The sequence below is a fragment of the Allobosea sp. Root483D1 genome, assembly GCF_001429505.1.
GTDB lineage: Bacteria > Pseudomonadota > Alphaproteobacteria > Rhizobiales > Beijerinckiaceae > Allobosea.
In genome coordinates, this window is the sequence record NZ_LMJW01000022.1 from 418,420 (window position 1) to 473,942 (window position 55,523).

At 67.1% G+C, this 55,523-nt stretch carries 53 protein-coding genes, 2 tRNA genes and 1 pseudogene (1 of these 56 running past the window's edge); 32 read left to right on the plus strand and 24 right to left on the minus strand.

From position 1 onward, the window contains the following. The 3 genes and pseudogenes from ASE66_RS24875 to ASE66_RS24885 form a co-directional block, all read right to left on the minus strand. Nucleotides 1-1,959 (minus strand): annotated as a pseudogene (locus ASE66_RS24875) (hypothetical protein); the annotation flags it as partial. A 200-nt stretch (nt 1,960-2,159) separates the two neighbouring features. Then, the gene (gene sseA, locus ASE66_RS24880) at nt 2,160-3,017 is read right to left on the minus strand and encodes a 3-mercaptopyruvate sulfurtransferase (RefSeq protein ID WP_057192421.1); all 858 of its coding nucleotides are present in this window, start codon (nt 3,015-3,017) and stop codon (nt 2,160-2,162) included. A gap of 52 nt (nt 3,018-3,069) precedes the next feature. Further along, nucleotides 3,070-3,786 carry an alanyl-tRNA editing protein gene (locus ASE66_RS24885; RefSeq protein ID WP_057192422.1) on the minus strand — a complete coding sequence of 239 codons (717 nt, stop codon included), beginning with the start codon at nt 3,784-3,786 and terminating at the stop codon, nt 3,070-3,072. Between the two features lie 159 nt (nt 3,787-3,945). Between ASE66_RS24885 and ASE66_RS24890 the strand changes: the two genes are divergently transcribed. Further along, entirely contained in the window at nt 3,946-4,755 is an 810-nt protein-coding gene (locus tag ASE66_RS24890; protein ID WP_057192423.1) for an SDR family NAD(P)-dependent oxidoreductase, read from the plus strand. Nucleotides 4,756-4,801: 46 nt separating this feature from the next. Here ASE66_RS24890 and aac(3) read toward each other — a convergent pair whose 3' ends face one another. Both aac(3) and ASE66_RS24900 read right to left on the minus strand, forming a co-directional pair. Further along, a complete protein-coding gene (gene aac(3) / locus ASE66_RS24895; protein ID WP_057192424.1) occupies nt 4,802-5,626 on the minus strand; it encodes an aminoglycoside 3-N-acetyltransferase in 825 nt (274 codons plus the stop codon). Between the two features lie 9 nt (nt 5,627-5,635). Next, nucleotides 5,636-7,093 carry a cryptochrome/photolyase family protein gene (locus ASE66_RS24900; RefSeq protein WP_082613716.1) on the minus strand — a complete coding sequence of 486 codons (1,458 nt, stop codon included), beginning with the start codon at nt 7,091-7,093 and terminating at the stop codon, nt 5,636-5,638. A 143-nt stretch (nt 7,094-7,236) separates the two neighbouring features. On the opposite strand from ASE66_RS24900, the gene ASE66_RS24905 reads away from it, so the two are divergent. Beyond that, a complete protein-coding gene (locus tag ASE66_RS24905) occupies nt 7,237-7,827 on the plus strand; it encodes a DUF2345 domain-containing protein (protein ID WP_057192425.1) in 591 nt (196 codons plus the stop codon). Nucleotides 7,828-7,918: 91 nt separating this feature from the next. Here the strand turns inward: ASE66_RS24905 and ASE66_RS24910 are convergent, their stop codons facing one another. Further along, nucleotides 7,919-11,107, minus strand: a complete 3,189-nt coding sequence (locus ASE66_RS24910; RefSeq protein ID WP_057192426.1) for an efflux RND transporter permease subunit — start codon at nt 11,105-11,107, stop codon at nt 7,919-7,921. A 73-nt stretch (nt 11,108-11,180) separates the two neighbouring features. After that, nucleotides 11,181-12,314, minus strand: a complete 1,134-nt coding sequence (locus tag ASE66_RS24915; protein WP_057192427.1) for an efflux RND transporter periplasmic adaptor subunit — start codon at nt 12,312-12,314, stop codon at nt 11,181-11,183. Nucleotides 12,315-12,565: 251 nt separating this feature from the next. On the opposite strand from ASE66_RS24915, the gene gatB reads away from it, so the two are divergent. The 4 genes from gatB to ASE66_RS24935 all read left to right on the plus strand — a co-directional run bounded on the left by gatB (nt 12,566) and on the right by ASE66_RS24935 (nt 15,890). Next, nucleotides 12,566-14,047, plus strand: a complete 1,482-nt coding sequence (gene gatB, locus ASE66_RS24920; protein ID WP_057192428.1) for an Asp-tRNA(Asn)/Glu-tRNA(Gln) amidotransferase subunit GatB — start codon at nt 12,566-12,568, stop codon at nt 14,045-14,047. Further along, entirely contained in the window at nt 14,044-14,550 is a 507-nt protein-coding gene (locus ASE66_RS24925; RefSeq protein WP_057192429.1) for a GNAT family N-acetyltransferase, read from the plus strand. The genes gatB and ASE66_RS24925 overlap by 4 nt, the downstream gene beginning before the upstream one ends. 34 nt (nt 14,551-14,584) lie before the next feature. Beyond that, nucleotides 14,585-15,070 carry a GNAT family N-acetyltransferase gene (locus ASE66_RS24930; protein WP_057192430.1) on the plus strand — a complete coding sequence of 162 codons (486 nt, stop codon included), beginning with the start codon at nt 14,585-14,587 and terminating at the stop codon, nt 15,068-15,070. A gap of 112 nt (nt 15,071-15,182) precedes the next feature. After that, a complete protein-coding gene (locus ASE66_RS24935; protein ID WP_057192431.1) occupies nt 15,183-15,890 on the plus strand; it encodes a glutathione S-transferase N-terminal domain-containing protein in 708 nt (235 codons plus the stop codon). 95 nt (nt 15,891-15,985) lie between these two features. On the opposite strand, the gene ASE66_RS24940 is transcribed toward ASE66_RS24935, so the two are convergent. Beyond that, nucleotides 15,986-16,360: a DUF2147 domain-containing protein gene (locus tag ASE66_RS24940; protein ID WP_057193369.1), complete on the minus strand. Its 375-nt coding sequence runs from the start codon at nt 16,358-16,360 to the stop codon at nt 15,986-15,988. Between the two features lie 361 nt (nt 16,361-16,721). Between ASE66_RS24940 and ASE66_RS24945 the strand changes: the two genes are divergently transcribed. Further along, complete coding sequence (locus ASE66_RS24945; protein WP_082613718.1) at nt 16,722-16,991, plus strand: hypothetical protein; 270 nt, start codon at nt 16,722-16,724, stop codon at nt 16,989-16,991. 3 nt (nt 16,992-16,994) lie between these two features. On the opposite strand, the gene ASE66_RS24950 is transcribed toward ASE66_RS24945, so the two are convergent. After that, nucleotides 16,995-17,537 carry a GNAT family N-acetyltransferase gene (locus ASE66_RS24950; protein ID WP_057192433.1) on the minus strand — a complete coding sequence of 181 codons (543 nt, stop codon included), beginning with the start codon at nt 17,535-17,537 and terminating at the stop codon, nt 16,995-16,997. 277 nt (nt 17,538-17,814) lie between these two features. Between ASE66_RS24950 and ndk the strand changes: the two genes are divergently transcribed. Further along, a complete protein-coding gene (gene ndk / locus ASE66_RS24955; RefSeq protein WP_057192434.1) occupies nt 17,815-18,237 on the plus strand; it encodes a nucleoside-diphosphate kinase in 423 nt (140 codons plus the stop codon). An 86-nt stretch (nt 18,238-18,323) separates the two neighbouring features. Here ndk and ASE66_RS24960 read toward each other — a convergent pair whose 3' ends face one another. Next, entirely contained in the window at nt 18,324-19,148 is an 825-nt protein-coding gene (locus ASE66_RS24960; protein WP_057192435.1) for a MipA/OmpV family protein, read from the minus strand. Nucleotides 19,149-19,373: 225 nt separating this feature from the next. Between ASE66_RS24960 and ASE66_RS24965 the strand changes: the two genes are divergently transcribed. Beyond that, nucleotides 19,374-21,464, plus strand: coding sequence for a molybdopterin-dependent oxidoreductase (locus ASE66_RS24965; RefSeq protein ID WP_057192436.1), 2,091 nt, complete (start codon nt 19,374-19,376; stop codon nt 21,462-21,464). A 111-nt stretch (nt 21,465-21,575) separates the two neighbouring features. After that, a complete protein-coding gene (locus tag ASE66_RS24970; RefSeq protein WP_156412319.1) occupies nt 21,576-21,947 on the plus strand; it encodes a hypothetical protein in 372 nt (123 codons plus the stop codon). A gap of 12 nt (nt 21,948-21,959) precedes the next feature. On the opposite strand, the gene ASE66_RS24975 is transcribed toward ASE66_RS24970, so the two are convergent. Beyond that, nucleotides 21,960-22,676, minus strand: coding sequence for a glutathione S-transferase family protein (locus ASE66_RS24975; RefSeq protein WP_057192438.1), 717 nt, complete (start codon nt 22,674-22,676; stop codon nt 21,960-21,962). A 119-nt stretch (nt 22,677-22,795) separates the two neighbouring features. Here ASE66_RS24975 and ASE66_RS24980 point away from each other — a divergent pair, with 119 nt between their 5' ends. Beyond that, a complete protein-coding gene (locus tag ASE66_RS24980) occupies nt 22,796-23,542 on the plus strand; it encodes a helix-turn-helix transcriptional regulator (RefSeq protein ID WP_057192439.1) in 747 nt (248 codons plus the stop codon). Between the two features lie 126 nt (nt 23,543-23,668). On the opposite strand, the gene purN is transcribed toward ASE66_RS24980, so the two are convergent. Both purN and purM read right to left on the minus strand, forming a co-directional pair. Then, complete coding sequence (purN, locus tag ASE66_RS24985) at nt 23,669-24,271, minus strand: phosphoribosylglycinamide formyltransferase (RefSeq protein WP_413814292.1); 603 nt, start codon at nt 24,269-24,271, stop codon at nt 23,669-23,671. Between the two features lie 14 nt (nt 24,272-24,285). After that, the gene (gene purM / locus ASE66_RS24990; RefSeq protein WP_057192440.1) at nt 24,286-25,356 is read right to left on the minus strand and encodes a phosphoribosylformylglycinamidine cyclo-ligase; all 1,071 of its coding nucleotides are present in this window, start codon (nt 25,354-25,356) and stop codon (nt 24,286-24,288) included. Nucleotides 25,357-25,490: 134 nt separating this feature from the next. Between purM and ASE66_RS24995 the strand changes: the two genes are divergently transcribed. The 3 genes from ASE66_RS24995 to ASE66_RS25005 all read left to right on the plus strand — a co-directional run bounded on the left by ASE66_RS24995 (nt 25,491) and on the right by ASE66_RS25005 (nt 27,869). Then, a complete protein-coding gene (locus ASE66_RS24995; RefSeq protein WP_057192441.1) occupies nt 25,491-26,021 on the plus strand; it encodes a CDP-alcohol phosphatidyltransferase family protein in 531 nt (176 codons plus the stop codon). A gap of 68 nt (nt 26,022-26,089) precedes the next feature. Next, nucleotides 26,090-27,184 carry an AI-2E family transporter gene (locus ASE66_RS25000; RefSeq protein ID WP_057192442.1) on the plus strand — a complete coding sequence of 365 codons (1,095 nt, stop codon included), beginning with the start codon at nt 26,090-26,092 and terminating at the stop codon, nt 27,182-27,184. Further along, nucleotides 27,171-27,869, plus strand: a complete 699-nt coding sequence (locus ASE66_RS25005; RefSeq protein ID WP_057192443.1) for a hypothetical protein — start codon at nt 27,171-27,173, stop codon at nt 27,867-27,869. Before ASE66_RS25000 ends, ASE66_RS25005 begins: the two co-directional genes overlap by 14 nt. A gap of 4 nt (nt 27,870-27,873) precedes the next feature. Here ASE66_RS25005 and ASE66_RS25010 read toward each other — a convergent pair whose 3' ends face one another. Then, nucleotides 27,874-29,106, minus strand: a complete 1,233-nt coding sequence (locus ASE66_RS25010; RefSeq protein WP_244495057.1) for an acyl-CoA desaturase — start codon at nt 29,104-29,106, stop codon at nt 27,874-27,876. 246 nt (nt 29,107-29,352) lie between these two features. Between ASE66_RS25010 and ASE66_RS25015 the strand changes: the two genes are divergently transcribed. Together ASE66_RS25015 and ppx are read left to right on the plus strand one after the other, a co-directional pair. Continuing rightward, nucleotides 29,353-31,569 carry an RNA degradosome polyphosphate kinase gene (locus ASE66_RS25015; protein ID WP_057192445.1) on the plus strand — a complete coding sequence of 739 codons (2,217 nt, stop codon included), beginning with the start codon at nt 29,353-29,355 and terminating at the stop codon, nt 31,567-31,569. After that, nucleotides 31,505-33,067, plus strand: a complete 1,563-nt coding sequence (gene ppx / locus ASE66_RS25020) for an exopolyphosphatase (protein WP_082613720.1) — start codon at nt 31,505-31,507, stop codon at nt 33,065-33,067. The genes ASE66_RS25015 and ppx overlap by 65 nt, the downstream gene beginning before the upstream one ends. A gap of 182 nt (nt 33,068-33,249) precedes the next feature. On the opposite strand, the gene ASE66_RS25025 is transcribed toward ppx, so the two are convergent. Further along, complete coding sequence (locus ASE66_RS25025) at nt 33,250-34,026, minus strand: DUF4239 domain-containing protein (RefSeq protein WP_057192446.1); 777 nt, start codon at nt 34,024-34,026, stop codon at nt 33,250-33,252. 116 nt (nt 34,027-34,142) lie between these two features. After that, the gene (gene rnd / locus ASE66_RS25030) at nt 34,143-35,282 is read right to left on the minus strand and encodes a ribonuclease D (RefSeq protein ID WP_057192447.1); all 1,140 of its coding nucleotides are present in this window, start codon (nt 35,280-35,282) and stop codon (nt 34,143-34,145) included. A gap of 141 nt (nt 35,283-35,423) precedes the next feature. On the opposite strand from rnd, the gene aspS reads away from it, so the two are divergent. The 4 genes from aspS to ASE66_RS25050 are packed head-to-tail and all read left to right on the plus strand — an operon-like array spanning nt 35,424 to nt 38,853. Continuing rightward, entirely contained in the window at nt 35,424-37,202 is a 1,779-nt protein-coding gene (gene aspS / locus ASE66_RS25035; RefSeq protein ID WP_057193375.1) for an aspartate--tRNA ligase, read from the plus strand. A gap of 6 nt (nt 37,203-37,208) precedes the next feature. Continuing rightward, on the plus strand, nt 37,209-37,580 hold the full coding sequence (locus ASE66_RS25040) for a hypothetical protein (RefSeq protein ID WP_057192448.1): 372 nt from the start codon (nt 37,209-37,211) through the stop codon (nt 37,578-37,580). Nucleotides 37,581-37,586: 6 nt separating this feature from the next. Further along, nucleotides 37,587-37,886, plus strand: coding sequence for a hypothetical protein (locus ASE66_RS25045; RefSeq protein ID WP_057192449.1), 300 nt, complete (start codon nt 37,587-37,589; stop codon nt 37,884-37,886). 43 nt (nt 37,887-37,929) lie between these two features. Continuing rightward, on the plus strand, nt 37,930-38,853 hold the full coding sequence (locus tag ASE66_RS25050; protein WP_057193377.1) for a glycosyltransferase family 2 protein: 924 nt from the start codon (nt 37,930-37,932) through the stop codon (nt 38,851-38,853). On the opposite strand, the gene ASE66_RS25055 is transcribed toward ASE66_RS25050, so the two are convergent. The 3 genes from ASE66_RS25055 to ASE66_RS25065 form a co-directional block, all read right to left on the minus strand. Beyond that, nucleotides 38,819-39,637 (minus strand): class I SAM-dependent methyltransferase, encoded by an 819-nt coding sequence (locus ASE66_RS25055; protein ID WP_057192450.1) that lies wholly within the window; start codon nt 39,635-39,637, stop codon nt 38,819-38,821. The genes ASE66_RS25050 and ASE66_RS25055 overlap by 35 nt on opposite strands. An 82-nt stretch (nt 39,638-39,719) precedes the next feature. Then, entirely contained in the window at nt 39,720-40,307 is a 588-nt protein-coding gene (locus ASE66_RS25060; protein ID WP_057193378.1) for a CatB-related O-acetyltransferase, read from the minus strand. 106 nt (nt 40,308-40,413) lie between these two features. Continuing rightward, a complete protein-coding gene (locus tag ASE66_RS25065; RefSeq protein WP_156412320.1) occupies nt 40,414-42,318 on the minus strand; it encodes a hypothetical protein in 1,905 nt (634 codons plus the stop codon). A 282-nt stretch (nt 42,319-42,600) separates the two neighbouring features. On the opposite strand from ASE66_RS25065, the gene ASE66_RS25070 reads away from it, so the two are divergent. Beyond that, nucleotides 42,601-43,086, plus strand: a complete 486-nt coding sequence (locus ASE66_RS25070) for a DUF192 domain-containing protein (RefSeq protein ID WP_057193380.1) — start codon at nt 42,601-42,603, stop codon at nt 43,084-43,086. A gap of 28 nt (nt 43,087-43,114) precedes the next feature. On the opposite strand, the gene ASE66_RS25075 is transcribed toward ASE66_RS25070, so the two are convergent. After that, nucleotides 43,115-43,831 (minus strand): IclR family transcriptional regulator, encoded by a 717-nt coding sequence (locus ASE66_RS25075; protein ID WP_057192452.1) that lies wholly within the window; start codon nt 43,829-43,831, stop codon nt 43,115-43,117. 160 nt (nt 43,832-43,991) lie between these two features. On the opposite strand from ASE66_RS25075, the gene ASE66_RS25080 reads away from it, so the two are divergent. From ASE66_RS25080 to ASE66_RS25100, 5 genes are all read left to right on the plus strand, one after another. Next, complete coding sequence (locus ASE66_RS25080; RefSeq protein WP_057192453.1) at nt 43,992-44,786, plus strand: transporter substrate-binding domain-containing protein; 795 nt, start codon at nt 43,992-43,994, stop codon at nt 44,784-44,786. A 12-nt stretch (nt 44,787-44,798) separates the two neighbouring features. Continuing rightward, nucleotides 44,799-45,950: a M24 family metallopeptidase gene (locus ASE66_RS25085; protein WP_057192454.1), complete on the plus strand. Its 1,152-nt coding sequence runs from the start codon at nt 44,799-44,801 to the stop codon at nt 45,948-45,950. 122 nt (nt 45,951-46,072) lie between these two features. Continuing rightward, a tRNA-Pro gene (locus ASE66_RS25090) sits at nt 46,073-46,149 on the plus strand. Between the two features lie 31 nt (nt 46,150-46,180). Beyond that, nucleotides 46,181-46,486: an ETC complex I subunit gene (locus ASE66_RS25095; RefSeq protein WP_057192455.1), complete on the plus strand. Its 306-nt coding sequence runs from the start codon at nt 46,181-46,183 to the stop codon at nt 46,484-46,486. 42 nt (nt 46,487-46,528) lie between these two features. Beyond that, nucleotides 46,529-46,605 (plus strand) — tRNA-Arg (locus tag ASE66_RS25100). 8 nt (nt 46,606-46,613) lie between these two features. Here ASE66_RS25100 and ASE66_RS32250 read toward each other — a convergent pair. Both ASE66_RS32250 and ASE66_RS25105 read right to left on the minus strand, forming a co-directional pair. After that, on the minus strand, nt 46,614-46,781 hold the full coding sequence (locus ASE66_RS32250; RefSeq protein WP_156412321.1) for a hypothetical protein: 168 nt from the start codon (nt 46,779-46,781) through the stop codon (nt 46,614-46,616). 106 nt (nt 46,782-46,887) lie between these two features. Beyond that, the gene (locus tag ASE66_RS25105; protein ID WP_057192456.1) at nt 46,888-47,169 is read right to left on the minus strand and encodes a hypothetical protein; all 282 of its coding nucleotides are present in this window, start codon (nt 47,167-47,169) and stop codon (nt 46,888-46,890) included. Between the two features lie 223 nt (nt 47,170-47,392). On the opposite strand from ASE66_RS25105, the gene ASE66_RS25110 reads away from it, so the two are divergent. From ASE66_RS25110 to ASE66_RS25120, 3 genes are all read left to right on the plus strand, one after another. After that, nucleotides 47,393-49,081: an ArnT family glycosyltransferase gene (locus ASE66_RS25110; RefSeq protein WP_156412322.1), complete on the plus strand. Its 1,689-nt coding sequence runs from the start codon at nt 47,393-47,395 to the stop codon at nt 49,079-49,081. A gap of 66 nt (nt 49,082-49,147) precedes the next feature. Next, nucleotides 49,148-49,900 carry a glycosyltransferase family 2 protein gene (locus tag ASE66_RS25115; protein ID WP_057192457.1) on the plus strand — a complete coding sequence of 251 codons (753 nt, stop codon included), beginning with the start codon at nt 49,148-49,150 and terminating at the stop codon, nt 49,898-49,900. Beyond that, entirely contained in the window at nt 49,900-50,244 is a 345-nt protein-coding gene (locus tag ASE66_RS25120) for a lipid-A-disaccharide synthase N-terminal domain-containing protein (protein ID WP_057192458.1), read from the plus strand. The genes ASE66_RS25115 and ASE66_RS25120 overlap by 1 nt, the downstream gene beginning before the upstream one ends. 9 nt (nt 50,245-50,253) lie before the next feature. Here ASE66_RS25120 and ASE66_RS25125 read toward each other — a convergent pair whose 3' ends face one another. After that, nucleotides 50,254-51,000: a transporter substrate-binding domain-containing protein gene (locus ASE66_RS25125; protein WP_320409792.1), complete on the minus strand. Its 747-nt coding sequence runs from the start codon at nt 50,998-51,000 to the stop codon at nt 50,254-50,256. Next, nucleotides 50,973-52,163 carry a cystathionine beta-lyase gene (gene metC, locus ASE66_RS25130; RefSeq protein WP_057192460.1) on the minus strand — a complete coding sequence of 397 codons (1,191 nt, stop codon included), beginning with the start codon at nt 52,161-52,163 and terminating at the stop codon, nt 50,973-50,975. The genes ASE66_RS25125 and metC overlap by 28 nt, the downstream gene beginning before the upstream one ends. Nucleotides 52,164-52,436: 273 nt before the next feature. On the opposite strand from metC, the gene ASE66_RS25135 reads away from it, so the two are divergent. From ASE66_RS25135 to ASE66_RS25145, 3 genes are all read left to right on the plus strand, one after another. After that, nucleotides 52,437-53,462 carry an amino acid ABC transporter substrate-binding protein gene (locus ASE66_RS25135; RefSeq protein ID WP_057192461.1) on the plus strand — a complete coding sequence of 342 codons (1,026 nt, stop codon included), beginning with the start codon at nt 52,437-52,439 and terminating at the stop codon, nt 53,460-53,462. Nucleotides 53,463-53,610: 148 nt separating this feature from the next. Beyond that, nucleotides 53,611-54,630 (plus strand): amino acid ABC transporter substrate-binding protein, encoded by a 1,020-nt coding sequence (locus tag ASE66_RS25140; RefSeq protein WP_057192462.1) that lies wholly within the window; start codon nt 53,611-53,613, stop codon nt 54,628-54,630. 180 nt (nt 54,631-54,810) lie between these two features. After that, nucleotides 54,811-55,523 carry the 5' portion of an amino acid ABC transporter substrate-binding protein gene (locus ASE66_RS25145; RefSeq protein WP_413814297.1) on the plus strand. The gene runs 265 nt beyond the window's last position, so the window shows 713 of its 978 coding nt (coding positions 1-713); its start codon is at nt 54,811-54,813; the stop codon falls past the right edge of the window.

Genomic DNA, 55,523 nt, shown 5'->3' on the forward strand with positions numbered 1-55,523 from the left:
CTGGTAAAGGAAGGAGGGATCTGCGCCGTTCGCGACGGCGCGGTCGATCGCGGCAGCGACGGACCAGTTGTTGAGCGAGAGGCCGGAGGCGCTGCTCCAATCGGAGACGGGCGAGCCCGAGCCGGCACCGACCAGCGAGCCGGGCCTGAGCGTGACCTCGACGGCTTTGGCGGTGTAGCTGACCTCGCTGGTGACGCCGACGCCGAAGGAGCCGACGGTCGTGACATTGCCGAAGGTTCCGGTGCGTCCCCCCGCGGCCGTCAGCACGCTGTAGGGCGCGTTGAAGCTATAGGAGCCGCCGCCGGCGACGAGCTGGATCGTGCCGCCGAGTGCCGCCGTGCCGGTGACGGTGAGCAGATCGGCGGTCGCGCCGGCGATCTCGACCCGGTAGGTCGAGCCGGCTGCGAAAGTCACGTTGCCGTTGACGGTCAAGGTTCCGACCGAATTGCCCGGCGAAAGCGTGCCGCCGCTACCGACCGTCGTCGTGCCGACCGTACCGCTGCCGCCGAGCGTGCCACCCGAAAGAACGGAGATCGTGCCGCCGAGCCTGCCGCCGGAACTGTCGCCGACCAGCAGCGTCCCTCCGGAGATCGTCGTCGTGCCGGTGAAGGCAGTGCTGTTCCCGGTCAGGAGCGTCGTGCCGGAGATCTGCTTGAGCGTGCCGCTTCCCGTGATCCCGGCCGCGAACTTGTAGTCCGCATCGGTGTGGTTGAAGACGATAGTGCCCGTGCCGTTGCCGAATATCACCGCCGCCGCATCGACGCTGCCCGCCGCTCCTGCGGCCGAACCTTCGGCGGCGCCGATGTTGAGCGTGCCCTTGCTGCCGGCCTCGTACGCGATGTGGACCGTCCCGCGGAGCGTCGCGCCTTCGGCGACGGTCACCTTCCCCTCGCCGAACCAGCCGATCATGGTGTAGACGCTGGCGTTGAGGAGGCTGTTGGGGCCGCGCAGATCGATCTCGCCGCTGCCGCCGGCCGTGGTGCCGAGCAGCAGCTGCGACGTCTGCAGTTCGCCGCCGCCATTGACGGCGATCGACCCCGCCGATGCCATGCCGAGCCGGATCTGGCCGGCCTCGAAGCGGCTGCCTGTGCCCGTCACCGTCAGCGTGCCCGACGAATTGGCGACGTTTGCGATGTAGATCGCGCCGGTCTTGGCAGTGGCGCCGCCACTGAGGGTGAACTGGCCGCTGCCGGCATTGCCGATGACGAGCGTGCCGCTAATGCCGTCCCAGCGTGAGCCGCTCCCGGTCACGGTGACCGTGCCGGAGCCCGTCGCCCCGTTTCCGAGGGTGGTCGCTCTCGTCGCGGCCTTGCCGCCGTTCGTGACGGAGACGGTGCCGCTGCCATTGCCACCGACGATGGTGACGCCGTTGCTGGCCAACTGCGAGCCGGTTCCCGAGATCGTCAGTGTGCCGTTGCCGGATCGGTTGGTGGTGCTGTTGTGATGCTCGCCGAGATTGAGGTTGCTCGTGACCGTCAGCGTGCTGGCGCCGGTCACCTCGATCGTACCGGTGCCGAAGGCGCCGATCTGCAGGCCGGTGCTTGTCCAGCTCGACGCGCCGGAGAGCGTGGCCGAGCCGGCTTCGAGCTCGCGCGCATTGCCGGCATTGTTGTTGCTTTGCTCGCCGACCGCGCCTGACGATGTCGTCAGGCTGGCGCCGCCGGTGATGGTCAAGCTGGCGCCGCCCGAGGCATTATCATAGCCGACATACAGCGTCGAAAGTGAAGGTGCGCCGCCGGTCAGTACCGGCATCGTCGGCGCGGGGCCGGAAATGACCGGGTTGCTACTGGCGCCGGGGGGCGAGCCGGTGTTCCAGTTGTCGCCATTGCTCCAGTCGTTGCTGGAGCTGCCGTCCCAGCGCATCTGGGCCTGGGCCAGGTCCGGCAGGGCTATCGCGAATACCGCCGCCCCCAGCAATTGTACATGGCTACGGGCGAGGGTCCCAGTCGAGCGGGGCATGGCAGGTCCAAGGCGGGCGGCGAGCGCGTTCGCGATTCTGCGCACCGGTAATACTGTCATGCGGCTGGCGGCGTGGGCTGCCCCCAAATGGGGATAAAGCCCTTTGTCACAAAATAGTCATACTATGTGGCGCACCGGACACAGATGAAGCGCGACGAGCCGGCGGTGAGAGCGGGGCGCTGGTCGGGCCCCTCGGCCTTTCACCCCACCTTCGCCGGCCCGGTCGCGACCGGGCGCTCGCTCGCGCCCCATTCGGCCCAGGAGCCGTCATAGACAGCGCGCGCCGGCTTCCCGAGCAGCTCCAGCGCCGTCGACAGGATCACCGCCGAGACGCCCGAGCCGCAGCTCGTCAGCAGCGGCTTGTCGATGTCGACGCCGGCCTCGCGGAACGCCGCGGCGAGCGCTTCGGGCTCCTTGAGCTTGCCATCGGCCACCAGCGCGGAGGAGGGCAGGCTGAGCGAGCCCGGCATGTGGCCGGAGCGCAGGCCGGGGCGCGGCTCGGGCGCCTCGCCGCGGAAGCGGTCGGCGGGCCGGGCGTCGACCACCTGGATCGCGCCGCTCTCGAGCGCGCGGGCCACATCGTTGATGTCGGCGACGGCGGAATGGTCGAGCCTGGCGGTGAAGCTGCGCGGCTTGCGCGGTTTCGGCGCGCCGTCCTCGACCGGACGGCCCTCCGCCAACCATTGCGGCAGGCCGCCTTCGAGGATCACGACGTCCTTGGCGCCGAAGGTCTGGAAGGTCCAGCGCACCCGCGGCGCCGAGAACAGGCCTAGCCCGTCATAGACGACGATGCGCATGCCGTCGCCGATGCCCATGGCGCCGACGGCGGCGGCGAAGGCATCCGGCCGCGGCAGCATGTGCGGCAGATCCGAATTCTTGTCCTTGACCGCGTCGATGTCGAAGCGCACCGCACCCGGAATGCGTTGCTGGGCATATTCGGCCGCCGCGTCGCGTTTCTGGGCCGGCAGGTAATAGGAGCCGTCCACCACGATGATGTCGGGCGCGTCGAGCCGCTCGGCCAGCCATTGCGTGGAGACGAAGATGTCGTTGCGGGCCATCGCGCGGTTCCTCGGAACTTGAGTCTGTTTTCAGGATGTTATGGCGGAAAGCTCAGACGAGCGCGATGCGCACGCGCCGGTTCTGCTTGCCCTTCTTCTCGACATCGGTGACCGCGACGGCGCCGATCTCGGAGGTGTTGCGCACATGCGTGCCGCCGCATGGCTGCAGGTCGATGCCTTCGATCGAGACCAGCCGGACCCGGCCCGAGCCGCGCGGCGGCTTCACCGACATGGTCTTGACCAGGCCGGGATTGGCATCGAGTTCCTCGTCGGTGATCCAGCTTTCGCTGATCGCGGCGTTCCTCGCCACCAGCGCGTTGAGCTTCTCGGTCAGCTCCGCCTTGTCGAGCCCGCCTTCGGGAATGTCGAAATCGAGCCTTCCGTCGCCATCGCCGATCGCGCCGCCGGTGACGGGATAGGGCAGGACGACGCTGAGCAGGTGCAGCGCGGTGTGGATGCGCATGCGCTTCAGCCGGCGCTCCCAGTCGAGCTTCGCCGTCACCTTGTCGCCGATCGCGGGCGCAGCCTGGCCTTCGAGCGGGACATGCAGGATGCGGCTCTTGTCCTCGGGATTGTAGATCGCGGTGCCGATGGCGATCTCGGATCCGCCATTGCGGACAAGCGCGCCGGCATCGCCGGGTTGGCCGCCGCCGGTGGCATAGAACACCGTCCGGTCGAGCTCGATGCCACCGCGCTCGTTGATCGAGACGACGGTCGCGGGGGTCTCGGCCAGATAAGCGTCGTCTCGGAACAGCAATTCGGTCGGCATCGCGATCTCCTTTGTTCTGACAGTTTATCGCAGGCGGCGCCGCGCTGGAAAAGCCGGTGGAAGGCGAAACGGGGACGCCGCCGGCAGGGCTTCCGCAACAAGCCTCGCGGCACTAGGGTCCGGCGCAGGACTGCCGCGGCATGGAGGCCCGACCGAGACATGACCATGCCGCGCATCGAGCCGCAGGACGGGGTCGCCTGGGTGACCGGGGCGAGCTCGGGCATCGGTGCGGCCGTGGCGCTGGAGCTGGCGCGGCGCGGCTGGACGGTGGCGGCGACCGCGCGCCGGCTCGACAAGCTCGAGGCGTTGGCGCTGAGCGCGGGCGGGCTACCGGGGCGGATCGTCGCCCATGTCGGCGATGTCGCCGATCCGATGGCGATGGCGGCGGTGGTCGAGGGAATCGAGAGCGTGCACGGGCCGATCGCGCTCGCCTTCCTCAATGCCGGCCTCGCGCCGAGGAATGGGCCCGGCCTGATCGACGTCACGGCCTTCGAGCAGGTCTTCGCCGTCAACCTGATGGGCGTGGTGCGGGGCATGGCGGCGCTCGCCGAGCGCATGGCGGGGCGCGGCAAGGGGCAGATCGCGGTCAACGCCTCGCTGGCGGGCTATCGCGGCCTGCCCGGCGCCGCCGCCTATGGCGCCTCGAAGGCGGCCGCGATCCATCTCTGCGAGGCGCTGAGGTTCGATTGCGAGCAAAACGGCATCCGCCTGCAACTGGTCAATCCCGGCTTCGTCGACACGGCGATGACCCGCCGCAACAGCTTTCCGATGCCGTTCATGGTGTCGCTTGACGAGGCGGCCGCCCGCATCGTCGACGGCTTCGCCGGTGGCGGCTTCGAGATCACCTTCCCCCGTCGCCTGGCCTGGTTGATGAAGGCGCTGCGGCTGCTGCCTTACCCGGCCTATTTCTGGGCGGTGCGCAAGCTGGCCGGCGAACATCGCGGCGGCCGGCGCGACGGTGCGGTTTAGGCAGAGAAGACTCCTTGCCCAACAGCTTGGGCGATGGCGTTCAGAATCAAGGCGAGCCTGATCCGAACCGCGCTTCGAGCCAGCCCACGCCGTAGGCGGTGATCGCCGCCGCATCGACCAGCGCGGATGACGCACCGCCGATCATCCCTTGCCGCCCCTGGCCACCGGCGAGGAACTCCGTCACGATCTCCGCGAAATAGTCCTCGGCCAGCCCTGCGACGATCGGATCGCCGGTGTCGAATTCCTCGATCATGCGCCATTGCGTGCCGGCCGGCGTCGCGAACGGCACCTCGATCCGCCGGATGCGCTTGCCGGAGATGTCAGCGAGATGCTCGGCATGGTGCAGCAGGGTCAGCGTGTCGAGCGGCGCGCCGAGCATCAGCACCTTGCCGCCGGCGGCGACGAGCCTGGCCAATGGCGAGCCTTCGCCATAGCCGTAGTCGAGCGGGTGGTCGGCGGTGAACCACTCCGCCTTCGCCCCGAGTGCGATGAGCGAAGCGCCAGGGTTGCCGCTGCGCAATGCTCCTGGTGTCGTCCGCAGGAATTCCGGCAGCACGCCATTGTCGCGGATCGCGCGCGAGCGTTGCGGATCGAATGGCGGGATATGGTCGCGCCATTCCGGCGGCACGCGGCCGTCCTCATCTACCAGGTCTTCGTAACGCGCTTCCCAATCGGCATAGGCGAGGACGGTGCCCTCGGGGCCGACGGCATCGGAGAGCGCGGCGATGATGGTGTCGGGGCCGTCGAGCAGGCGGCCGACCTTGCTCACGGCCGCGTGGACCATGACGGCATCGCCGGGAGCGAGGCCGAGCTTGGCGAGACCGGCGGCGAACGCAGCGCGGGTGACGAAGGCGGCGGGAGGCAGCGTCATGGTGGCCGGCTATTCCGAACGCAGGGCGGCAAAGGCGTCAAGGGCGCGCCGGCGGCCGAAGTCGAGCGCGATGACCGGCTTCGGATAGTCCCGGCCGAGGACGATTCCGGTCTGTTTCAATGCGCTCGCCGGCGCCTCCCACGGCCGATGGATGAACTTGTCGTCGAGCCCAGCCAGTTCGGGGACGAAGCGCCGGACGTAAACGCCCTTCGGATCGAATTTTTCGCCTTGGGTCACCGGGTTGAAGACACGGAAATAGGGGGCGGCATCGGCGCCGGAGCCGGCGACCCATTGCCAACTCGCCGGATTGTTCGCGGGATCGGCGTCGACCAGCGTGTCCCAGAACCAGGCTTCCCCGGCTCGCCAGTCGGTCAGCAGGTGCTTGATCAGGAATGAGGCCGTGATCATCCGGACGCGGTTATGCATCCAGCCGGTCTGCCAGAGCTCGCGCAGGCCGGCATCGACGATCGGATAGCCGGTCAAGCCCTTCTGCCAGGCTCTCAGGCCGGTTTTGTCTTTCTCCCAGGACATCGCATCGAAGCGGCGATCATAGCTGACGCTGGCGAGGTCAGGATTGTGGAAGAGCAGATGATAGGAGAACTCGCGCCAGCCGATCTCGCTGAAGAACTTCTCGACATCGGCGGCCGAGCCTGGTGTGTTGCCAGCCTGCCGTGCAGCTTGGGCCGCATGCCAGATCTGGCGCGGGCTGATCTCGCCGAAGCGCAGATGCGGCGACAGCCGCGAGGTCGAGAGCCTGTCCGGGCGGTCGCGTGCCTCGCGATAGCCGGCGAGTGTCTCGTCGAGAAAAGCGTCAAGCCGATGCCGTGCGCCATCCTCGCCGGGCGTCCAGCTTTCGCGCAGCCCACCGGCCCAGTCGGGCCTCGTCGGCTCCAAAGCGAGATCTGCGACCGTGAGTATCCGCTTGCGCAGCGCTGCCGGCAGTGTCGCCTTGCTGAGCCTGGCCGGCGCAGGAAGCGGAGCCGCGGGCTCGCCGCCCTCGCGCACAGCGCGCCAATAGGGCGTGAACACCTTGAACGGCCCATCCGTTTTGGTTTTCACCTGCCATGGCTCGTTGAGCAGATTGGCGTTGAAGCTCTCGACCGCGGTGCCGGCCTCGGTGAGCGTGGCCTTCAGTGCCTTGTCGAGGGCGATCGCGGCGCTGTCATAGCGCCGGTTCCAGGCGACGTAGCCGCTGCCGGTGCGTTCCACGACATCAGGCAGCACCTCCGCCGGATCGCCGCGCAGGACCAGCAGTTCGCCGCCTTTCGCCGCGATGGCTTCCGACAGCGCCGTCAGCGAGCGTGACAGCCACCAGCGGGCGGCGGCGCCGAGCGGCCGGCGCTCCGCCGACGTGTCGAGGATGTAGAGGCAGATGAGATGGCCGCGGTCGATCGCCGCTCTCAGGGCTGGGTTGTCGGAAAGGCGCAGGTCGTCGCGGAACCAGAGCAGGGCAGGGCGTGCGGTCACTCGGTGAGGCCTTGTCGATGCGATGCTCTGATACGCCGACGGAACCGGTTTGGTTGCGTGGTGCAAAGGGATAGTGGCGCCGCGAGCCGCCGCGGTTCGTGATAGATTATGTCGACTGCGCGAAAAAGAAGGGGGACGGGCTCATGGCGGCGCCGGAAATCGAGGCCCTGAACCGGCGCGTCGCCGCGCTCGAAGCGCAGCTTTCCGCCTTGCTGCAGGCGGTCAATGTCGGGCGTGGCGGTACGGTCGCGATCACGGCCCCGGCTGGGCTGTCGATCACCGTCGGCGGCACCTGCACGATCAGTGTCGGTGCCGAGCTGGCACTGACGGTGGGAAGCAATTTCCGGACGGCGGTGGGCTCGGCCTATGTCGTCAATGTCGGTGCCGGCATGCGGACGAACGCGGGAACCAGCATCGGCGTGTTCGCCGGCACTGCGCTGACCATGAACGCCAATCGCGAGATCAGTTTGTCGACCCGTGCCTTCGAGGTCGCGGCGGCGGTCAGCATCGATCTCGACAGCAGCAAGGATTTCGAGATCGCCAGCGGCAAGGCGCTGGTGGTGAAGGCCGCCGACAGCATCCTGCTCGATGCGGGTTCGGCGGAAATCAACTTGAAGAAGGACGGCTCCGTCGATCTCAAGGGCAAGGACGTGACGATCCGGGCGAGCGGCAAGATCAATGCGACGGCGAGCTCGGACGTCGTGATCAAGGGCTCGAAGATCAAGCAGAATTGAGCCGCGGCGCGGCCCGGTTGGCGATCCTTGGCTTAGCGTGGCGGGCAAAGAAAAAGGCCCCGCCTGAGGGCGGGGCCTTGTCGTTGGTCGGTCAGTGGTGGGCCTGCGGCGTCGCGTCTTTCGGCTCGGCTTCTTTCTTCTTGCTGCCGAGCGAAGCGAGCCAGCGCACCACGACGTAGAACACCGGGGTGAACAGCAGGCCGAACAGGGTGACGCCGATCATGCCCGAGAACACCGCGATGCCGAGCACCTGGCGCATCTCGGCGCCCGCGCCGATCGAGATCGTCAGAGGCAGCACGCCGAGGATGAAGGCGAGCGAGGTCATCAGGATCGGTCGCAGCCGGGTCCTGGCGGCGGCGATCGCGGCGTCGCGCCGGCTCATGCCCTCGTCCTCGGCCTGCTTGGCGAACTCGACGATCAAGATCGCGTTCTTCGCTGCGAGACCGACGAGCACGACGAGGCCGATATCCACCAGCACGTTGCGGTCGAAGTCCTTGTAGCCGACGCCGATCATCGCCGCGAGGATACACATCGGCACGATCAGGATGACCGCCAGCGGCAAGGTCCAGCTCTCGTAGAGCGCCGCCAGCAGCAGGAAGACGAACACCACCGCGAGGCCGAAGGCGATGATCGCGGTGTTGCCGGCGAGCTTCTCCTGCAACGCGATCTCGGTCCACTCGAAGCCGAAGCCGGCCGGCAGTACCTGGGCTGCGATTTTCTCCACCGCCGCGATGCCCTGGCCGGTCGAGTAGCCGCGCGCCATCGACATCTGCACTTCAGCCGCCGGATAGAGGTTGTAGCGCGGCACGCGATAGGCACCGGTCGTATCGGCGAAGGTCGCGACGGAACCGATCGGCACCATCTCGCCATCGGCATTGCGCGTCTTCAGGTCGGCGACGTCGCGGATGTCTAGCCGCTGGGGATTGTCCGCCTGAGCCGTGACGCGGAAGGTGCGGCCGAGGATGTTGAAGTCGTTGACATAGGCCGAGCCCATATAGATCGACAGCGTCTCGAACACGCGCGTCACCGGGACACCGAGCATCTCGGCCTTGGTGCGGTCGATATCGGCGTAGATCTGCGGCGTCTTGGTCGAGAACAGCGTGAAGGGCTGCTGGATACCGGGAGACTGCCCGGCGGTTCCAGCGACGGCCCAGGTCGCGCCTTCCAGCGCCGCCAGGCCCTTGCCACCGCGATCCTGGACATAGCCCTTGAGACCGCCGCCATTACCGATGCCGGGAACTGCCGGGGGCTCGATGATCAGCGCGAAAGCCTCGCCGATCGAGAACAGCTGCGTGCGCAGGTCGTTGAGGATGCCCTGGGTGGTCAGGCCGGCTTTGGCCCTCTCCTTGAAGTCGGTGAGGGTGACGAAGGCAACGCCGGCATTGGGCGCCAGGGTGAAGGTCGCGCCGTCGAGACCGGCGAAGGCGACGGCATGGGCGACACCCGGCCGTGACAGCAAGATGTCGGTCGCCTTGCGGATGACCGCGTCGGTCCGCGGCAGCGACGAGCCCGGCGGCAGCTGGAAGACGGCGATGAAGTAGCCGCGGTCGAGCTGCGGCACCAGGCCCGTCGGAATCGACGCCAGGCGCTGGCCGGCGACCGCGATGAGCGCGGCATAGACCAGCAGCATGACGACGCCGAAGCGGATCAGGCGCGAGGTCAATGAGCCGTAAGCGTGCGAGAGCCAGTCGAAGCCCTTGTTGAAGTACTTGAAGAACCAGCGCAGCGGCGCGCTGAGCATCGCCAGGAAGCCCTTCGGCTCTTCATGGCTGTGCGGCTTAAGCAGGATCGCCGCCAGGGCCGGCGACAGGGTCAGCGAGACGAAGCACGAGATCGCCGTCGAGGCTGCGATCGTCACCGCGAACTGCTGGTAGAATGTGCCTTGCAGCCCGGTGATGAACGCGGTCGGGATGAACACGGCGCACAGCACCAGTGCGATCGCAAGCAGCGCACCGCCGACCTCGTCCATGGTCTTGTGAGCGGCGTCCTTGGCGCTCATGCCCTGCGCCAGATAGCGCTCGACGTTCTCGACCACGACGATCGCGTCGTCGACGACGATGCCGATCGCCAGCACCAGCGCCAGCAGCGAGATCGTATTGAACGAGATCCCGACCGCGCTCATCACCAGGAAGGTGCCGACCAGCGAGACCGGGATCGCGATGATCGGGATGATCGCGGCGCGCCAGGTCTGCAGGAACAGGATCACCACGATCACGACGAGCACGATCGCCTCGAGCAGCGTCGTGACCACGGCCGAGACGGATTCCCGGATGAACTCCGTCGGGTTGTAGACGATGGTGTGTTCGACGCCGGCCGGGAAGTTCTTCGAGAGCTCCTGCATCGTCTTGATGAGGGCCTCCGACGCTGCCAGCGCATTCGTCCCCGGGCGCTGGAAGACGCCGATCGCGACGGCTTCCTTGTTGTCGAGATAGGAGTTGGAGAGGTAGTCCTGCGCGCCGAGCTCGACGCGGGCAATGTCGCGAACACGGATCGTGCCGCCGTCCGCATCCGAGCGCACGACGATGTTGTAGAATTCGTCGACGCTGGTGAGGCGCCCGAGCGTGTTGACCGAAAGCTGGAACGCGCCGTCCGACGTCGCCGGCGGCTGGTTGATCGCGCCTGCCGCGACCTGGATGTTGGCGGCGCGGATCGCGGCGACGACATCGCCTGCGGTCAGGTTGCGCGCCGCGACCTTGGCCGGATCGAGCCAGACGCGCATCGAATAGTCACGCGCACCGAAGACCTGGACGTCGCCGACGCCCTCGACGCGGGTCAGCACGTCCTTGACGTTCAGCGTCGTGTAGTTCGAGACGTATTGCTGGTCGCGCGAGCCGTCCGGGGACAGCATGTGGATGACCATCAGGAAGTCGGGCGAGGCCTTGCGGACCTGCAGGCCGAGCGTGCGCACTTCCTGAGGCAGGCGCGGCTCGGCGGCCGAGACGCGGTTCTGCACGAGCACCTGGGCCTGATCGACATCGGTGCCGGCCTTGAAGACGACGTTGATCGTCACGCGCCCGTCGCCGGTCGACTGCGACGAGATGTAGAGCATGTCGTCGACGCCGTTGACCTCCTGCTCGATCGGCGCGGCGACCGTCGAGGCGACGACCTCGGCCGAGGCGCCCGGATAGTTCGCGGTGATCGTGACGGTCGGTGGCGCGATCTCGGGATATTCGGCGATCGGCAAGGTACGCAGGGTGATGGCACCTGCGATCGTCAGCAGCACCGAGAGCACGGTCGCGAAGATCGGCCGGTCGATGAAGAAATGGGCGAAGCGGAACATGCTTTGGTCCTGGCCAAAGAGAGTAGGGCGGACGGAAGATGCCGTCCGCTCTTGGCGCGGCCTGTTCAGGCCGTCAGTTGGCGGCGGCGGCCTTGATCTCGGTCGGCTGCGGGGTCACAGCCACGCCTGGGCGCACCATCGGGTTGGCGATGCCGGTCACGATCACCTTGTCGCTCGCAGCCAGGCCCTTGGTGATGACGCGCAGCCCGTCGCTGATCGCGCCGAGCTGAACCGGCTTCGGCACCACCTTGTTATCGGCCCCGACCGTCAGCACGATCTTGTTGGCCTGGTCGGAGACGATGACGGCATCCGGCACCAGCAGGGCGTCGGCCTCGCCGGCGAAGAGCCGCAGGCGCCCGAAGGTCCCCGGCGTCAGCAGCCCGTCGGAGTTCGGGAAGACGGCACGGGTGCGTATCGTCGCCGAACGGGCGTTCAGCGTGTTGTCGACGAAGTCGATCTTGCCTTCGCGGTCCCATTTGGTTTCGCTCGCCAGCCGCACGCGTACCGGCGTGCCGGGCTTCCGCAAATCCTGTGACTTCGCATAGCGAAGATAGTCGGCTTCGGAGGCGTCGAAGACGAACTTGATCGGGTCGACGGCGACGATCGTGGTCAGCAGCGTCGCGCCCGACTGGCCGCCGGCGATCAGGTTGCCCTGGTCGACGCGCCGGTTCGAGGCGCGGCCGGCAAGCGGCGCGCGCACCTGCGTCCATTCGAGATTGAGCTCGGCCGTCTTCAAATTGGCCTCGGCCGCCTGCTGGCTGGCGATCGCGCCGTTGAGGTTGGCGCGGCGCTGGTCGATGTCGCGGGCGGTGATGGTGCGGTTCTGCGTCAGCGCCTCGGCACGCTCGACCTCGTTCTGCGAGAGGTCGACCTGCGCCTTGGCACGCGCGACTTCAGCCCGGGAAGCGTCGACCGCGAGCTTGTAGGGCCGCTGGTCGATGGTGAAGAGCAGGTCGCCGGTCTTGACCATGTCGCCGTCGCGGAAGTGGACCGAGTCGAGGAAACCGGAGACGCGAGCGCGGACCTCGACCTGTTCGCTGGCCTCGAAGCGGCCGGTGAACTCGTCCCAGTTTGTGACGCGCTTGGCGAGCGGGTTGGCGACGGTGACCGGCGGGGCCGGTGGGGCGCCTTGAGCGAGCGCCTCGGCGGACAGGGCCGGAAGCAGGGCCGCCAGGGCGATGAGGGCCCGGCTGGAGCGGCGGATCATGTGAAACTCCGAGAATGCGGGCGCGGCGCAACCTTCACGGTTTCCGGCCGAATGCGCAACAACTCCATCGGACTGACGATTGTCAAGTTTCTTCACTCGACAATTTCGACGATATTTTCATCGCCACCGGCCATCGCCGCCCCGGAGTGGCGCGAAACCGGAGCAACAGATGCTTGCTGGCGGCGGGCCGAGGCTCTACCTGAAGGACGCGCGCGCCAGCGTCAGCAGCAACACCTCATGGAAGTCGTCTCATGAATGCGCATGTCCGCCCCGCCGACCCGAAGAAGCTGATCAAGGGCGCGACCGGCGACTGGGAAATCGTGATCGGCCTCGAAATCCATGCGCAGGTCACCTCCAACGCCAAGCTGTTCTCCGGCTCCTCGACGGCCTTCGGCGGCGAGCCGAACGCCCATGTCAGCCTGGTCGACGCCGCGATGCCGGGCATGCTGCCGGTGATCAACGAGGAGTGCGTCCGCCAGGCGGTCCGCACCGGCCTCGGCCTCAACGCGAAAGTGAACAACCGCTCAGTCTTCGACCGCAAGAACTATTTCTACCCCGACCTGCCGCAGGGCTACCAGATCAGCCAGTACAAGCATCCGATCGTCGGTGAGGGCGAGATCGCGGTCGACCTGTCGCCGACCGAGCAGATCAGCGTCGGCATCGAGCGGCTGCATCTCGAGCAGGACGCCGGCAAGTCGATGCACGACCAGCATCCGACCATGAGCTTCGTTGATCTCAACCGCTCGGGCGTGGCGCTGATGGAGATCGTATCCAAGCCCGATCTGCGCTCGGCCGACGAGGCCAAGGCCTATGTCTCCAAGCTGCGCACCATCCTGCGCTATATCGGCTCCTGCGACGGCGACATGGAAAAGGGCAATCTGCGCGCCGACGTCAACGTTTCCGTCCGCAAGGTCGGCGCGCCGCTCGGCACGCGCTGCGAGATCAAGAACGTCAACTCGATCCGCTTCATCGGCCAGGCGATCGAGGTCGAGGCCCGCCGCCAGATCGGCATCATCGAGGATGGCGGCACGATCGACCAGGAGACCCGTCTCTACGATCCCGGCAAGGGCGAGACCCGCTCGCTGCGTTCGAAGGAAGAGGCGCACGACTACCGCTATTTCCCCGATCCGGACCTGCTGCCGCTCGAGTTCGACGACGCCTTCGTCGCCGAGCTGAAGGCGCATCTGCCGGAGCTGCCCGATGCCAAGAAGGGCCGCTTCATCGCGCAGTACGGGCTCTCGCCCTATGACGCCTCGGTGCTCGTCGCCGAGCGCGAGCAGGCCGACTATTTCGAGGCCGTGGCGAAAGGCCGCGACGGCAAGGCCGCGGCCAATTGGGTGATCAACGAGCTGTTCGGCCGCCTTAACAAGGAAGGCAAGGACGTCGCGGCTTCGCCGGTCTCGGCCGCGCAGCTCGGCGGGCTGGTCGACCTGATCGGCGAGGGCGTCATCTCCGGCAAGATCGCCAAGGACCTGTTCGAGATCGTCTGGACCGAAGGTGGCGATCCGCGCGAGATCGTCGAGGCCCGCGGCATGAAGCAGGTCACCGACACCGGCGCGATCGAGAAGGCGGTCGACGAGATCATCGTCGCCAACCCGGACAAGGTCGAGCAGGTCAAGCTGAAGCCGACCATGCTCGGCTGGTTCGTCGGCCAGGCGATGAAGGCCTCGGGCGGCAAGGCCAACCCGCAGGCCCTGAACGAGATCCTGAAGAAGAAGCTCGGCATCGAGTGACGCAACCCGGTCTCATCATCCGCGACGCTGAGACCGCCGATCTGCCGGCGGTCCGCTCGCTTTTGGTCGAGACCTGGCACGATACCTATGACGGCATCTACGGCTGGCGCCGCGTTGCCGAGATCACCAATGCCTGGCATTCCCTCGATGCGCTCGCGGCCCAGCTCGGCCGCGACAGCGGCGTCTTCCTGATCGCGCTGTTGGGCGAGGAGGTCGTCGGCACCGCCTCGGCCCGGCACGAGCCGGACCGGGCGGCGATGCTGACGCGGCTCTATGTCTCGCCGGCGCGGCAGGGCGCGGGCATCGGGCGCACCCTGCTGCAGGTCGCGCTCGCCTGCTTTCCCGAGGCGCCGGTAGCGCGGCTGGAGGTCGAGAGCCAGAACGAGCTCGCCATCGCTTTCTACGAGCGCATGGGCTTCTTCCTGCAGCGCCAGGCCCGCTTCGACGGGCGTGAGGACACGCCCAACACGCTGATCATGGCCAAGCGCCTGGTAATGATCTGAGCGCAAGCCCGGTGAAGCCCCGACGGAGACGACGATGACCGAGACCGCCGCCCTGTCCGGCGTCACCATGCGCGAGGCGCGCCGCGACGATGTCCCGCGCATCGTCTCCCTGATCCTGCTGGGCGCTCCCAAGCAGGTGCGCGCGCAGGCCGAGATCGCGCAGGAGGCGGCCGATCCGGCTTACCTCACCGCCTTCGACGAGATCGCGGCCAGCCCGTACAACACGCTCTTCGTCGCCGAGTTCAATGGAGAGGTGGTCGGCACGCTGCAGGTGACCCTGATCCCGGGCCTGATCAATCGCGGCCGCAAGCGCGCCAAGCTCGAAAGCGTCCATGTCGATCCGGCCCTGCGCGGCCGGCGCATCGGCGAGGCCATGGTCGCCCATGCCGTCGACTTCGCCCGCCAGAAGGGCGCCGGCCTCGTCGAGCTCACCTCGGACAAGGCGCGCGAGGCGGCGCACCGCTTCTATCGCCGCATCGGCTTCGACCAGAGCCATGAGGGCTTCAAGCTGAAGCTGTGAGGCGTCGCCCGCATGCCGCGCCCGCTCCCGGCGCACGGCCCCGGCGCTTACGCCGGCCGGACCCGAGACCTAGATGTCCTGACGACCCGCAACAACCCGCGAGGACTGGGACATGGCAGCAGTGCAGGGCAAGCCGATCGATCTCCATTACTGGCCGACGCCGAACGGCTGGAAGATCTCCATCATGCTCGAGGAAACCGGGCTGCCCTACAACGTCATTCCGGTGAACATCGGCAAGGGCGAGCAGTTCAAGCCTGAGTTCCTGGCGATCTCGCCGAACAACCGCATGCCGGCGATCGTCGATCCCGACGGGCCGGACGGCAAGCCGATCTCGGTCTTCGAATCCGGCGCGATCCTGCAATATCTCGGCCGCAAGACCGGGAAATTCTATCCGACGGACGAGCGCGGCCGCGTCGCCGTCGATGAATGGCTGTTCTGGCAGATGGGCGGCTTCGGCCCGATGCTCGGCCAGACCCACCATTTCCGTATCTACGCGCCGGAGAAGGTGCCTTACGCGATCGACCGCTATACCAACGAGGCAAACCGCCTCTACGGCGTGCTGAACAGGCGCCTCGAAGGCCGCGACTATGTCTGCGACGACTATTCGATCGCCGACATGGCCTGCGTCGGCTGGGCTCGCGGCTGGGAGCGCCAGGGCCAGGACATCGCGCAGTTCCCCAATGTCGGGCGCTGGCTCGAGACGATGCTGGCGCGCCCGGCGGTCCAGCGCGGGCTCAAGGTCGCCGAAGAGCTGCGCAATCCGGCCGGCATCTCGACGCCGGAGGAAAAAGCGGTCCTGTTCGGCCAGAAGGCGCGCTGATCGGGAGCGTCATGCTCGGGCTTGACCCGAGCATCTCTGGACAAGAGATCCTCGGGTCTGCGCTTTGCTGCGCCCGAGGATGACGGCCCTGTGCCTCAGTTGCTGCGCGACCACTTCACCGAGCGGCAGATCAGCCCGCCCAGCACGCAGCCGGCGGTGGTCAGCGTGTCGCCCGCGAGCGACATCGTGCCGGAATAGGTCTTGCCGTCTTCCGGGTTGAAGGCGCTGCCGTTCCATTTGCCGCCGGCAGCCGGCTTCATGTCGTAGAAGATGCGCTGGCCGAGCTTGGCCGGGCCGCTGGCGTCCTTCAGCCAGGAGATCGTGCCGCACACCGCCTCGCCGCATTTGGCAAAGCGCACCTTGGACGCGCCGGTGTCGCGCAGCCAGGTGCCGGTCACTTCCTGAGCGGAAGCCGGGACGGCGAAAGCGAGCAGCAGACCAGCGGCGGCGACGGTCGAGCGAAAGGCCATGGGTTCCTCCTCGTTGGTGGCGATCTCTGTCGCCATATGGTTCAGATGTAAACTATATCCGAGCCTGCGCCGGCTTCCAAGATGTCTCCTCACTGGTCGATGTTCACCGCGACGACCGTAGAGCAAGGTGAATCCAAGGTTGACATGCCCGTCGGGGCTCCGTTTGGATCGGTTTGAAATCGTTAGAGAATTCAGAACATGAGCCTGAATCGAATCTTGCTTTAACCGCTCGTTTGCGACTCGTTGAGCTTCGATTCATCTCAAAATTTAGCGGAGTGTTTTACCGCCTGGCACGAACCTCTCCTCACAAGCCGCCGCCTCCAAACGGGCCGGCATCGAAGGAAAACAGGGAGAGTTTGTCATGGCACGCATGGAAATGAGCGCGATCCCGGCCTCGCTGGCGATCCCGATGGAAGCCTCCGCCGACGCCTACTACGAGCTCGGCCTGATGCACGCCTCCGGCCGCTCCGGCCCGGTCGACCTGGTCGCCGCGCAGACCTGGTTCAATGTCGCCTTCGCCAAGGGCTGTGCCCGCGCCGCCTCCCACCGCAGCGAGCTGGCGCTGGAGATGAGCCGCGACGAGGTCGCCGAAGCGCTGCGCGAGGCGCGCCGCTTCCTGACCCGGCACTGAGTTTCAGCTTCGCAGCCGCGCCATCGTGAGCGCATCGGCATAGGCGCCGGCGCGGAAGGCATAGGCGCGCAGAAGACCCTCCGGCTCGAAGCCGAACTTGCGGTAGAGCGCGATAGCCACAGCATTGTCGGCGTAGACCGTCAACTCCAGCCGCTTCAGGCCGAACCAGTTGTCTGCGGCATCGACCAGTTCGCCGAGCAACGCTGTGCCGATGCCGGTGCCATGATGATCGTCATGCACGCCGATGCCGATATAGCCGACATGTGCCCTTCGGCCGCGATAGCGCTCGAAGCCGGCCTGGCCGACCAGCTCGCCGTCGCGTAGCGCGACGATGTTGAGCCCGTCGGTGTTCGGATCCTCCAGCCAGCGTCGCGTCACCTCCGTCCTTTGATAGGGCAGGCGCAAGGTTCCAGCGCGAAAGCTCGGCAGATTGACGAGCGCCGTCAGCGCTTCGAGATCGTCGTTGCGCGCAGCTCGGATCAATAGCCGACCAGAACCTGTCGGATTTTCCGCTTCCTCATGGTGTGCGACGCTTGCGGTGGTCATGTCTGCTCTCCGAGATAGCCGGGAGGCAGAATTCCATCGAACCCTGCTCGCCGCGGCAGGGTTTGCGAGGGATGATCGTGACGCGCTTAGCGCAACGCCGATCCCGCACACCCTTCCAGGTGCGTCGACATCAGGACTACGAGGGCGATCGCGGTGATCATGCCGCGGATCATAGCGGCGGATCGTACGCCGACAAGGCCGTCGCAGCCTTGTGGCCCGGGGAGGGCGCCGCTATAAGCGCGCCGCATTCCCCGATATTCCCGCAAGGATCACAACGATGGCTGTCCAGCGTACCTTCTCCATTCTCAAGCCCGATGCGACGAAGCGCAATCTCACCGGCGCGGTCAACGCGGTCATCGAGAAGGCCGGCCTGCGCATCGTCGCGCAGAAGCGCATCCAGATGACCACGGCTCAGGCGCAGACCTTCTACGCCGTCCACAAGGAGCGTCCCTTCTTCGGCGAGCTCGTCGAGTTCATGACCTCCGGCCCGGTCGTCGTGCAGGTCCTCGAGGGCGAGGACGCGATCGCCAAGTACCGCGAAGTGATGGGCGCCACCAACCCGGCCAACGCCGCCGAGGGCACCGTCCGCAAGCTCTTCGCCCAGTCGGTCGGCGAGAACACCGTGCACGGCTCGGATGCGCCGGAGACCGCCGCGATCGAGATCGCGCAGTTCTTCGCGGGCAACGAGATCGTCGGCTGAGCTGGCTTTCCTTCCCGGAAACGACGAAGGGCGGGTCCGCTGGACCCGCCCTTTTTCATATGCGCCGCTTGCGATGACGGCCGGGTTCAGAACCCCAGATCGATGGCGTAGCTCGCCGAGACACCGAAGGTGAGCGAGTCGCGGTCGCCGAAGGCCTTGACGATCGGCGCCTTCGCGGCGTCGCCCATCAGGCGCTTGTACTCGATATACGTCGTCGTCTGGAACTTGTCGGTCCAGTTGTAGGTCGCCTGCGCGATCGCGCCGACCGAATACACTCCGGCGTTGAAGCGCTGCAGGATGCCGCCATTGCCGGCCGTCGCGCCGCCGAAATAGGTGCGGATGTAATCGGCGCCGGCGATGCTCATGCGCGGGCCGATGCCGAGCGACCAGGGGCCGATGCGGTGGAAGACGTCGAGCTTGGCCTCGGCCATCATCGCGTCGTGGGCGACGATGCCGCGGCGCAGGTCGACACGGGCGCGCAGCCAGGAGGTCGGATAGAACTCGACGAAAGCGCCGGCCTCGGCGCCGAACTTGGTGTTAGGCACGCCCATGACGCGCAGCGCGATATTGGTGTCGGCCTTGCGTTCCCAGAGCAGATTGCCGGAGAAGCCGACGCGCCAGGCCTTGCCCGAGAAGAAGCCGATGCTGATCGCGTCGTCCTCGGAGGTCCACCAGGTGCTCTTGGTGCCGCGCGCCAGCGAGATGATCGGGCGCGGCCGGAAGACATAGTCGTTCGAGCCCATATAATCGGGCTGGTAGCGCAGCCCGGCGCCGAGCGTCAGGTGCCAGTTCTGGACCGGCTCGGGCGAGGTGTACTGGCTGTACTGCGGGGATTGTGCCTGCGCCGGCGCGCTCAGCGCGAGGGAAAGGCAGGCAGCTGCAAGGCCGGCGAGGAACGCAACGCAACGCATCGTCAAAACTCCGGCGCAGAAGCGCCTTGGACTACTCGGATGCGGTCAAATTGAATCATTAGTCTTAATCCGGAGTTGACGAGCGGCTGCCTGCGACATCGCTGCTCGTATGGCTGATGGCCCGGCCGAATCCCCAGCCGCCGGATAGGGCCACCTTGCCCCGCCGCAGCCGGGCAATGCAACGGTGCGCTTCCGCCGACCCTGGACCTGTTCTAGGAAGAGGGCATGACAGAGCTTCCCCGCATCGCGCGCCTGCCCTCGGTCTGCCCGCATGACTGCCCCTCGGCTTGTTCGCTCGAGGTCGAGGTCATCGACGGCAGGACGATCGGCCGGGTCCGCGGCAACAAGCGCCAGAGCTACACCGACGGCGTGATCTGCGCGAAGGTCGCCCGCTACGCCGAGCGCATCCATCATCCCGACCGGTTGCTGCATCCGCTGCGGCGCGCCGGGCCGAAGGGCTCGGGCGCCTTCGAGCGCATCTCCTGGGACGAGGCGCTGGACGAGATCTCCAGGCGTTTCCTGGCGATCGAGGCCGAGCACGGCGCCGAGGCGGTCTGGCCCTATTACTACGCCGGCACCATGGGCCTGGTGATGCGCGACGGCATCAACCGCCTGCGGCACGCCAAGCGCTACTCCGGCCAGTTTTCGACGATCTGCACCACCACGGCCTGGACCGGCTTCATCGCCGGCACCGGCCGGCTCGCCGGCCCTGATCCGCGCGAGATGGCGAAGTCGGATTGCGTCGTGATCTGGGGCACCAATCCGGTGCACACCCAGGTCAACGTCATGCACCACGCCGTCAAGGCGCGGAAGGAGCGGGGCGCCAAGATCGTCGCGATCGACATCTACCGCAACGCCACGCTCGACCAGGCCGATCTGGCGTTGGTGCTCAAGCCCGGCACGGACGGCGCGCTCGCTTGCGCCGTCATGCATGTACTCTTCCGCGACGGCCATGCCGATCGCGATTATCTCGCCCGCTTCGCCGATGCGCCGGACGAGCTGGAGGCGCATCTGTCCACCCGCACGCCGGAATGGGCGGCGGCGATCACCGGCCTCAGCGTCGCCGAGATCGAGGAATTCGCGACGCTCGTCGGCACGCGCAAGAAGAGCTTCTTCCGGCTCGGCTATGGCTTTGCCCGCCAGCGCAACGGCGTGGTCAACATCCATGCCGCCTCCTGCATCCCGACCGTGACCGGCGCCTGGCAGTACGAGGGCGGCGGCGCCTTCCACTCGAACAGCGGCATCTACAAATGGCGCAAGGGCCTGATCGAAGGTCTCGACAAGGTCGATCGCAATGTGCGCCAGCTCGATCAGTCGCAGATCGGCCGCGTGCTCACCGGCGATGCGCAGGCACTGCGCCAGGGCGGTCCCGTCAAGGCGCTGTTCATCCAGAACACCAATCCGGTGACGGTCGCGCCAGAGCAGGAGCTGGTGAAGCGCGGCTTTGCCCGCGACGACCTCTTCACCGTCGTGCATGAGCAGTTCATGACCGAGACGGCGCAGATGGCCGACATCGTACTGCCGGCGACGCAGTTCATGGAGCATGACGACCTCTACCAGGGCGGCGGCCACCAGCACATCATGTGGGGCGGCAAGCTCGTCGATCCGCCGGGCGAATGCCGCTCGAACCATGAGGTGATCTGCGCCTTGGCGCAGCGCCTCGGCGCCGAGCATCGCGGCTTTAGCATGACCCCGCGCGAGATCGTCGACTGGACGCTGCAGGAGACCGGCCGCGGTACGCTCGACGAGCTCGTCGCCAATGATTTCATCGACATCCAGCCGGATTTCGAGACGGCGCATTATCTCAAGGGCTTCGGCTGGCGGGATGGCAAGTTCCGCTTCAAGCCGGACTGGACCAAGGTGCCGAACAGCAACGCCGGCCTGGTCGGCCCGCATGAGAGTTTGCCCTCGCTGCCCGATCATTGGGCCGTGATCGAGCAGGCAGATGCAGAGCATCCGTTCCGGCTCGCCACCAGCCCGGCGCGCAACTTCCTGAATTCGAGCTTCACCGAGACACCGACCTCGCAGAAGAAGGAGGGCGCGCCGACGCTGATGCTGCATCCGGCCGATGCGGCTGCGCTCGGCATCGTCGCGGGCGATCATGTCGTCGTTGGCAACCGGCGCGGCACGGTCGAGCTCGACGCGGTGCTGTTCGACGGGTTGGTACGCGGCGTCGTCATCGCCGAATCGATCTGGCCGAACGGAGCTCACCGCGGCGGGCGCGGCATCAACACCATCACCGGTGCGGATTCGCCGGCGCCTTATGGTGGCGCCGCCTTCCACGACAACAAGGTCTGGATTCGCAAGGCGGTGTGACCTTTGCGTCATTGCTTTTTCGCTGGCGTTATGGACGATCCGCGCCCGGGCGACGGCATGGCCTGTCAGGGGAGATTCGGGTCTCCTGGGCTTGAGCCGCGGAAACGGACAGTGCGAACAATGATCAAGCGGCGGGTTGGTGCGGTCGTCTGGGCCGCTGGGTTGTCCCTGTTCTTGTCCGCCGGTGCGGCGCTGGCCGCCGGCAGCACGAGCGCGCTGCCGCCGCCGGATCCGACGGCGAAGAACCTGACGCCCTATATGATCCAGCTGCGCGCCTTCGACGCCTGTCTGGTCATTCAGTCGCGACTGATGAACACGACGCGCGAGGCGGTGCACACGCCGTGCAGCTGCTATGCCAAGGGCACGGTCAACGCCATGACCAAGGACGAGCTCCAGGCCTTCCGCGACACCGGCTATTTCAACGACACGGCCCGCGACAAGGGCTACGATTTCATCGACCGCTGCAAGCTGAAGCGGCCTTGATCGGCAGGCGGCTCACGCCGCCTTTGCCGCTTCGTCCTTGAAATAGCGCGAGCGCATGCGCCCGGCATAGGCAACGAGGTTGGCGTGCTCCTGCAGCGCGCCGCGGATCGGCGAGTCGAATATCTCGCACAGCCCCGCGATCATGAAGGCGCCGAGCGTCGCGTCGGCGCCGCTCGGGTCGGGGCCGGTGAGATAAGGTTTCCCGCCGAGGATGCCGGCAAGGGAGTCGAGGGCTCGCCGCGCCAGCTCCAGCCGCTCGGCGTCGCTGTGCCGGCCGATGCCGTGGCCATGCAGGTTGCGGCGGACCTTGCGCTTGATCATCGCGACGACCAGCGGCCGCAAGGGCGCCGGCACGGCGTCGAAGAAGCGGCGGGGCCCCCGATCGAAATTGGCGGGATTGGCCCAGCGCTCCTGCACCACCATCCAGTACATGTGGTCTTCGAGCATCTTCTCGACCGCCCAGGCGGTGCCGCGCTGCTCGGCGGAGAGGCCCTTGTCGAAGTCGATCCCATGTGCCTGTTCGAGATGCATGCGGATGAAGGTCGTGTCGGGGACGATTCTGTCGCCGTCGCGCAGCATTGGGAACTTGCCCTTCGGCGCCTTCTGCAGATTGCCACGCACGCGGGTGTAGGGCAGGCCGGACATCTCCATCAGGATGATGCCCTTCATGCAGAACGGGCTGGGGTCGGGCTGGCCGAAGGCGGGCCCGAACACGTGAAGCTCCAGCATTCGTCTCTTCCTTCGTGTTCGGCATGCAGCATGCTCTGCTGCCACGCTCCTGACATTTGATGTCAGGGCGGGTAGAGCAAGATCAGCTTACGCCATCTTCTTATAAGCGGAACCTCGCCATGCAGCGCGCTGAACGCTTGCTCGATCTGATTCAGGGGCTGCGCCGCCGGCGTCGCCCCGTCACCGCCGAGACGCTAGCCTCCGAGCTCGATGTCTCGGTCCGCACCGTCTATCGCGACATCGCCGCTTTGCTGCGCCAGGGCGTGCCGGTGCGCGGCGAGGCCGGCATCGGCTATGTCCTCGATGCCGGCTTCGATCTGCCGCCGCTGATGTTCTCGCCCGATGAGATCGAGGCCGTGCTGATCGGCATGCGCTGGCTCACCGAACGCGCCGACCCGACGCTGGCGCGTGCCGCCGAAGACGTCGTCGCCAAGGTCGCTGCGGTGCTGCCGCCGCACCTGCGTCCGATCCTGCTCGACGGCGCGCTGTTCGCACCGGCCTATTGCAAGGATTCCGCGATCGTCGATCAGGTCGACGCCGCCGCGATCCGCGCCGCGATCCGCAACGGGCGCAAGCTCGATATCACCTATCGCGACGAGGCCGGTGCGCAATCGCAGCGCATGATCTGGCCGATCGGCATGACCTTCTTCGACCGAGTCCGCGTCGTCATCGCCTGGTGCGAGCTCCGGCAGGCCTTCCGCCATTTCCGCACCGACCGCATCGCCGAGCTCACCGCCCGCGAAGAGCGCTATCCGGCCCGCCGTGCCGACCTGTTCCGGCGCTGGCAGAAGGAGGAGCAGGAGACCGCAGCTCGCCGGGCGATGGAGCAGCAGGCCCTGCAGGGGGAAACGGTGAGAGTGCAGTAGGCAAAGATGCGTCATGCGCAGGCTTGACCCGGGCATTTCAGGCCGGAGGAGGCGCTTGCTTGTGCCTTCTGGTCCTGAGATTCTCGGCTCTCCGCTTCGCTACGGCCGAGAATGACGTCTTCGGTTTCAAGTCTCGACCGCCGCCGCGTTCTCCAGCCGCGCCGCGCCGGACGCCACCAGCGCAAGCCCCTGCGGATAGATCCTGTGCTCCTGCTCCAGCACGCGCGCCGACAGGCTTGCCTCGTCGTCGCCGGGCAGGACCGGCACTTTCGCCTGCAGGATGGTCGGCCCGGCATCGAGCTCGGGCACGACGAAGTGGACCGTGCAGCCATGCTCGGCAACGCCGGCTTCCAGCGCCCGCGCATGGGTGTGCGTGCCGCGGAAATCGGGCAGCAGCGAGGGGTGGATGTTGATCAGCCGGCCCTGCCAGCGCGTCACGAACCAGGGCGTCAGCACGCGCATGAAGCCGGCGAGCACGATGAGCTCGATCCGGTGGGCCTGCAGGACCTCGTCGAGCGCGCGCTCGAAGGCTTCGCGATCCTTGCCGAAGGGGCGGTGGTCGACGGCGGCTGTAGCGATGCCGGAGGCGGCGGCCCGCTCCAGCCCGCCGGCATCCGGCAGGTTGGCGGCGACCAGCACGATCTCGGCCGGGAAATCGGCGGCCCTGGCCGCCTCGATCAGCGCGACCATGTTGGAGCCGCGCCCGGAGATCAGGATCGCGGTCCGCACCCGCCTTGCCGTGCTCACAGGGCGAGCTTGCCGCGATAGGCGACGGCTTCGTCGGCGCCGCGCGCCGTGACCTCGCCGAGCCGCACCGGCTTTTCGCCGGCCTCGGTGAGCGCCGCCATGACGGCCTCGGCCTGCGCGGCCTCGGCGACGACGATCATGCCGATGCCGCAGTTGAAGGTGCGCAGCATCTCGCGCTCGGCGACGCCGCCGACGCTGGCGAGCCAGCCGAACACCGGCGGCACGGGAATCGCCGGCAGGTCGATCGCGACGCCGAGATCGTCGGGCAGGACGCGCGGAATGTTGTCGGGGAAGCCGCCGCCGGTGATGTGGGCCAGCGCCTTGATGCCGGGCGCCGCTTTCAGCGCCTGCAGCAGGCTCTTCACATAGATCCGGGTCGGCTCCAGCAGCGCCTCGGCCAGCGTCTTGTCCGATGCGAAGGGGGCGGGTGCCTCCCAGGCGAGGCCCGAGAGGGCGACGATGCGGCGGACCAGCGAATAGCCGTTCGAATGCACCCCGGAGGAGGGCAGGCCGAGGACAACGTCGCCGGCCGAGAGATCGGCGCGCGGCAGCAAGGTCCCGCGCTCGGCCGCGCCGACGGCAAAGCCGGCGAGGTCGTAATCGCTGCCGGAATACATGCCCGGCATCTCGGCGGTCTCGCCGCCGATCAGGGCGCAGCCGGCCTGGCGGCAGCCCTCGGCGATGCCGCGGACGATCTCGACGCCGGCCTTCGGATCGAGCTTGCCGGTGGCGTAGTAGTCGAGGAAGAGCAGCGGCTCGGCGCCTTGGACGACGAGGTCGTTGACGCACATGGCGACGAGGTCGATGCCGATGGTCGAATGCCGGCCGCTTTCGATCGCGATCTTGACCTTGGTGCCGACGCCGTCATTGGCCGCGACCAGGATCGGATCGCTGAAGCCGGCGGCCTTCAGGTCGAACAATCCGCCGAAGCCGCCGATCTCGGCGTCGGCGCCGGGACGGCGCGTCGAGCGCACCAGCGGCTTGATCGCGTCGACCATGGCGTTGCCGGCATCGATGTCGACGCCCGCCTGCGCATAGGTCAGCCCGTTGGCGCCCGGTTTCGTCATCAGTGTTCGCTCCTTCGCTTCGCGAGCGAATAGGCAAGCGCAAGGCGGGGGGCAAGCCCTTCCGCGAAAGCGTTTCGCACTTCTCCCGCCCATGTTCTACCCTGAGCTGCGATTCAGCCGGCAGGTTTCCCGCGATGACGCTTCCGAACCTGATCACGATCGGCCGCCTGATTCTGGTGCCGCTGGTGATCGTCATGATCATCAACGGCCGCTGGGACGAGGCCTTCTTCCTGTTCGTCGCGGCCGGCGTCTCCGATGCGGTCGACGGTTTCATCGCCAAGCGCTTCGACATGAAGAGCGAGCTCGGCGCCTATCTCGATCCGCTCGCCGACAAGGCGCTGATCGTCTCGATCTACATCACCCTCGCCATCGTCGGCATCATCCCGGTCTGGCTGGTGATCGTCGTCGTCTCGCGCGACCTGATGATCGTCACGGCGGTGATCCTGTCCTGGCTGATGGAAAAGCCGGTGACGATCGCGCCGATCGTCGTCAGCAAGCTCAACACCGCCGCCCAGCTCGTTTTCGCGGCCCTGGTGCTCGGCTCGAAATCCTTCGACATCGATGCCGGCGCCATCATGCCGGTAGCGCAGATCATCGTCGCGGCCTTGACGCTCGCCTCCATGGGCGCCTACCTCGCCCTCTGGCTGCGGCATATGGCGGGCTGACCCAGAAGTTTGGATGATCCGGGGCGGATCACCATAATCAGGCGCCATAGTCATGTAGAGGCGAGTGCATGAGTCTTCAGCGTCAACTGCTCTTCTGGCTGCTCGCCCTGGCTATCCTCGTGCTTGGGCTGATGCTGTTCAGGGACGTGCTCCTGCCCTTCATCGCGGCGCTGGCGCTGGCCTATCTGCTCGATCCGCTCGCCGATCGGCTGGAGCGCTGGGGCCTCAGCCGGCTGACGGCGACGATCGCGATCCTCTGCCTGTTCCTGCTCGTCTTCATCGTCGGGCTGGTGCTGCTGGCGCCGCTGCTCAGCCAGCAGCTCGCCGGGCTGGTGGCGCGCCTGCCGGCCGATGCCGCCAAGCTGCAGGCGCTGATCATGGAGCGCGGCGCCCCGCTGATCGAGCGCTTCGGCGGCGCCAAGCTGGCCGAGGACGCGCAGAGCTCGCTCGGCAATCTCGTCGGCGAGGCGACGAAATGGGTTGGTGGGCTGCTCGGATCGCTCTGGTCGGGTGGTACCGCGATCATCGGCGTGTTCTCGCTGCTGGTGCTGACCCCCGTGATCGCCTTCTACCTGCTGGCCGACTGGGATCGCATGGTCGCGACGGTCGACAGCTGGCTGCCGCTCGACCATCGCGAGACGATCCGCGGCCTGCTGCACGAGATGGACGTCGCCATCGCCGGCTTCCTGCGCGGTCAGGCGCTGGTCTGCCTGCTGCTCGGGACGTTTTACGCGATCGGCCTGTCGTTGGTCGGCGTCAATTTTGGCGCGCTGATCGGCATCATCAGCGGCTTCCTGTCCTTCATTCCCTATGTCGGCTCGCTGACCGGGCTCGTGCTCTCGGTCGGTGTCGCGACCGTGCAGTTCTGGCCGGACTGGACGATGCCGCTGTTGACGCTCGCCGTCTTCGCCACCGGCCAGTTCATCGAGGGCAACATCCTGCAGCCCAAGCTCGTCGGCGACTCGATCGGCGTGCATCCGGTCTGGCTGATGTTCGCGCTGCTCGCTTTCGGCTCGCTCTTCGGCTTCGTCGGCCTGCTGCTCGCGGTGCCGCTGGCGGCTGTCATCGGCGTGCTCGCCCGCTTCGTGCTGCGGCAATACCTCTCCAGCCCCTATTATCGCGGCCGCACCGGCCAGGCGCCTAAGATTCATGCCGAGCCGTGAGCCGCCGGTGAAGCCGCGCCAGCTCGCCTTCGACCTGCCGGTCGACAGCCGGCACGGCGTCGAGGATTTCCTCGTCGGTCCCTCGAACGAACAGGCTTATGGGATGATCGAGAGCTGGCCGGGCTGGCCGGCGTCCTGGTTGCGCCTGGTCGGGCCGGAAGGGGCGGGCAAGACCCATCTCGCCGCGATCTGGGCGGCGCGCGCCCATGCCTGGACGCTGTCCGCGGAAGAGCTCGACGAGGCGAAGGTGCCGCATCTGGCCTCCGGCGGCGCGCTGGTGATCGAAGATTGCGATCGCGCTCCGCTCGACGAGCCGGCCCTGTTCCATCTGCTCAACGCCACCAAGGCGCGCGGCGGCACCGTCCTGCTGACGGCGCGGACCGAGCCGGGGCATTGGGGGCTTAAGGTGCCGGATCTGCTGTCGCGCCTGCGGCTGGCGCCGCAAGCCGAGATCGCGCCGCCGGACGACGCGCTGTTGCGTGCCCTGCTGGTCAAGCTCTTCGTCGACCGTCAGCTCATCGTCGACACCGGCACGATCGAGGCGCTGGCGCTCAGGATGGAGCGTTCCTTCGCGGCGGCGCGCGACCTCGTCGACGCGCTCGACAAACTCTCGCTCGAGCGTGGCCGGCGCGTCACCCGCGCCATGGCCACCGAGGTGGTCGCCTCGCTCTTCCCCGAGGAATAAGCGCTCAGGCCTTCGCCGTAGCCGCCGCCCCGGTCAGGCGGGCATGGACGGTCTCGATCAGGAGGTCGTGCGCCCGCGCCGCGATCGCGTCGAGCGACGGCGTCTTGACGAACATGGCGGCAGCCTTTTCGGCCAGCTCCTCGCGGCTCGGCAGGGTCGGCATGTGCCACTGCGCAATCGCGTCCTGCGCCTGCGCCTGCATCGCATGCAGTTGCTCGCTGGCCCGCGCCTGGAGGGCGGCGAGCGCCTCGCGGAACTCGGGCAGCGTCAGCGTCGGTAGGTGCAGCTCGGGCAGGCCGGGCACGTTGGCATAAGCGTCGCGCACGGATTGGACGATGCGCTCCACCGGGACGGAGGCGGCGAGCCGCTCGGCCGAGCGCTCGATCACGCGCGGCGGCAGCGCCTGCGAGCGCTCGACCACCGCCTGCGGCGGCGCCTTCAGATCCCAGGTCAGGCGCAGCTTCGACAGGCCGAGGATCAGGTAATAGGTCGGATCCCACTGCCACCAGCGAAAACCCTGGCGGACGCTGTACTGATAGGCGTGGTGGTTGTTGTGCCAGCCTTCGCCCATGGTGATGATCGCCAGCCACCAGTTGTTCCGGCTCTCGTCGCCGGTGACATAGTCCTTGTCGCCATGCACATGCGCCAGCGAGTTGATGCAGAAGGTGCCGTGGTAGACCGCGACCGTCGACCAGAAGAAGCCGACGAACAGCCCGCTCCAGCCATCGATGGCAAAGCAGATCAGTGCGAGCGCGAAGGCCGGCAGCAATTCGAACCGGTGCAGGAAGGTGAGCTCGGGGAAACGCGTCAGGTCGGTGACGGTCGAGGTGTCGCAGCGATCGTGGCCGTTGCTGAAGATCCAGCCGACATGGGAGTAGAAGAACGAGGTCAGCACCGGTGAGTGCACGTCGTGCTCGGTGTCGGAGAAGCGGTGGTGGTGCCGGTGCTTCGAGGCCCACCAGATCACGCTCTTCTGCGCCGTCGACTGGGCGAGGAGGGCGAGCAGGAACTGGCCGGCTCGGCTGGTCTTGTAGGTCCGGTGCGAGAAGTAGCGGTGGTAGCCGCCGGTCACCGCGAACATGCGCAGCCAGTACAGTCCGAAGGCGAGCCAGAGCGAGGTTGCGCTGACGCCGCTCCAGAGCGCACCGAAGCAGGCCAGATGCGCCAGCACGAAGGGAATGGCCGAGGGGTAGACGATATCGCCGTGGTCGTCGGCGTGCTGGTTCTGCGCTGACAAGTTCGCTCTCTGGACTAGGTCTGAAGGCATGCGGGATTCACATGCCGACCAAACAGCAGGGGCAGGGCGGGTGCAAGCGCCATGTGCGTTGATGAAATGTGACGTTTGGCCTCGCCTGTCATCGAACCGTCACGCTACGGTGGCTTCAAGGCGGGAGCGGCCGCAGCGGCTGCAAGCAAAACGACACACAGCACAGCTACAGGACCGGCAGTGGCACGAGCGGCGTCGACAGCGAGAGCGAAGCGAATGACCCAAGATGTGGCGGAAGCGCCGGTCCTGAAGGCTGTGGCCTCGGTGGCGACCGATACGGTTCTTCATCTGGACGAGGAGCTGCGGCAGTCGCCGAAGCGCTTCATGAACCGGGAGCTGTCCTGGTTGCAGTTCAACCGGCGGGTGATGGAGGAGGCCTCCAACCGCAACCATCCGCTGCTCGAGCAGCTGCGCTTCCTGTCGATCTCGGCGAACAATCTCGACGAGTTCTTCATGGTCCGCGTCTCCGGCCTGCGCGAGCAGCTCAAGGCCGGCGTGGTGACGCCGAGCCAGGATGGCTTGAGCCCGGCCGAGCAGCTCACGGCGCTAGGCGAGGCGGTCTCGGCACTGACCAGCGACCAGCAGACCCGCTGGATCGAACTCAAGCACGATCTCGAGGCGAACCGGATCATGCTGCTGCGGCCGGCCGATATCGGCGCACAGGACCGCATCTGGCTGGAAGATCGCTTCCTGCACTATGTCTTCCCGGTGCTGACGCCGCTGGCGATCGACCCGGCCCACCCGTTCCCCTTCATTCCCAATCTCGGCTTCACCATCGCGCTGGCGCTGGAGCGCATCAGCGACGGGCGTGCGCTCGACGCGCTGATCCGCGTCCCCGGCAAGGTCGAGCGCTTTATCGAACTGCCCGATCTCGCCCGCGAAGGCGTCCAGCGCTTCATCATGCTGGAGGATCTGGTTGCGCTCTTCATCGGCAAGCTCTTCCCCGGCTACGAGGTCAAGGGCACCGGCTCCTTCCGCATCATCCGCGACTCCGATCTCGACATCGAGGAGGAGGCAGAGGACCTGGTCCGCGTCTTCGAGACCATGCTGAAGCAGCGCCGTCGCGGCGTCGTCATCCGGCTCGAGCTCCACTCCGACACGCCGGAGCATCTGCGCAAGCTGATCATCCGCGAACTCAAGGTCGATCCCGACGAGATCGTCGTCGTCGAGGGCATGATCGGCCTGAACGAGCTCTCCCAGCTCGTCGGCGTCGACCGGCCTGATCTCAAGTTCAAGCCCTACAATGCCCGCTTTCCCGAGCGCATCCGCGAGCATGGTGGCGACTGCTTCGCCGCCATCCGCCAGAAGGACCTGATCGTCCACCACCCCTATGAGAGCTTCGACGTCGTCGTGCAGTTCCTGCAGCAGGCGGCGCGCGACCCCAACGTGGTCGCGATCAAGCAGACGCTCTACCGCACCTCATCGAACTCGCCGATCGTCCAGGCGCTGGCGGAAGCGGCCGAGGCCGGCAAGTCGGTCACCGCGCTGGTCGAGCTCAAGGCGCGCTTCGACGAAGAGGCGAACATCCGCTGGGCCAAGGATCTGGAGCGCGCCGGCGTTCAGGTCGTCTACGGCTTCATCGAGCTCAAGACCCATGCCAAGCTCTCGATGGTGGTGCGCCGCGAGGCCGGCCAGTTTGCGACCTATTGCCATATCGCGACCGGCAACTACCATCCGATCACGGCGCGCATCTATACCGACGTCTCCTTCTTCACCGCCGATCCGGTGATGGCGCAGGATGTCGCCCGCATCTTCAACTTCATCACCGGCTATGCCGAGCCGGCCGAGCTCGAGCGCATGGCCGTCTCCCCGGTCAACCTGAAGCAGCGCCTGCTCGACGACATCGCCGAGGAGGTCGCGCATGCGAAGGCGGGCCGCAAGGGCGCGATCTGGGGCAAGTGTAATTCGCTGGTCGATCCCGAGATCATCGATGCGCTCTATGACGCCAGTCAGGCCGGCGTGCAGATCGATTTCGTCGTGCGCGGCATCTGCTGCCTCAGGCCGGGCGTGCCGGGCCTCTCCGATAATATCCGCGTCAAGTCGATCGTCGGGCGTTTCCTCGAGCATACCCGGGTCTATGCCTTCGGCGCCGGCCATGGCATGCCCTCGGCCAAGGCCAAGCTCTACATCTCCTCCGCCGATCTGATGCCACGCAATCTCGACCGCCGCGTCGAGGCCCTGACGCCGATCCTGAACGCGACTGTCCACCAGCAAATGCTCGAACAGATCATGCTGGCGAACTTTCTCGACAACGAACAGAGCTGGACCATCTTGCCCGATGGCGGCTCGCGACGCATTGTCCCGCCGTCGGCCGAAGAGTCGTTCAACGCCCACAAGTATTTCATGACGAACCCGAGCCTGTCTGGTCGTGGAAAATCTCTCTCGAGTTCGAGCCCGCGCAGCCTCTCCCGCCGCGCCAGCAAGAAGGCCTGAGCCGGCGCCGGGCCGGCTGAGCTTCGGCGACTCCGTCGCGATCATCGACATCGGCTCGAACTCGGTCCGTCTCGTCGTCTATGAGAACCTGTCGCGGGCTCCCGCGCAGGTCTTCAACGAGAAGGAGATGGCGGGCCTCGGCCGGCAGGTCGCCTCGACCGGCATGCTGGCGGCTGACGCGATCGGCAAGGCGCTCTCGGCGCTGGTGCGCTTCCGCATCCTCTGCGAGGCGATGCATGTCGGTGAGCTCAGGGTCATCGCCACGGCGGCGGCCCGCTATGCTTCGAACGGTCCCGATTTCATCGCAAGCGCCGAAGCGGCGGTCGGCCAGGCGATCGAGCTGATCTCGGGCGACCGCGAGGCGTATCTCTCGGCGCTTGGCGTGATCTCCGGCTTCGACCAGCCGCATGGCGTCGTCGGCGACCTCGGCGGCGGCTCGCTCGAGCTCATCTCGGTGGATGGCGACCAGGTCGGGGAGGGGATCAGCCTGCCGCTCGGCGGACTCGCGCTGATCGACCGCTCCGGGAACTCGATGAAGACGGCCGAGAAGATCGTCCGCGACGACCTCGACCATCACCCGCAGCTCGCCGCCATGCGCGGGCGCGACTTCTACGCCGTCGGCGGCACCTGGCGCGCGCTGGCGACACTGCATCAGCGCCAGTCGGGCTATCCGCTCAACGTTATGCACGGCTATATCGTGCCGGCCCGCGAGGCGAGCGACTTCGTTCGCCTGGTCGAGCGCGCCGACGCCTCGATGCTCGAAGCGATCGAGGCGGTCTCCTCCGCCCGGCGCCCGCTGCTCGCCTATGGCGCGCTGGTGCTCGACCAGATCATCAAGCGCGGCCGGCCGCGCAATGTCGTGATCTCAGCCAATGGCGTGCGCGAAGGCCTGCTGCACGAGCAGCTCGACAAGGGCGAGCGCTCGGCCGATGCGCTGCTGCGCGGTGCCGAGGACTATAACCAACTGCGTGCCCGCGATCCGCGCCACGCCGCCGATCTGATCGCGTGGATCGAGCGGCTCGTCGCTGGGGCCTATCCGCACGACGATCCGGCGCTGCAGCGGCTGCAGCTCGCCGCCTGCCTGCTCTCCGATATCGGCTGGCGCGCCCATCCCGACTATCGCGGCGAGCAGACGCTCAACGTCATCGCCCACGCCTCGTTCAGCGGGGTCGATCATCCCGGCCGCGCCTTTCTCGCGCTGACGGCGTTCTATCGCTATGCGGGCTTGAAGGCATCGGCGCCAGCAGCCGAGAACTTGCGACGGCTGTTGACGACGCGCCTGCTCGAGCGCATCCAGATTCTCGCCGCGGCCTTCCGGGTCGCCTATCTGATCTCGGCCGGCATGCCGGGCATCCTGTCGCGGGCCCCGCTTGCCTGCGTCGACAGCCGCCTCGTCCTGCGCCTGCCGGATGATCTGAGGTCGCTGGCGAGCGAGCGCGTCACGGGGCGGCTGAAGCAGCTCGCCAAGCTGCTTGGGCGCGAGATCGACATCCGCTGAGCGGAAAGCCCTGATCTAAGGCATGCGCTGATTTCCCACGGACCACCCTCGTCATCCTGGCGAGCGAAGCTCGACCTGGAATCCATGGTAGAGATCCGGAGCCCCTACGATGGATCCCGGAGCTGCGCCGCTACGAGGCTTGTCCAGGATGACGGCGGGGGTCCGGGTAAGATCGGCGGGATCTAGCGCGTCACCAACCCCTGAAACGCGGTCGGCTGGATCGATATCCGGCCGATGAACGGTCGGTCATGCGCCAGGATGACGAAATAGGCGGCCGAGACCACCAGCACATAGAGATGCGCGGCCACGATCTGCATGCGGAAGGCATGGCTGTTGCAGATGATGATCGAGAGCATGGTCGCCGTCGAGATCAGCCACATGGCGCACCATTGCGCCCAGGTGATGCCGGCTATCGAGGCTGCGAGCCTTGCGAGGCGCGCGTGGCGGATTTCGAGAAGCTGGTTGAGCAGCGGCGCATAGGCCACCACCGCATTCTGCCGGGAGACCAGCTGGATCGCGCCGAGCAGATGTTTTTCCGATCGGTCGAAGATCGCATCGTTCAGGGGGGTGCTTTTGGCCATCGCTGGCCAATCGACCGCGATGACCTCGCGCAGATATTCCTGCAGCCCCGCGGTCAGCTCGGATCGCGTCTCTTCCGGTAACACCACCGATAGCGTCAGCGCGGTCTCCACCGCATCCGCTTCGCGCTGGACCGCAGTCCGCGCAGAAACGGCATCGTTCCAGATGCCGGCGGCGGAGAAGGCGACGATCAGCGCAAACAGGCCCCCGCAGGTGTTGATGATGGAATCGCGGATCGGCAGCGGCTCGCGCAGCCGGTAGCCAAGGTGCGGGATGGCGAAGCGGACGAGGCCGATCAGAATCCAGCAGGCCGCGACGCTCAGCGCCAGGACGGCGAGGAACATCGCCGGCAGCGGCAGTTGATGGAACAGGATGAACACGTCGCCCCCAGGAAGCTGCCAGCCATCTGCCGGCACTCAAACGATGGCAGCAGACCTCAGCTCGGTCCCGGCGGACAAGTCCATTCTTCCGAAAGCCGAGGACAACCGTCCCAGCTCTAGCCGACCGTGACCCGTCCGCGCACGATCCTGAGCGAGAGCGAGCCGTTCTTCAGTGCCAGAGCCTTCTCGCCGAAGATCTCGCGGCGCCAGCCGTGCAGCGCCGGAACGTCGGCCTCGTCATTGCCGGCGATCTCCTCGAGATCGTCGCTGGAGGCGATGATCTTCGGCGCGACGCGCTCGGTATCGGCGGTCGCCTTGAGCAAGACCTTGAGCAGGTCGAGCACGGCGCCGTTGCCCTGGCGGCCGCGCTCGCGCTCGAGCCGGGGCAGGCTGTGCGGATCGAGTGCCAGGGCGCGTTCGACCGCTGCCAGGACCTCGCCGCCGGCGCGCGAGCGCTCGAAGCCGTTCGGCACCGAGCGCAGCTCGCCGAGTGCCTCGGCCGAGCGTGGGGCGCGCTGGACGATATCCATGAGCGCATCGTCCTTGAGCACGCGCTGGCGCGGCACGTCGCGATGCTGCGCCTCGCGTTCGCGCCAGGCGGCGAGCTCCATCAGAACCGCCAGCTCCTTCGGCTTGCGCAGGCGGCCCTTGAGCCGCTGCCAGGCGTTCTCGGGCTTGACCTCGTAGGTGCCGGGCGAGTTCAGCACCGCCATCTCCTCGGCGACCCAGCTTTCGCGACCGCTCGCCGCGAGATCGGCCTGCAGCGCGAGGTAGATGTCGCGCAGATGCGTCACGTCCGATTCGGCATAGACCAGCTGCGCCTCGCTGAGCGGCCGGCGCGACCAGTCGGTGAAGCGCGAGGACTTGTCGACCCGCGCCTTGGCGAGGTCGTTGACGAGCTGTTCATAGCCGACCGAGTCGCCATAGCCGCAGACCATGGCTGCGACCTGCGTATCGAACAGCGGCGTCGGCAGCACCCGGCCGAGCATCCAGACGATTTCGAGGTCCTGCCGGGCGGCATGGAAGACCTTGACCACGTTCTGGTCGGTCATCAGCGCCATCAAAGGCGCAAGATCGAGGCCCTCAGCCAGCGGGTCGACCATCACGGCCTCGTCCGGCGAGGCCATCTGGACCAGGCAGAGCTTCGGGTAATAGGTCGTCTCGCGCAGAAACTCCGTGTCGACGGTGACGAACGGATGCAGGGCGAGGCGGGAGCAGGCGGAGGCGAGCTCTTCGGTCGTGGAGATAAGCTTCATGGCCGGCGCTCATAGCAGATCAATGCGCGCCATGTCGCGGGCGTTCTTGACAAGCAAGCCGCACGCGTGTGGTTACGGCGCCAAATCGCTTGCGTGCCTGCCATCGGCCGCATGGACGCCCGGAAAGCTGAACCCGTGACCTTGCACCGCTACCGTTCCCACACCTGCGGCGCGCTCCGCGAGAGCGACATCGGCGCCTCCGTGCGTCTGTCCGGCTGGTGCCATCGCATCCGCGACCATGGCGGCGTGCTGTTCATCGACCTGCGCGACCATTACGGCCTGACCCAGGTCGTGGTCGATCCGGATTCGCCGGCCTTCGCCGATGCCGAGAAGGCACGCGCCGAATGGGTCATCCGCATCGACGGCAAGGTCAAGGCGCGCTTCGCCGGCACCGAGAACGCCAATCTCGCCACCGGCGCCGTCGAGGTCTTCGCAACCACGATCGAAGTGCTGGGGCCGTCGGCCGAGCTGCCGCTGCCGGTCTTCGGCGATCTCGAATATCCCGAGGATACCCGCCTCAAATACCGCTTCCTCGATTTGCGCCGCGAGAAGCTGCACAACAACATCATGCTGCGCGGCAAGGTGATCGACTCGCTGCGCCAGCGCATGAAGACGTCCGGCTTCTCGGAGTTCCAGACGCCGATCCTGACGGCGTCCTCGCCCGAGGGCGCGCGTGACTTCCTGGTGCCGAGCCGTCTGCATGCGGGCAAGTTCTACGCCCTGCCGCAGGCGCCGCAGCAGTACAAGCAGCTCCTGATGATGGCGGGCTTCGACCGCTACTTCCAGATCGCGCCCTGCTTCCGCGACGAGGACCCGCGCGCCGACCGCCTGCCGGGCGAGTTCTACCAGCTCGACGTCGAGATGAGCTTCGTCGAGCAGGAGGACGTGTTCGCGACGATGGAGCCGGTGATCGCCGGCGTCTTCGAAGAGTTCGGCGAGGGCAAGTCCGTCACCAAGAACTGGCCGCGCATCCCCTATGCCGAGGCGCTTCGGAAGTATGGCTCCGACAAGCCGGACCTGCGCAACCCGATCGAGATGCAGGACGTCTCCGAGCATTTCCGCGGCTCGGGCTTCAAGGTCTTCGCCCGCATCCTCGAGGGCGAGAAGAACCGCGTCTGGGCGATTCCCGCGCCGGGCGGCGGCTCGCGTGCCTTCTGCGACCGGATGAACTCCTGGGCGCAGGGCGAGGGCCAGCCTGGGCTGGGCTACCTGATGGTCAAGGAAGGCGGCGAAGGGCAGGGCCCGATCGCCAACAACATCGGCCCTGAGCGCGTCGCGGCGATCGTCGCCCAGATGGGGCTCAATGCAGGTGACGCCTGCTTCTTCGTCGCGGGCGATCCCGACAAGTTCTACAAGTTCGCCGGCAGCGCCCGGAACAAGGTCGGCTCCGAGCTCGGGCTGATCGACGAGAACGCCTTCGCCTTCGCCTGGATCGTCGACTTCCCGATGTTCGAGTACAACGAGGACGAGAAGAAGGTCGACTTCTCGCACAACCCGTTCTCGATGCCGCAGGGCGGCCTGAAGTCGCTGATCGAGGACGATCCGCTCTCGATCAAGGCCTTCCAGTACGACATCGCCTGCAACGGCTACGAGCTCGCCTCCGGCGGCATCCGCAACCATCGCCCCGAGGCGATGGTGAAAGCCTTCGAGATCGCCGGCTATGGCGAGGAGACCGTGATCGAGCGCTTCGGCGGCATGTATCGCGCCTTCCAATACGGCGCGCCGCCGCATGGCGGCATGGCCGCGGGCGTCGATCGCATCATCATGCTGCTCGCCGGTGCGACGAACCTGCGCGAGGTCGCGCTGTTCCCGATGAACCAGCAGGCGGTCGACCTCTTGATGGGCGCGCCGTCGCCGGCGAGCCCAAAGCAGCTGCGCGAGGCGCATCTGCGCGTCAACCTGCCCGAGAAGGACGCCTGAGCGACCATGGCCTACCTGCCTGCCGGGCGAGCGCTGCTGCTCGCCTGTTTCGTCGCGCTGCCGCTCGGCGCCTGCGTTGCCAGTCATGCCGATACTGCCGCCGGCCGCGCCTCGCTGCTGGCGACGACGGTGTCGCGCGCCGTCGCCTGCAAGGCCGGCTCGCCGCAACGCACGACGCTGGACCGCTTCATCGCCGCCGAGAAGGCGCGCGGGACGAGCGACGATCAGCTCGCGGCCGCGCGTTCGGCCTATGTCTCGGTCTCCGAGGCCGAGACGATCAATCAGGACGTCCGCCCGCAGCCCTGCACCGTCGAAGAGCGGGCGGCCCTGCGCGGCAAGATGAAAGATGTCCGCGCCGGCCGCTTCGAGGCGCCCTGATCGTCGATGACTACCCTGAAGCCTTGCCTCGTCGCGCTCGCGGCTGCGAGCCTCGCCGGCTGCATCGCTGCCCGGCCGGTGCCGGGCACGCCCGAATTCACCGCCGCGCAGGTCTCGCGCGCCTATGATTGCGGGCTGAGGGTCGATCGCAGCGGCATCATCGCGCGCCTGCCCGCCGAGCAGCGCGGCCGCTTCGTCACCGCCAATGCGAGCTATGCGGTGAAGTCCTACAACGCGCCGCGCCGCTGCGAGATGCAGGAGCGCGAGCGGCTGCAGCAGGAGCTACGCCTAGGGGCCCGGCGCTGATCGCCTCTTGCTTCGCGCGGCTCATCTCGCGCAGAAGCAGGCCATGAGTCTTTCCCCCGCAGACGTCACCGCCATCGTCGTCAGCTTCGACAGCGCGCAGGTGCTGCCGGCTTGCCTGTCCGCGCTGGCGGGCGAGGGGGTGGGGGCCATCGTCGTCGACAATGCCAGCGGCGACGCCTCAGTAGAGATCGCGGTGCGGCACGGGGCGCGGGTCCTGCGCAACGACCGCAACGAGGGCTATGGCCGGGCCAACAACCAGGGCGCACGTGCCGCGACGACGCCCTTCATCCTGATCGTCAACCCCGATCTCGAAATGCAGCCGGGCGCAGTCGCGGCCCTGCTGGCGGCGGCAGAGGCCTATCCGGACGCTGCCGCCTTCGCACCGCGCCTGGTCGAGCCGTCGGGCCGTGTCTTCCTGCAGCCGCGCTCGCTGCTCTCGCCCGATCATCTCAACCGGGCGCGCCGGATCGTCCTGCCGGAAGGAGATGCCTGCCTGCCCTTCCTGTCGGGCGCCTGCCTGTTGCTGCGGCGCGAGGTCTTCGTAGGCCTCGGTGGCTTCGATCCGGCGATCTTCCTGTTCTACGAGGATGACGATCTCTGCCGCCGCCTGCGCGAGGCGGGGCATGCACTGATCCATGTCGATGGTGCCGGCGCACGCCACGGCCGCGGCAAGTCCAGCGCACCGTCGCCGCAGCGCCGCTTCACGGCGCGCTGGCATCTCGCCTGGTCGCAATACCATGTCGCGCACAAATGGGGGCTGCCGCTGCCCGGTCTTGGCAAGGTCGCCGAAAACCTCGCAAAGGCAATCGGTTACGGCCTTATCCTGAATCGCGACAAGATGTACGCCCATGCCGGTTCGGCCCTGGGCGCGCTCGCCGGCCGCGCCGGCCGCAGCGCACTGGTGCAGCAGGGGCTGAGCGAGCAGCCGCTGCTCAGAGATGCAGATCCTTCATCGGCGTGGCGATGATCCGGCGGATCTCGCGCAGCTGACGCATGACGAGCCGGCCCTTGCGCATGAAGGTGTTCGACCCGGCCAGCAGTTCCGTCTCGCGCGCGGCGAAGGCTGCCTTGCCGGACTGGGCCGGGATCGGGCTGAGCGCAGCGGGCGAATCGGCGAGGCCGGCGGCGTTGATCTCGGACAGCGCCGGCTCGGTGCCGCGCAGGCTCTTGCCGATCGCGATCCGCGCCGCGTCGAGGCGGCTCTGGCCTGCGTCGAGCACCGGCTTCTGCATCACCGCGCTCGAATCGCGCCACTGGATGCCCTTGCGATAGGCCGGCACCCATTGCACCTGCGCCTCGAGCAGGTTCAGCCCGGCATAGCGGGCGAGCGCCGGGAAGGCGTCATCGTAGAAGCGCCAGCAATCGACCGGGAAGCGATGGCGCGGCCCGCCGCCGGGCGAGGTGATGAAGGCGAGGCCATTGCCCTTCAGCACGCGGGAGATCTCCAGGATCGTGATCCAGAAATACTCGGCGTGCTCGAAGACCTCGGAACAGGTGACGACATCGACGGAGCCGGTGGCGATCTCCTTCCAGTCGTAGGGATCGGCGACGGCGACGTCGACATTCAGCCCCGGCTCGATGTCCATGCCGACCAGCGTCCAGGCCGGATTGCCCATCACGTCGCGATTGGACAGCGACTGGCCGTCGACGATGGCGGAGCCGACATCGAGCACCGTGAGGGGGGTCGTCTCGACATCGGCGAGATAGGCCTTGCGGAAGACCCGCGCCTTGTCGTTCGCGGAGGCGTGCATGAAACCGTCCAGATCGCTTGGGATATTGCTGAGGAACCTCGGCAGCAGCCTCTAGCCGAGGCGACCGGCGTTCTCCACTGATTTATGGCGCGGCGCCGGGCAGATTCTCGACCTGCTCCGACAGGAGTGTCGGAATGAGCCGCCTGACCTCGACCTCCGGCAGCAGCCACCATTCGCTGCGCAGCAGCGCGGCGATGCGCTCCTCGCTCATCCGGTAGCGCACCACGCGGGCCGGGTTGCCGGCGACGATCGCATAGGGCGGTACATCCTTGGTCACGACCGCGCGGGCCGCCACCACCGCGCCATGGCCGATGGTGACGCCGGAGAGGATCAGCGCCTGCGAGCCCAGCCAGACGTCATGGCCGATGACGGTGTCGCCGCGCGAGACATGGCTGCCGTCGAGGCCGATGGATTCCGGCCAGAGACGAGGCAAAGCAGGGAACGGGTAGGTCGTCACCCATTCGGTGCGGTGATTGCCGCCGAGCATGATCTCGACGCCGTCGGCGATCGAGCAATAGCGGCCGATCGAGAGATTCGAGCCGCTCACCGCGAAACGCACCTTCGGCCGGCCATAGGTATAGGCGCCGATCGCGACCTGCCCCGGCCGGCGCGCGATCAGGTCAGCCAGATAGAGACGGGTCTGGTTGTGTGGGTTGAACCAGCGGCGCAAAAAGCTGCGTGGGCCGGTCGGGAGACCGGCCCACCAGATGGCGAGGGCACCCGGACGCCAATCGGCGTCCGGAGCAGGCAGATTCGACGAGCTCAATGCGGCAACCTCACTCCGCCGTGGCGTTGACGTCGATCTTGTCGAAGATTTCCGTCGGCTCGCCAAGCGCGATCACGTCGGCGAGGCCGAGCCCGGCCGGCGTCTTGGCCGTGGCCTTGACGGTCAGGATGCCGGGCTTGGCGACGAAGCGGGCGACCGCGTTGGCCAGCGCCTTGGCGCCGTCCGACGGCCCCAGGATCGCGGCGAGGCCGAGGCTCGCCATCATCCCGTATTCACGCCGGACGTCCTCGGCCTTGCGCTTCGACTTCTTCGCCTCGTTCTCGATCAGCTTCTCCGCCAGGCCGAGATTCTGCAGCTTGAGCTCGACATTCTTGGCGGTGGCGCCGAGCAGCGCGACCTGCGCGAGGGCAAGGTCACCGGTGAAGATCTCCTTGCCGATATTGCCGAGCGTGCCGGTGGCGTCGAGCCTGGCCATGCCGACGCCGCCGAGCGAGAGCGTGCGGATGGCGAACTCCTTGCTCGCCTCCTGCCAGGCAAGGGAGAGCTTCGCCGAGAGGTCGATATTGCGATAGCCCATCGCCAGCAGGTCCTTAGCGGCGGGGTTGTCGGCGCTCTCAATGATCGGGAAGGTGATCTTGTCGAGCGTCAGCGCCATGTCGGTCGGGATGCCGTTGAGCTGCTCGCCGGCCTTGAGCTCGAAGCTGCCGAGACCGATCTGCATCGGCGGGCCGGCCGGGCGGCCGCGTTTGCCGTCCTGCGGCACGCTCATCTGCACGCTGCTCATCTTGACCGTGCCCAGCTTCGGGATGAAGCGGCGGAAGTCGAGCGTCTTGATGTCGACCGCGGAGGCGGCGACGGCCTTGATCTCGCGGATGACGCCCTCCAGCGAGAAGCCGGAATAGCCGATGAGGCCGATCGTGCCCTTGGCGCCGCCGCCTTCGAACTGCAGGCCCTCGATGGCGACGCCCGACTTCTCCGGCGCGTCCTCGCCGAAGGCGATGCGCGAGAAGCGCATGTCGACCGGCTCGGACTTGGCACCGGGCTTGGGCGGCGTCTTCAGCGACATCACGATGTCGCGGATCTCGCCGCTGCCATAGTCGACGGCGTCGAAGATCTCGGCCATGGCGACGAGCAGCTTGCGGTCGCGCGCCTCGCTGATCGCCGGGTCTTCCTTGCTGTTGAGGTTGCGCGAGGCCTTCTCCGATTCATCGCTCAGCTCGGCGATGCGCGCCAGGAGCTCGCCCATCGGCTCGGAGGCGACGCGCGCCTTGAAGCCGCGCAGCGAGGCCTTGCCGGAGGTGATCCTGCCCTGCTCGCCAAGGTCGAGGACGTAGCCGTCCAGCTCCATCTTGCCGATGATCGGCTGCAGCGGCGTCGTCTCGCCGGCTTTCGCCTTCTCGCCGAAGATGCGCGCGATCTGCATCAGGTCCAGCACTTCGAAGCTGGTGCGCTTGATCTCGCCGTTCATCGGGCCGGTGGCGGCGCCTTCGACCTTGATCGTGCCATCGCTCGATTCGCCGCGCCCGATCCGGCCTTCGCGGATGTCGGAGAACTTGATGTTGCGATAGGTCGTGACCTGCTTCTGCGGGCCGAAAGTCTGCTCCATCACCAGGGTCGGCGCACTGATCTCGTCGGCGTTGAGCTTGCCGAGGCGCGCGATCACGCTCTCGCCGGGCTGAACCGCCTGGCTCGCGCCGGCGATGGCCCCGGCCACGCCACCCGCCGGGGCGCCGCTCGTGCTGGACAACAGGAGCGCCCGGAAGCTCTCGCGGTTGAGCGGAGCGCCCTTCACGTCGAGCTTCGGGATCGACAGAACGAACTTGCCGAAGTCGAGCTTCAGGTTGTCGAGCTGGAAGTCGTCGGCGGAGGCGGGCCCCGCCAGGAGGAGGAGCAGAAGCCCCGCCGCAGGCAGCGGCCGGGAGCTGGCGAGGCGTCGGCCGGGCGAAATCGTCATGGTGGTCTCCTGAAGCATCGTCGGGGCCCGCGAGCGCATAGTCCGGGCCAAGCTCCGATTGGCGGCGCCAGAGGCGAATTCGCCGACAGCTCGGCGATCCGTTTCCGGTTGGAAGTCGGCGCCGACCCTGCCGCAAGGCGATGACGAAAGAAAGATGGCGCGCTTGCGAGTTCGGCGAAATGCTTGACGAAACAGCACCGCTTCGTGCCTTTGGCCGCAGAACCGCCACGAGGCTGCGGCAAGGCTGCGGCGGGGATGGCCTGTCGGGCGTGAGGCGCGATGATGTCTTTAGTTGAACGTTTGCTGCGGGGCATCTTTGCCGCCGCGCTGGTCGTCGGCGCCTTCGCCATGCTGCCCACAGCCGCCGAAGCGCAGAATGCGCAGGCCAGCGGCCTGGAGCCGCTCACCATTGTCACGACCTCGGGCCGCCATGCCTTCCAGGTCGAGGTGATGCGCACCCCGGACCAGAGAGCGCGCGGGCTGATGCACCGCCAGTTCATGCCGGCCGATCGCGGCATGCTCTTCGACTTCAAGCAGGTCGAGCCCGTCGCGATGTGGATGCAGAACACCTACATCTCGCTCGACATGCTGTTCATCCGCGCCGACGGCACGGTCGCCCGCGTCGCCGAGCGGGCCGAGCCGCTCTCGACCCGAACGATTCCGTCCGGCGAGCCTGTGCTCTCGGTGCTCGAACTCAATGCCGGCATCGCCGAGAAGCTCGGGATCAAGCCCGGCGACAAGGTCGAGCACCCGCTGTTCAAGCGCTGATGTCTTTTTTGGGCCGGGCGCCTCCGGGTCAGCCCAGCTCTCCGGCGATGTCGCGGCAGGTGGCGAGCAGCGCTGCCAGCGCCTCGCGATGCTGCGGACTGGCTTCGCGCCGGTTCAGATAGGGCACGACGATGCTCGCGATCGCCTGGCCCTTGCGATCGAGGATCGGCGCGCTGATGTCGGTCACGCCGACGACGTCGTGGCTGTCTGCGATCAGGAAGCCGTCCGCCGCGATCGCCGACAGGTCCGGGGCGGAACCGGCGCCGTCCCGGAAGGCGAGGATGACCTGGCCTGAGGTCGAGGCGGAAGCGGGCCGGCGATAGCCCAGCCTCAGCGTGAAGTTGATGTCGCCCGGCCCGGCCGCGCTGACGATGACCACGGTTTCGCCTTTGCTCAGCACGACCAGATGCGAGGATTGGCCGATCTGTTCGCTCAGGGCTTCCAGCGCGGGCGTCGCGACCTCGACCAGGTCGCGGGCGCGCGGCACCCGCATGCCGAGCTCGAACAGGCGGTTGCTGAGCGAGATCTCGTCGCTCGCCGGATCGCGGCTGAGGTAGCCGCGCTCGATCAGCACGAACAGCATCCGGAAGATCTCGTTCTTCGAGCGCCCCAGCCGCTCTGCGATCGCACGCGCCGAAAGCGGCGTCTGCGCCATCGCCAGCAACTCGATGATCTCCAAACCCTTTTCCAGCGCGGGCGCCGGATAGGGACGGGCGGGGGCATCGGAAGCGGTCTCGGCCGTCATCGCGCGTCTCCGATTTGATTTATTAGCGAAGCTTGACTGCATATACGAAACCGATAGCATTCCGCTAGGTCATTGCTGCGGCTGCCGGGGAGGGCAGGTGCGGTCGACCCGGCCGGTCGCAGAAGCGGCCGGCGACAACGGACAAAATCGGGGGAGCATCATGAGACGCGGTTTCAGATCGGCGTTCTTCGCCATCCTTGCCCTGTCGGCCGGGCTGATCGCCAGCCTGGAGGCCCATGCGGACAAGCTCGGCGACATCCTGTCCAAGGGCGTGGTGCGCATCACCGTCTTCGCCGACGTACCGCCCTTCGGCATGATGAACGCCAATCGCGAGCTCGAAGGCTTCGACGTCGACATGGCCAAGCTGGTCGCCAAGTCGCTCGGCGTGAAGCTGGAGCTCGTGCCGGTGCCCGCGGCGAGCCGCATCCCGTTCCTGCTCACCGACAAGTCCGACATGAACATCGCGGCGATGTCGATCACCGCCGAACGGGCGCGCCAGGTGATGTTCAGCGCGCCCTATGCCGACACCGCGCTCGCCGTCTATGGCGCGAAGGCACTGGCGGTGAAATCGGGCGCCGATCTCGGCAAAAACCGCATCGCCGTCGCCAAGGGCACGACCGAGGACCTCGTCCTCTCGGCGCTGGCGCCGTCGGCCGACATCATGCGCACCGAGGACAATGCGACGGCGGTGCAGGCCTATCTCTCCGGCCATGCGCAACTGCTCGCCGCCAACAGCGTCGTCGTGGTCGAGCTCGCCAAGCAGAACCCGGCCAAGGAGTTCGACTTCAAGTTCGCCCTGCGGCGCGCGCCCGCCCACATCACGATCCGGCGCGGCGAGCACGATTTGCTGCGCTGGCTCGACACGCTGATCTTCCAGAGCACGCTGAACGGCGATCTCGACGAGCTCCACAGGAAGTGGCTCGGCGGGCCGATGCAGCCGCTGCCGGCGCTCTGAAAGCGGCAGGAGATGTCACGGCACGATTTCGCGGTCGAGGAGTTCGCGGGGCGACGTGCCCGCGTCCGGCGGGCGATGGCGGAGAAGGAGCTGGACTGGCTCGTGCTCTTCCACCCCGTCTCAATCCGCTGGCTGACCGGCTCGGACGCCAAGAGCTACCAGGAGTTCCAGTGCCTGCTGGTTCCCGCGGGGGATGGACCGCTGGCGATGATGGCGCGCGAGGGCGAGCGCGCCGAGATCCTCGACGATGCGCTGGTCGACCGGCTCGAAACCTTCGGCGGCAACGAGAACGAGGACCCGCTGCCGCGATTCGCCCGCCTCGCCGACGAATTCGGCCTGCTGGCGGGCCGCGTCGGCGTCGAGGTACCGGCCTATTATCTCCACCCGCATCATCACATCGCGATCCGCGATTTCTTCGGCTCGGCCTTCGTCGAGGCGACCAATCTCGTCCACGATCTCAGCCTGGTGAAGTCGCCGGCCGAGCTCGGCTATGTCAGGCAGGCGGCGGCGATCGCGGACGAGGCGCTCACGGTCTTCGGCGCGGCGCTGCGTCCCGGGCGCAGCGAGCTCGAGATCGCCGGCGAGGTCTATGGCGCGCTGCTGGCGCGCGGCAGCGGCCTCGCCGCGAGTCCGATCAATCTCGTCTCCGGCGAGCGCTCCTGCTACAGCCACGGCGCGCCGACCGAACGCCGGCTGCAGCCCGGCGATTATGGCAGCATCGAATACGGCGCGACTTTCCGGCGCTACACCGCGACGCTCGGCCGGCAGTTCTGCCTCGGCGAGCCGACTGCCAGGATGCGCGAGCTCTACGAGATCGTCCGCCGTGCCTGCGATGCCTGCATCGCCGAGATTCGCGACGGTGCCCCCGCGACCGCACCGCACGAGGCGGCCAGGCGCGTGATCGGCGAGGCCGGCCTCGAGCATGGCCGCGTCCACACCTCCGGCTACGGGCTGGCGCCCGGCTTTCCGCCGAGCTGGGGCGAGCCGATGCACATGATCGGCGGCAGCGGCTACACGCTGCGCGCCGGCATGGTCGTCAGCGTCGAGCCCCCGGTCTTCCTGCATGACGAGCGGCTGGGCGCACGCATCATCGACAACGTCCTCGTCACCCGCGACGGCTGCGAATTGCTGTCGCGCAGATCGCGGGATCTGATCGTCATTTAGACGCTGCGGCGCCGCAAGATGTTCCCATCCCGCCAGTTCGATGCTATTGCGTAGCGCGTCGCTTCGCCTCGCAAGGGCGCTGCGGCGGTTCGGTGAGTGATTCCATGCACTTGCAGGACGTTCGGGGTATAGCGCAGCCCGGTAGCGCATCTGCTTTGGGAGCAGAGGGTCCCAGGTTCGAATCCTGGTGCCCCGACCATTTTAGGCTTTGCCGGAAGGCGAGGGGAAGCATGACGGCACGGATCTATTCGCCGGCGCGCAACGCGATGCAGTCCGGCACGGCCAAGACCGGCCGCTGGCTGCTGGAATACGAGCCGGAGCGGCCGCGCGAAATCGAGCCGCTGATGGGCTGGACCTCGTCGGGCGACATGAAGAGCCAGCTCAGGCTCTGGTTCGACACGGCCGAGGAGGCGGTCGCCTATGCGACGCGCAACGGCATCGCCTATCGCCTGGAGCAGCCGCATCAGGCCAAGCGCCGCACCATGACCTATTCGGACAATTTCAAGTTCAACCGCGTCGGCCAGTGGACGCATTGAAGTTCAAGTGAACGGCGGATACCAAGCCCGCCGTTTCCTTCAGGGCCCGTAGCTCAGCTGGATAGAGCAGCAGCCTTCTAAGCTGCTGGTCACAGGTTCGAATCCTGTCGGGCTCGCCACTGCTTCTTCACTCCTGCGCCTCGTCGCGGCGCAGCTCGAAAGCCAGCATGGCTTCCGCAAGTGCCTCCAGCTCGCGCTCTTTCTCCCTGCTGTCCGGCGCGGCATTGAGCTCGGTCACGCGCTGCTGGGCCTGTTCGTAGTCCTCGTCGGTGTGAACCGCGATCGGGCTCTTCATGATCCTGTTCCTTTCGGCCTGCACCGACGTTTCCTTGCAGCCGGAGCGTCAACCCTCCATCCGAGATAGGGTTCCGCTGCCCCGGCCGCCAGCGACGCCGCGGTCTTCAGTCCTCTCGCCCCCAATTGCGCAGCTGGCGGATCGTCGGCAGCGTCGGACGCCTGCGCCAGAAGGTCAGGGCGAGATGGCCGGCGAAACCGATGATGAAGCCGGGCAAGGCTGCTCCCAGCGTCGCGGTGACCAGTCCCATGGCGCAGCCGCCGGAATCGCCGGGGCCGCACTTCGGATCGAAGATCAGCACCACCGCCACGACGGCGAAGGCCGCCAGCATCGCCAGCAGCATGCCGAGGCAACCGATCCAGATCGCCCGCAGCGCGATCCTCACCATGGCTATCTCCGGATCCGTCCCGCAGGGCAAGCGCAGACGCGGCGTCGCCGCAGCCCGTGGCTGCATCTTGCCGTGGTTCGCGCGAAGTCGTAAACGCCCGGCGGCCGGATCGGTCATGATCGCGCCCGAAAGGCAGGGCATGGCCCGGACGAATTCGCCGGATCTCTGGTCGCTGCCAACAACCTCCAAGTTCCAGCCCCTGCCGCGGCTGCAAGGAGTATAGATGATTTCGCTCGGCTCCGGTCTCGACCGGCTCGCTAGCTTCGCGTCCGCGAGCCACCGGCGCGCCTGCCTGCTGCTGGTCCTGCTGTCGCTGGCGGCATTCCTGCCCGGCTTCGCCAGCCTGCAGCCCTTCGACCGCGACGAGCCGCGCTTCGCCCAGGCCAGCAAGCAGATGCTGGAGACGCGCGATTTCGTCGACATCCGCTTCCAGGACGAGGCCAGGCACAAGAAGCCGGTCGGGATCTACTGGCTGCAGGCGGCCAGCGTCGCAGCCGGCGAGGCGCTCGGCGTGCCGCAGGCGCGCACGACGATGTGGCTCTACCGGCTGCCTTCGCTCATCGGCGCGATCGCGACCGTGCTGCTGACCTATTGGGCTCTGCTTGCTTTCGTCGGCGCGCGCCTCGCCTTGCTCGGCGGTGCGTTGATGGCTGCGGCCGTGCTGCTCGGCGTCGAGGCCCGCTTCGCCAAGACCGACGCCCTGCTCGCCGCCTGCGCGGTCGCCACCATGGGCGCGCTCGCCCGCGCCTGGCTCGACTGGACGCGCTCGCTCGCCTTCGTGCCGAGCCGCCACAACTGGCTGGTGTTCTGGTCGGCGACGGCACTCGGCCTGCTGCTCAAGGGGCCGATCGTGCCGATGGTCTGGGGCCTCGCGATCCTCGTCCTCGCCATCCGTGAGCGCTCGCTGCGCTGGCTCGCCCCGCTGCGGCCCGGGCTCGGCCTGCTGCTCTGCCTCGTCGTCGTGCTGCCCTGGTTCGTCGCGATCGCGGTGAAGACCGGCGGCAACTTCTTCGCCGAGAGCGTCGGCAAGGACATGCTCGCCAAGGTCGGCGAGGGGCAAGAGAAGCATTGGGGCCCGCCCGGCCTCTATCTGCTGCTGTTCTTCGGCACCTATTGGCCCGCCGCCGCGCTTGCGGCGATGGCGATTCCCTTCGCCTGGGTCAAGCGGCGCGAGCCGCAGATCCTGTTCCTGCTCGCCTGGATCGTGCCGTCCTGGCTCGTCTTCGAGGCGGTACCGACCAAGCTGCCGCACTACGTGCTGCCGCTCTATCCCGCGATCACCGCGCTGCTCCTGCTCGCTCTGGTCAATGGCGGCATCAACCGTTTCCGCCGCGGCTCCGACCTGACGGCCTTCCTCGTGGTGCTGGTGCCGGCGGCGCTCGTCGGCGTGCTGCTCTATGGCACCTGGACGCTCGACAAGACCTTGCCCTGGCTCGCTCTGCCGGTGCTGGCGCTGGCGCTCTTCGTCGCCTTCCGCAGCTTCCTGGCCTTCCGCGAGGGCGCTTTCGAGGGCGCGCTCTGGCGCGGGGTGGTCGCGAGCCTGCTGCTCGGCGCCGGCGTCTACGGCCTGGCTTCGCCGAGTCTGCGCGGCCTCAAGCTGTCGCCGCGGCTGGCCGAGGCGGTGCAGGCCGTGAGCTGCCAAAACCCGCAGGTGATGACCGTCGGCTATCGCGAGCCCAGCCTCGTCTTCCTGGTGGGCACCGACCTGCGCATGGGCGCCGACGGCAGCGCCGCTGCCGGCTTCCTGCGCGAGCCCGGCTGCCGCGTCGCGCTGGTCGAGGGCCGTTTCCTCGACGGTTTCCGGCAGGGCCTCGCCGCGTCGGGAGTGGCGCCGCGGCTGCTGACCACGATCACCGGCTTCAACCTCAACGGCGGCAAGCGCCTCGAGATGAGCGTCTATGTCCGCGAGTGATCGACGCTTGCCCCGTCGCGGCGCTTGACGCAGTTTGCGCGCCGCAATGCAGAAAGACTTCAATCCGTGACCGAACCCGTGCCTTCAGACGGCCAGCCCAGGCTCAGCATCGTCGTGCCGGTGCGCAACGAGCAGGGCAACATCGCCCCGCTCATCCGCGACATCGAGAGCGCCTGCGCCGGCATCGGCGCCTTCGAGCTGATCTATGTCGATGACGGATCGAGCGACGGCACCGCCGCGGCGCTCGCCGACCTCGCAGTGACGCGGCCCTGGCTGCGGGTCGTGCGCCATGCCCAGTCCTGCGGCCAGTCGGCGGCGGTGCGCAGCGGGGTGAGGGCGGCGAAGGCGTCGATCGTCGCGACCCTCGACGGCGATGGCCAGAACGATCCTTCCTTCATCCCGGCGATGCTGGCCCAGCTAGAGGCGGCGGGTGCCTCGGCCGGCATGGTCCAGGGCCAGCGCGTCGGGCGCAAGGACACCGGCTTCAAGCGCATGCAGTCGCGCATTGCCAACAAGGTCCGCGGCGCCATCCTCAAGGACGGCACGCGCGACACCGGCTGCGGCCTGAAATGCTTCCGGCGCGACGCCTATCTGGCGCTGCCCTATTTCGATGCGCTGCACCGCTTCATGCCGGCGCTCGTGGTGCGCGAGGGCCTCGCCGTGCTGCACCACGACGTGCGCGATCGCCAGCGCCTGACCGGCGTCTCGAATTACGGTTTCTTCGACCGGCTTTGGGTCGGCATTCTCGATCTCGCCGGTGTCTGGTGGCTGATCCGGCGCCGCAAGCATGTGCCGCAGATCGCGACGGAGGCGCGCTGATGCTCATCGACCTGCAGAACATGATCGGGGATTATTTCCACGACGTCTTCGTCAACAATGTCGATTGGTGGGTGCTGCTCGGCGTGGTCGCACAGGGCCTCTTCACCATGCGCTTCGTCGTGCAGTGGCTCGCCAGCGAGAAGGCGCAGCGCTCGGTTGTCCCGATGACCTTCTGGTGGTTCTCGATCGGCGGCGGCATGCTGCTCTTGGTCTACGCGCTTTATCGCCGTGACCCGGTCTTCATCCTCGGCCAGGGCTTCGGGGTCTTCGTCTACCTCCGCAACCTGCAATTCGTGCTGCGGGCCAAGGCACGCGGCGAAGATACGAACTCCAGCCCCAGCTGAAACGAAGCCTCAGTATTCGCCGGCCGGGAAGCGATGGCGCGCCATCATGGCGCGATGCCAGTCGTTGCCGATCAGGTCGGTGAGCGCCGCGTCGAATCGCTCCCGCAACGCTGGGTGCTGCTTGCCGAAGGCGAAGGCCCCGGCGGCAGGAGCGCTCTCGCTGGCGGGCACGCTGACGATCGCCAGCTCCGCATCGGGCTGGCGGGCGAGGTAGCCGCGATGGGCCATGGCGACGCTGGCATAGGCGTCGGCCCGGCGGTTCTTCACCGCAGCCACGGCATCCTCTTGCGTCGCGACACTGAAAATGCGCTCCGGAGCGATGCCGGCCGCTAGTCCGGCCTGCTCCTGGACCTGGCCACCGACGACCACCAGCCGCGCGCCGGCCGCGGCGACCGCGCGATAGCCTGTCAGCCGTGCGCGATCGCCCACTCGCACCAGCAATCCGTCGGCAAGCGCCCAGACCGGACGGCTGAAATCAACGAGCCGCCTGCGTTCTGCGGTGACGAAGAGCGGCGTGGTGAGCGTCCAGCGCCCGTTGGCGAGCCCGGGCAACAGCTCGGCGAAGGTGGTCAAACGTTGTTCGAACGCGGTGATGCCGAGCGCCCGCAAGGCGGCGGTCACCAGCTCGACATCGCAGCCCTGCGCAGCGCCGTTGGCCGCCGGCCAGCAGAAGGGCGGTTCGTCGAGATAGGCGAAGACGATCGGCCCGTCCGCTGCCGTGACGGCGTTCAGCTCGCGGCCCTCAGGCGCGCGAATCCCGCGTCGAGATCCTCCTTCAGGTCCTCGAGGTCCTCGAGGCCGATATGGAGGCGGATCGTCGGGCCCTTGAAGCCGGGCTTGGTCGCGGTGCGGTAGGGCGTGCAGTCGAACGGCAGCACCAGGCTTTCATAGCCGCCCCAGGAGGCGCCCATGCCGAACAGGGCGAGATCGTCGAGCATGGCGGCGACCGCCTTCATCGACACAGGGTGCAGCTCGATCGCGAAGAGCGAGGAGGCGCCGGTGAAGTCGCGCTTCCAGATGGCGTGACCGGGATCGTCGGGTAACGCCGGATGCAGCACGCGGGCGACCTCGGGACGAGCGGCGAGCCAGTTCGCCATCTCGATCCCCGCCGGCATCTGCTCCTTCAGCCTGACCGCCATGGTGCGGATGCCGCGCAGCGTCAGGAACGCGTCCTCCGGCGCGATGATCAACCCCAGTGTCTCCCAGGCCTCGCGCAGGCGCTTGTAGAGCTCGGGCGTGCGGGCCGAGACGGTGCCGATCAGCACGTCGGAATGGCCGGCATAGTATTTGGTGCCGGCCTGAACCGAGAGGTCGACGCCGAATGCGTGCGCATCGAAGAAGAGCGGCGTGGCCCAGGTGTTGTCCATCATCACGAGCACGTCGCGCGCATGCGCCGCCGCGACGATCGCCGGAATGTCCTGCATCTCGAAGGTCTGCGAGCCCGGAGACTCGGTCCACACGGCTTTGGTGTTAGGCCGGAACAGCTTGGCGATGTCGGCGCCGGCCGCCGGATCGTAGTAGCTGACCTCGATCCCGTAGCGGGGCAGCATCTTCTCGCAGAAGATCCGGGTCGGGCGGTAGACGCTGTCGGTCACCAGAAGATGATCGCCGGCGGAGAGCATCGCCAGCATCGGCAGGGTGCAGGCGAGCAGGCCGGAGGGCACCACGACGGAGCCTGCGCCGCCCTCCATCGTGTTCACCGCCGCGAGCAGCGCGTCGATCGTCGGGTTACCTTGCGTGCCATAGGTGTAGCGCGCCTTGCGGACGAGGAAGTCCTGCGTGTTCGGATAGACCACCGTCGAGCCGCGCACGATCGGCGGGTTGACGAAGCCGTAGCTGTCGCTCGGGTCGCGGCCGGCGAGGGCGAGGCGGGTCTTCTCGCGCAGCCGCGCGAATTCGGGCTTGGACAGTTTTTTCATGGACCGGGAGGCACGCGCGGGCGGGATCGGGGCGGGGCGGGTTGTGGTCGCACTTGACCACCTCCGGAAAGTCGCATGTGATGCTCGCAGTGAAAAGAGATGGGGGCACGGGGCGCCTTTGCTTGACGCTCATGCACGGCTCTGGCAATCGGCGCGCGCCGTACTTCGACTAATGTTTAGGCATCGAACGGGATGAAAAGTCGCGACGATGCGGGGGGATCGGCACGTTCCGGCCGGCAGATGCCGGCGGGGCAATCAACGGGAGAGATCAAGATGAAGAAATTCATGGCAGCCGCGGTGGCCGGGTTCGGCTTCGCGCTGGTTGCGGCGAGCGCGCAGGCCCAAGCGCCTCAAGTCCTCGCTCAGGTGAAGAGCCGCGGCATCCTGAACTGCGGCTCGAACACCGGCCTCGCCGGTTTCGGCGTGCCGGATGCGCAGGGCAGCTGGAAGGGGCTCGACGTCGATTTCTGCCGTGCCATTGCGGCGACGGTGTTCAACGACCCGACCAAGGTGAAGTTCATCCCGCTCTCGGCCAAGGACCGTTTCACGGCCTTGCAGTCGGGCGAGGTCGACGTGCTCGTGCGCAACTCGACCTGGACGATGTCGCGCGACACCGCGCTCGGCCTGCAGTTCACCGGCGTGAACTACTATGACGGCCAGGGCTTCATGGTCCGCAAGAAACTCGGCGTCACCTCGGCGCTGCAGCTCAGCGGCGCCTCGGTCTGCACCCAGCAGGGCACCACCACCGAGCTCAACCTCGCTGACTTCTTCCGCGCCAACAACCTGAAATACGAAGTCGTCGCCTTCGCGACCTCGGACGAGACGGTCAAGGCCTATGATTCCGGCCGCTGCGACGCCTTCACCACCGATGCCTCGGGCCTCTATGCCGAGCGCCTCAAGCTGACGGCGCCGGACGATCACATGGTCCTGCCGGAGATCATCTCGAAGGAGCCGCTCGGCCCGGCGACCCGCAATAACGACTCCCAGTGGTTCGGCCTGGTGAAGTGGGTCCACTACGCCATGTTGAACGCCGAGGAGCTCGGCGTGACCAAGGCGAATGTCGACGAGATGCTGAAGTCGAGCAATCCGGAGATCAAGCGCCTGCTCGGAACCGAGGGCAAGTTCGGCGAGAGCGTCGGCCTGACCGCCGATTGGGGCTACCGGATCATCAAGCATGTCGGCAATTACGGCGAGAGCTTCGAAAGCAATGTCGGCCAGGGCTCGCTGCTGAAGATCGCTCGCGGCCAGAACGCGCTGTGGACCAAGGGCGGCCTGCAATACGCGCCGCCGGTTCGCTGAAGAGCTTGAGCGGGGCGGGTGCCATCGGCTCCCGCCCCGATTCTCTCTAAAATGACTGGAAACGGAGGGTTCGCCCGGACCGGTACGGTTCGGGACGCGCCACCGACCGAGAACGGGACGAACCCGTTCCGCCAGACAGGGGATACGCATGATCAGGATCATCAGCGCGGCGCTGTTCGCCGTCGCGGCAGTATTCAGCTCCGCGAACGCGCAGGCGCAGCAGACCCTCGCCCAGATCAAGAGCAGGGGCGTCCTGAACTGCGGCTCCAATACCGGCCTGATCGGTTTCGGCGCCCCCGACGCGCAGGGGAACTGGAGCGGCCTCGACGTCGAGTATTGCCGTGCCATCGCCGCGGCGATCTTCAACGACCCGGCCAAGGTGAAGTTCATCCCGCTCTCGGCCAATGACCGCTTCAAGGCCCTGCTGGCCGGCGACGTCGACGTGCTCGTGCGCAACTCGACCTGGACCATCACGAACGACACGCCGCCCGGCCTGCTCTTCACCAACGTCAACTACTATGACGGTCAGGGCTTGATGGTGCGCCGCAAGCTCGGCGTCATGTCGGTGATGCAGCTGGCCGGCGCCTCGATCTGCGTGCAACGGGGCACCACGACCGAGCTCAACGTCGTCGATTATTTCAAGATCAACAATCTCAGGCACACCATCGTCGCCTTCGATACCGGCCCCGAGACACTCAAGGCCTACGATGCCGGCCGCTGCGACGCCTTCACCACGGATGCCTCGTCCCTTTATTCCGAGCGCCTGAAGCTGACAGCGCCGGACGACCATATGGTTCTTGTCGAGATCATCTCGAAGGAGCCGCTCGGTCCGCTGACCCGCGACAACGACTCGCAATGGTTCAAGCTGGTGCGCTGGGTCCATTTCGCCATGCTGAATGCCGAGGAGCTCGGCGTGACCAAGGCCAATGTCGATCAGATGCGGGGATCGACAAATCCGGAAATCAAGCGCCTGCTCGGCATCGACGGCAAGTTCGGCGAGGGGCTCGGCCTGAGCAATGACTGGGCGTACCGGATCGTCAAGCATGTCGGCAATTACGGCGAGAGCTTCGAGCGCACCGTCGGCAGCCGCTCGGTGCTGAGGATGTCGCGCGGCCAGAACGCGCTCTGGACCAAGGGGGGATTGCAGTACGCGCCCCCGATCCGTTGAGTTTTTTTGGAAGGGCACCTCCGTTTTTTGTCAGGGAGAGAATGAGGAGAATGACGCCGGCAGGGGCTGGCCTGGAGCTTGCTAGTTAATCGAGAGCGGGAAAACCCGTTCCGCCAAACAGGGGACAGAACAATCATGATCCAAGTCATTGGCGCGGCGCTCATCGCCGTCTCCGCCGCCATGTGCGCGAGCGGAGCACTGGCCCAGTCGCCTACGCTGGCGCAGGTCAAGAATCGCGGCATCCTGCACTGCGGCTCCGGCACCGGTCTCGCCGGTTTCGGCATCCCTGATCAGCAGGGCAATTGGTCCGGCATGGACGTGGACATCTGTCGCGCTGTCGCCTCGGCCATCTTCAACGATCCGGCCAAGGTCAAGTTCATTCCACTTTCGGCCAAGGACCGCTTCACCTCGTTGCAATCGGGTGAGGTCGATCTCCTGTCGCGCACCACGACCTGGACGATCTCGCGCGACACCGCGCTCGGCCTGAACTTCGCCGGCGTCAACTACTATGACGGCCAAGGCTTCATGGTGCGCAAGAAGCTCGGCATCGATTCGGTGTTGAAGCTCGCGGGGGCCTCGATCTGCACCCAGCAGGGCACCACGACCGAACTCAACCTCGCCGACTATTTCCGCACCAACAAGATCAAGTACGAGGTCGTCGCCTTCGCCTCCAACCAGGAGACGGTCAAAGCCTATGAGGCCGGTCGTTGTGACGCCTTCACCACCGACGCCTCGGGCCTTTACGCCGAGCGCCTGACGCTCTCGAATCCGGATGATCACATGGTGTTGCCGGAGATCATCTCGAAGGAGCCGCTCGGCCCGGTCGTGCGTCATGGCGACGATGTCTGGCTCGATATCGTCAAATGGTCGCTCTTCGCCATGATCAATGCCGA

Bases quoted from the DNA above. Each gene is read 5' to 3' on its own strand.
- sseA (WP_057192421.1), bottom strand. From the start codon at position 3,017: ATGGCCCGCAACGACATCTTCGTCTCCACGCAATGGCTGGCCGAGCGG.
- ASE66_RS24885 (WP_057192422.1), bottom strand. From the start codon at position 3,786: ATGCCGACCGAATTGCTGTTCCGAGACGACGCTTATCTGGCCGAGACC.
- ASE66_RS24890 (WP_057192423.1), top strand. From the start codon at position 3,946: ATGACCATGCCGCGCATCGAGCCGCAGGACGGGGTCGCCTGGGTGACC.
- ASE66_RS24905 (WP_057192425.1), top strand. From the start codon at position 7,237: ATGGCGGCGCCGGAAATCGAGGCCCTGAACCGGCGCGTCGCCGCGCTC.
- ASE66_RS24910 (WP_057192426.1), bottom strand. From the start codon at position 11,107: ATGTTCCGCTTCGCCCATTTCTTCATCGACCGGCCGATCTTCGCGACC.
- ASE66_RS24915 (WP_057192427.1), bottom strand. From the start codon at position 12,314: ATGATCCGCCGCTCCAGCCGGGCCCTCATCGCCCTGGCGGCCCTGCTT.
- gatB (WP_057192428.1), top strand. From the start codon at position 12,566: ATGAATGCGCATGTCCGCCCCGCCGACCCGAAGAAGCTGATCAAGGGC.
- ASE66_RS24930 (WP_057192430.1), top strand. From the start codon at position 14,585: ATGACCGAGACCGCCGCCCTGTCCGGCGTCACCATGCGCGAGGCGCGC.
- ASE66_RS24935 (WP_057192431.1), top strand. From the start codon at position 15,183: ATGGCAGCAGTGCAGGGCAAGCCGATCGATCTCCATTACTGGCCGACG.
- ASE66_RS24940 (WP_057193369.1), bottom strand. From the start codon at position 16,360: ATGGCCTTTCGCTCGACCGTCGCCGCCGCTGGTCTGCTGCTCGCTTTC.
- ASE66_RS24945 (WP_082613718.1), top strand. From the start codon at position 16,722: ATGGCACGCATGGAAATGAGCGCGATCCCGGCCTCGCTGGCGATCCCG.
- ASE66_RS24950 (WP_057192433.1), bottom strand. From the start codon at position 17,537: ATGACCACCGCAAGCGTCGCACACCATGAGGAAGCGGAAAATCCGACA.
- ndk (WP_057192434.1), top strand. From the start codon at position 17,815: ATGGCTGTCCAGCGTACCTTCTCCATTCTCAAGCCCGATGCGACGAAG.
- ASE66_RS24960 (WP_057192435.1), bottom strand. From the start codon at position 19,148: ATGCGTTGCGTTGCGTTCCTCGCCGGCCTTGCAGCTGCCTGCCTTTCC.
- ASE66_RS24965 (WP_057192436.1), top strand. From the start codon at position 19,374: ATGACAGAGCTTCCCCGCATCGCGCGCCTGCCCTCGGTCTGCCCGCAT.
- ASE66_RS24975 (WP_057192438.1), bottom strand. From the start codon at position 22,676: ATGCTGGAGCTTCACGTGTTCGGGCCCGCCTTCGGCCAGCCCGACCCC.
- ASE66_RS24980 (WP_057192439.1), top strand. From the start codon at position 22,796: ATGCAGCGCGCTGAACGCTTGCTCGATCTGATTCAGGGGCTGCGCCGC.
- purM (WP_057192440.1), bottom strand. From the start codon at position 25,356: ATGACGAAACCGGGCGCCAACGGGCTGACCTATGCGCAGGCGGGCGTC.
- ASE66_RS24995 (WP_057192441.1), top strand. From the start codon at position 25,491: ATGACGCTTCCGAACCTGATCACGATCGGCCGCCTGATTCTGGTGCCG.
- ASE66_RS25000 (WP_057192442.1), top strand. From the start codon at position 26,090: ATGAGTCTTCAGCGTCAACTGCTCTTCTGGCTGCTCGCCCTGGCTATC.
- ASE66_RS25005 (WP_057192443.1), top strand. From the start codon at position 27,171: ATGCCGAGCCGTGAGCCGCCGGTGAAGCCGCGCCAGCTCGCCTTCGAC.
- ASE66_RS25015 (WP_057192445.1), top strand. From the start codon at position 29,353: ATGACCCAAGATGTGGCGGAAGCGCCGGTCCTGAAGGCTGTGGCCTCG.
- rnd (WP_057192447.1), bottom strand. From the start codon at position 35,282: ATGAAGCTTATCTCCACGACCGAAGAGCTCGCCTCCGCCTGCTCCCGC.
- ASE66_RS25040 (WP_057192448.1), top strand. From the start codon at position 37,209: ATGGCCTACCTGCCTGCCGGGCGAGCGCTGCTGCTCGCCTGTTTCGTC.
- ASE66_RS25045 (WP_057192449.1), top strand. From the start codon at position 37,587: ATGACTACCCTGAAGCCTTGCCTCGTCGCGCTCGCGGCTGCGAGCCTC.
- ASE66_RS25050 (WP_057193377.1), top strand. From the start codon at position 37,930: ATGAGTCTTTCCCCCGCAGACGTCACCGCCATCGTCGTCAGCTTCGAC.
- ASE66_RS25055 (WP_057192450.1), bottom strand. From the start codon at position 39,637: ATGCACGCCTCCGCGAACGACAAGGCGCGGGTCTTCCGCAAGGCCTAT.
- ASE66_RS25065 (WP_156412320.1), bottom strand. From the start codon at position 42,318: ATGACGATTTCGCCCGGCCGACGCCTCGCCAGCTCCCGGCCGCTGCCT.
- ASE66_RS25070 (WP_057193380.1), top strand. From the start codon at position 42,601: ATGTCTTTAGTTGAACGTTTGCTGCGGGGCATCTTTGCCGCCGCGCTG.
- ASE66_RS25075 (WP_057192452.1), bottom strand. From the start codon at position 43,831: ATGACGGCCGAGACCGCTTCCGATGCCCCCGCCCGTCCCTATCCGGCG.
- ASE66_RS25080 (WP_057192453.1), top strand. From the start codon at position 43,992: ATGAGACGCGGTTTCAGATCGGCGTTCTTCGCCATCCTTGCCCTGTCG.
- ASE66_RS25085 (WP_057192454.1), top strand. From the start codon at position 44,799: ATGTCACGGCACGATTTCGCGGTCGAGGAGTTCGCGGGGCGACGTGCC.
- ASE66_RS25095 (WP_057192455.1), top strand. From the start codon at position 46,181: ATGACGGCACGGATCTATTCGCCGGCGCGCAACGCGATGCAGTCCGGC.
- ASE66_RS32250 (WP_156412321.1), bottom strand. From the start codon at position 46,781: ATGAAGAGCCCGATCGCGGTTCACACCGACGAGGACTACGAACAGGCC.
- ASE66_RS25105 (WP_057192456.1), bottom strand. From the start codon at position 47,169: ATGGTGAGGATCGCGCTGCGGGCGATCTGGATCGGTTGCCTCGGCATG.
- ASE66_RS25110 (WP_156412322.1), top strand. From the start codon at position 47,393: ATGATTTCGCTCGGCTCCGGTCTCGACCGGCTCGCTAGCTTCGCGTCC.
- ASE66_RS25120 (WP_057192458.1), top strand. From the start codon at position 49,900: ATGCTCATCGACCTGCAGAACATGATCGGGGATTATTTCCACGACGTC.
- metC (WP_057192460.1), bottom strand. From the start codon at position 52,163: ATGAAAAAACTGTCCAAGCCCGAATTCGCGCGGCTGCGCGAGAAGACC.
- ASE66_RS25135 (WP_057192461.1), top strand. From the start codon at position 52,437: ATGAAGAAATTCATGGCAGCCGCGGTGGCCGGGTTCGGCTTCGCGCTG.
- ASE66_RS25140 (WP_057192462.1), top strand. From the start codon at position 53,611: ATGATCAGGATCATCAGCGCGGCGCTGTTCGCCGTCGCGGCAGTATTC.